The sequence below is a fragment of the Hymenobacter sp. CRA2 genome (genome assembly GCF_002007105.1).
Taxonomy (GTDB): Bacteria; Bacteroidota; Bacteroidia; order Cytophagales; family Hymenobacteraceae; genus Solirubrum.
In genome coordinates, this window is record NZ_MVBC01000010.1 from 113,684 (window position 1) to 171,354 (window position 57,671).

The 57,671-nt window shown below is 63.8% G+C and carries 44 protein-coding genes (2 of these 44 running past the window's edge); 15 read left to right on the plus strand and 29 right to left on the minus strand.

The features are described 5' to 3' along the window. From B0919_RS16280 to B0919_RS16295, 5 genes are all read right to left on the minus strand, one after another. Positions 1–912, minus strand: partial view of a sigma-54-dependent transcriptional regulator gene (locus B0919_RS16280; protein ID WP_078013340.1) — the 5' portion only. It extends 477 nt beyond the left edge of the window; only the first 912 of its 1,389 coding nucleotides appear in the window; its start codon is at positions 910–912; the stop codon falls past the left edge of the window. A 235-nt stretch (positions 913–1,147) separates the two neighbouring features. After that, positions 1,148–2,350 carry an FtsX-like permease family protein gene (locus tag B0919_RS16285; RefSeq protein ID WP_078013341.1) on the minus strand — a complete coding sequence of 401 codons (1,203 nt, stop codon included), beginning with the start codon at positions 2,348–2,350 and terminating at the stop codon, positions 1,148–1,150. 101 nt (positions 2,351–2,451) lie between these two features. Next, positions 2,452–3,711: an ABC transporter permease gene (locus B0919_RS16290; RefSeq protein ID WP_078013342.1), complete on the minus strand. Its 1,260-nt coding sequence runs from the start codon at positions 3,709–3,711 to the stop codon at positions 2,452–2,454. Next, positions 3,701–3,904, minus strand: a complete 204-nt coding sequence (locus tag B0919_RS24830; protein WP_139362181.1) for a hypothetical protein — start codon at positions 3,902–3,904, stop codon at positions 3,701–3,703. The genes B0919_RS16290 and B0919_RS24830 overlap by 11 nt, the downstream gene beginning before the upstream one ends. Before the next feature lie 69 nt (positions 3,905–3,973). Further along, positions 3,974–4,642 (minus strand): ABC transporter ATP-binding protein, encoded by a 669-nt coding sequence (locus tag B0919_RS16295; protein ID WP_078013451.1) that lies wholly within the window; start codon positions 4,640–4,642, stop codon positions 3,974–3,976. Positions 4,643–5,123: 481 nt separating this feature from the next. Here B0919_RS16295 and B0919_RS16300 point away from each other — a divergent pair, with 481 nt between their 5' ends. Both B0919_RS16300 and B0919_RS16305 read left to right on the plus strand, forming a co-directional pair. Further along, positions 5,124–7,544 (plus strand): TonB-dependent receptor, encoded by a 2,421-nt coding sequence (locus B0919_RS16300; RefSeq protein ID WP_078013452.1) that lies wholly within the window; start codon positions 5,124–5,126, stop codon positions 7,542–7,544. Positions 7,545–7,660: 116 nt separating this feature from the next. After that, a complete protein-coding gene (locus B0919_RS16305) occupies positions 7,661–8,803 on the plus strand; it encodes a PepSY-associated TM helix domain-containing protein (protein ID WP_078013343.1) in 1,143 nt (380 codons plus the stop codon). A gap of 285 nt (positions 8,804–9,088) precedes the next feature. Here the strand turns inward: B0919_RS16305 and B0919_RS16310 are convergent, their stop codons facing one another. The 3 genes from B0919_RS16310 to B0919_RS25880 form a co-directional block, all read right to left on the minus strand. Then, positions 9,089–9,508, minus strand: a complete 420-nt coding sequence (locus B0919_RS16310) for a hypothetical protein (RefSeq protein ID WP_139362182.1) — start codon at positions 9,506–9,508, stop codon at positions 9,089–9,091. Positions 9,509–9,606: 98 nt separating this feature from the next. Beyond that, positions 9,607–10,164 carry a helix-turn-helix domain-containing protein gene (locus tag B0919_RS16315; protein WP_139362183.1) on the minus strand — a complete coding sequence of 186 codons (558 nt, stop codon included), beginning with the start codon at positions 10,162–10,164 and terminating at the stop codon, positions 9,607–9,609. Between the two features lie 104 nt (positions 10,165–10,268). Beyond that, positions 10,269–11,519: a toll/interleukin-1 receptor domain-containing protein gene (locus tag B0919_RS25880; RefSeq protein WP_078013346.1), complete on the minus strand. Its 1,251-nt coding sequence runs from the start codon at positions 11,517–11,519 to the stop codon at positions 10,269–10,271. Positions 11,520–11,783: 264 nt separating this feature from the next. Here B0919_RS25880 and B0919_RS16325 point away from each other — a divergent pair, with 264 nt between their 5' ends. Together B0919_RS16325 and B0919_RS16330 are read left to right on the plus strand one after the other, a co-directional pair. Beyond that, complete coding sequence (locus tag B0919_RS16325) at positions 11,784–12,539, plus strand: hypothetical protein (RefSeq protein ID WP_078013347.1); 756 nt, start codon at positions 11,784–11,786, stop codon at positions 12,537–12,539. Beyond that, a complete protein-coding gene (locus B0919_RS16330) occupies positions 12,532–13,074 on the plus strand; it encodes a hypothetical protein (protein ID WP_078013348.1) in 543 nt (180 codons plus the stop codon). The genes B0919_RS16325 and B0919_RS16330 overlap by 8 nt, the downstream gene beginning before the upstream one ends. A 136-nt stretch (positions 13,075–13,210) precedes the next feature. Here B0919_RS16330 and B0919_RS16335 read toward each other — a convergent pair whose 3' ends face one another. Both B0919_RS16335 and B0919_RS16340 read right to left on the minus strand, forming a co-directional pair. Next, positions 13,211–14,746: a TolC family protein gene (locus B0919_RS16335; RefSeq protein WP_176133086.1), complete on the minus strand. Its 1,536-nt coding sequence runs from the start codon at positions 14,744–14,746 to the stop codon at positions 13,211–13,213. An 88-nt stretch (positions 14,747–14,834) separates the two neighbouring features. After that, positions 14,835–16,082, minus strand: coding sequence for an efflux RND transporter periplasmic adaptor subunit (locus B0919_RS16340; RefSeq protein WP_078013350.1), 1,248 nt, complete (start codon positions 16,080–16,082; stop codon positions 14,835–14,837). Between the two features lie 274 nt (positions 16,083–16,356). On the opposite strand from B0919_RS16340, the gene B0919_RS16345 reads away from it, so the two are divergent. Together B0919_RS16345 and B0919_RS16350 are read left to right on the plus strand one after the other, a co-directional pair. Continuing rightward, complete coding sequence (locus tag B0919_RS16345; protein WP_078013351.1) at positions 16,357–16,752, plus strand: hypothetical protein; 396 nt, start codon at positions 16,357–16,359, stop codon at positions 16,750–16,752. Between the two features lie 89 nt (positions 16,753–16,841). Continuing rightward, a complete protein-coding gene (locus tag B0919_RS16350; protein ID WP_176133087.1) occupies positions 16,842–19,403 on the plus strand; it encodes a DUF4132 domain-containing protein in 2,562 nt (853 codons plus the stop codon). A 106-nt stretch (positions 19,404–19,509) separates the two neighbouring features. Here B0919_RS16350 and B0919_RS16355 read toward each other — a convergent pair whose 3' ends face one another. The 3 genes from B0919_RS16355 to B0919_RS16365 all read right to left on the minus strand — a co-directional run bounded on the left by B0919_RS16355 (position 19,510) and on the right by B0919_RS16365 (position 24,329). Continuing rightward, positions 19,510–19,722 (minus strand): PID-CTERM protein-sorting domain-containing protein, encoded by a 213-nt coding sequence (locus B0919_RS16355; RefSeq protein ID WP_078013353.1) that lies wholly within the window; start codon positions 19,720–19,722, stop codon positions 19,510–19,512. Positions 19,723–19,724: 2 nt separating this feature from the next. Then, entirely contained in the window at positions 19,725–22,721 is a 2,997-nt protein-coding gene (locus B0919_RS16360; RefSeq protein ID WP_078013354.1) for a kelch repeat-containing protein, read from the minus strand. A 273-nt stretch (positions 22,722–22,994) separates the two neighbouring features. After that, positions 22,995–24,329: a M20/M25/M40 family metallo-hydrolase gene (locus tag B0919_RS16365; RefSeq protein ID WP_139362184.1), complete on the minus strand. Its 1,335-nt coding sequence runs from the start codon at positions 24,327–24,329 to the stop codon at positions 22,995–22,997. A 273-nt stretch (positions 24,330–24,602) separates the two neighbouring features. Between B0919_RS16365 and B0919_RS16370 the strand changes: the two genes are divergently transcribed. Beyond that, positions 24,603–26,087, plus strand: coding sequence for a nicotinate phosphoribosyltransferase (locus tag B0919_RS16370; protein ID WP_078013356.1), 1,485 nt, complete (start codon positions 24,603–24,605; stop codon positions 26,085–26,087). 139 nt (positions 26,088–26,226) lie between these two features. Here B0919_RS16370 and B0919_RS16375 read toward each other — a convergent pair whose 3' ends face one another. The 13 genes from B0919_RS16375 to B0919_RS16440 form a co-directional block, all read right to left on the minus strand. Continuing rightward, the gene (locus B0919_RS16375) at positions 26,227–26,940 is read right to left on the minus strand and encodes a DUF4240 domain-containing protein (RefSeq protein WP_078013357.1); all 714 of its coding nucleotides are present in this window, start codon (positions 26,938–26,940) and stop codon (positions 26,227–26,229) included. 91 nt (positions 26,941–27,031) lie between these two features. Continuing rightward, complete coding sequence (locus tag B0919_RS16380; protein WP_139362185.1) at positions 27,032–28,150, minus strand: AIR synthase-related protein; 1,119 nt, start codon at positions 28,148–28,150, stop codon at positions 27,032–27,034. 186 nt (positions 28,151–28,336) lie between these two features. Then, on the minus strand, positions 28,337–29,839 hold the full coding sequence (gene purF / locus B0919_RS16385) for an amidophosphoribosyltransferase (RefSeq protein WP_078013359.1): 1,503 nt from the start codon (positions 29,837–29,839) through the stop codon (positions 28,337–28,339). A 73-nt stretch (positions 29,840–29,912) separates the two neighbouring features. Further along, entirely contained in the window at positions 29,913–30,593 is a 681-nt protein-coding gene (purN, locus tag B0919_RS16390) for a phosphoribosylglycinamide formyltransferase (protein ID WP_078013360.1), read from the minus strand. A 77-nt stretch (positions 30,594–30,670) separates the two neighbouring features. Further along, positions 30,671–31,969, minus strand: a complete 1,299-nt coding sequence (gene purD / locus B0919_RS16395; RefSeq protein WP_217701038.1) for a phosphoribosylamine--glycine ligase — start codon at positions 31,967–31,969, stop codon at positions 30,671–30,673. 33 nt (positions 31,970–32,002) lie between these two features. Then, complete coding sequence (locus tag B0919_RS25525; RefSeq protein ID WP_217701039.1) at positions 32,003–32,860, minus strand: GNAT family N-acetyltransferase; 858 nt, start codon at positions 32,858–32,860, stop codon at positions 32,003–32,005. Further along, positions 32,857–33,225: a hypothetical protein gene (locus B0919_RS16410; protein WP_078013361.1), complete on the minus strand. Its 369-nt coding sequence runs from the start codon at positions 33,223–33,225 to the stop codon at positions 32,857–32,859. Before B0919_RS16410 ends, B0919_RS25525 begins: the two co-directional genes overlap by 4 nt. Beyond that, the gene (locus B0919_RS16415) at positions 33,222–34,169 is read right to left on the minus strand and encodes a phosphoribosylaminoimidazolesuccinocarboxamide synthase (RefSeq protein WP_078013362.1); all 948 of its coding nucleotides are present in this window, start codon (positions 34,167–34,169) and stop codon (positions 33,222–33,224) included. Before B0919_RS16415 ends, B0919_RS16410 begins: the two co-directional genes overlap by 4 nt. 21 nt (positions 34,170–34,190) lie before the next feature. Then, entirely contained in the window at positions 34,191–35,126 is a 936-nt protein-coding gene (locus B0919_RS16420) for a phosphoribosylformylglycinamidine synthase subunit PurQ (RefSeq protein ID WP_217701040.1), read from the minus strand. A gap of 12 nt (positions 35,127–35,138) precedes the next feature. Then, positions 35,139–38,180: a phosphoribosylformylglycinamidine synthase subunit PurL gene (locus B0919_RS16425; protein ID WP_078013363.1), complete on the minus strand. Its 3,042-nt coding sequence runs from the start codon at positions 38,178–38,180 to the stop codon at positions 35,139–35,141. Positions 38,181–38,725: 545 nt separating this feature from the next. Next, on the minus strand, positions 38,726–39,343 hold the full coding sequence (gene pyrE, locus B0919_RS16430; RefSeq protein ID WP_078013364.1) for an orotate phosphoribosyltransferase: 618 nt from the start codon (positions 39,341–39,343) through the stop codon (positions 38,726–38,728). Next, positions 39,306–40,088 (minus strand): orotidine-5'-phosphate decarboxylase, encoded by a 783-nt coding sequence (gene pyrF, locus B0919_RS16435; protein ID WP_078013365.1) that lies wholly within the window; start codon positions 40,086–40,088, stop codon positions 39,306–39,308. The genes pyrE and pyrF overlap by 38 nt, the downstream gene beginning before the upstream one ends. Beyond that, positions 40,076–40,945 (minus strand): dihydroorotate dehydrogenase, encoded by an 870-nt coding sequence (locus B0919_RS16440; protein ID WP_078013366.1) that lies wholly within the window; start codon positions 40,943–40,945, stop codon positions 40,076–40,078. Before B0919_RS16440 ends, pyrF begins: the two co-directional genes overlap by 13 nt. A gap of 1,043 nt (positions 40,946–41,988) precedes the next feature. Here B0919_RS16440 and B0919_RS16445 point away from each other — a divergent pair. Next, positions 41,989–42,567 carry a DUF4468 domain-containing protein gene (locus tag B0919_RS16445; RefSeq protein ID WP_078013367.1) on the plus strand — a complete coding sequence of 193 codons (579 nt, stop codon included), beginning with the start codon at positions 41,989–41,991 and terminating at the stop codon, positions 42,565–42,567. A 79-nt stretch (positions 42,568–42,646) separates the two neighbouring features. Here the strand turns inward: B0919_RS16445 and B0919_RS16450 are convergent, their stop codons facing one another. Next, positions 42,647–44,440, minus strand: coding sequence for a lysophospholipid acyltransferase family protein (locus B0919_RS16450; protein ID WP_078013368.1), 1,794 nt, complete (start codon positions 44,438–44,440; stop codon positions 42,647–42,649). 416 nt (positions 44,441–44,856) lie between these two features. On the opposite strand from B0919_RS16450, the gene B0919_RS16455 reads away from it, so the two are divergent. Then, positions 44,857–45,615: a porin family protein gene (locus tag B0919_RS16455; protein ID WP_078013369.1), complete on the plus strand. Its 759-nt coding sequence runs from the start codon at positions 44,857–44,859 to the stop codon at positions 45,613–45,615. Positions 45,616–45,736: 121 nt separating this feature from the next. Here the strand turns inward: B0919_RS16455 and B0919_RS16460 are convergent, their stop codons facing one another. Then, positions 45,737–46,618: a DNA/RNA non-specific endonuclease gene (locus B0919_RS16460; protein ID WP_078013370.1), complete on the minus strand. Its 882-nt coding sequence runs from the start codon at positions 46,616–46,618 to the stop codon at positions 45,737–45,739. 526 nt (positions 46,619–47,144) lie between these two features. On the opposite strand from B0919_RS16460, the gene B0919_RS16465 reads away from it, so the two are divergent. After that, positions 47,145–48,866 (plus strand): hypothetical protein, encoded by a 1,722-nt coding sequence (locus tag B0919_RS16465; protein WP_139362186.1) that lies wholly within the window; start codon positions 47,145–47,147, stop codon positions 48,864–48,866. A gap of 88 nt (positions 48,867–48,954) precedes the next feature. Here the strand turns inward: B0919_RS16465 and B0919_RS16470 are convergent, their stop codons facing one another. After that, entirely contained in the window at positions 48,955–51,114 is a 2,160-nt protein-coding gene (locus tag B0919_RS16470; protein WP_078013372.1) for a T9SS type A sorting domain-containing protein, read from the minus strand. A gap of 320 nt (positions 51,115–51,434) precedes the next feature. Between B0919_RS16470 and B0919_RS16475 the strand changes: the two genes are divergently transcribed. The 5 genes from B0919_RS16475 to B0919_RS16495 all read left to right on the plus strand — a co-directional run. Beyond that, positions 51,435–52,796, plus strand: coding sequence for a sigma-54-dependent transcriptional regulator (locus B0919_RS16475; protein WP_078013373.1), 1,362 nt, complete (start codon positions 51,435–51,437; stop codon positions 52,794–52,796). Positions 52,797–52,829: 33 nt separating this feature from the next. Beyond that, positions 52,830–56,417 carry a PAS domain S-box protein gene (locus tag B0919_RS16480; protein ID WP_078013374.1) on the plus strand — a complete coding sequence of 1,196 codons (3,588 nt, stop codon included), beginning with the start codon at positions 52,830–52,832 and terminating at the stop codon, positions 56,415–56,417. A 79-nt stretch (positions 56,418–56,496) separates the two neighbouring features. After that, positions 56,497–56,922: a hypothetical protein gene (locus tag B0919_RS16485; protein WP_078013375.1), complete on the plus strand. Its 426-nt coding sequence runs from the start codon at positions 56,497–56,499 to the stop codon at positions 56,920–56,922. 113 nt (positions 56,923–57,035) lie between these two features. Next, on the plus strand, positions 57,036–57,566 hold the full coding sequence (locus tag B0919_RS16490; protein WP_078013376.1) for a hypothetical protein: 531 nt from the start codon (positions 57,036–57,038) through the stop codon (positions 57,564–57,566). Positions 57,567–57,646: 80 nt separating this feature from the next. Further along, on the plus strand, positions 57,647–57,671 hold the 5' end (the start) of the coding sequence (locus tag B0919_RS16495; protein ID WP_078013377.1) for an acyl-CoA thioesterase. The gene runs 512 nt beyond the window's last position; the window shows 25 of its 537 coding nt (coding positions 1–25); its start codon is at positions 57,647–57,649; its stop codon lies off the right edge, out of view.

Genomic DNA, 57,671 nt, shown 5'->3' on the forward strand with positions numbered 1-57,671 from the left:
TTCGCGGAAGCGGCCTTCGCGCACTTCCTGGGCCAGGTCGCGGTTGGTGGCGCAGATGACGCGGATGTCGAGCGAGCGGCTGCGCGAGTCGCCGAGCACCTCGTAGGTGCGGTCCTGCAGCACGCGCAGCAGCTTCACCTGGCTGCCCATGTCCAGCTCCCCGATTTCATCGAGGAAGATAGTGCCGCCGTTGGCCAGCTCGAAGCGGCCCTGCCGGTCGGCCTTGGCATCGGTGAAGGCGCCGCGGCGGTGCCCGAACATCTCGCTTTCAAACAGGGAGGCCGAGATACCGCCCAGGTTCACTTTCACGAAGGGCTTATTACGGCGCTGCGAGTTCAGGTGAATGGCCTCGGCAATGAGCTCCTTGCCCGTGCCTGATTCACCCTCGATGAGCACCGAGGCGTCGGTGGCGGCTACCTGGCCCACGCTGCGCAGCACCTGCAGCAACTGCGCGTCCTGCCCCACGATGTTCCTGAAGTTGTACTGCCGGTCCAGCTGCCGCCGCGTCGGGCTGACTTCGTCTTCGGCGTGGGTCGTGTGAGCTTCGGCCAGGCTGATGACGGTGCGGATGGTTTGCAACAGCGAGTCGTTGTTCCAGGGCTTGGTCACGAACTCGGCGGCGCCGGCCTTCATGCCCTCCACGGCCAGGCTGATGGAGCCCCAGCCGGTAATGAGGATGACCGGCACGCGCGGGGCCACTTCCTTCACCTGCCCGAGCAGGCGCAGGCCGTCCTGCCCGGTGGTAGCCAGCGAGTAGTTCATATCCATGAGCACCAGCGCCGGGGGCGTGTCGCGCACCACGCGCAGGGCGTCTTCGGGCGTGCCTACGGCCTTGGTGGCGTAGCCGGCCTGCTTCAGCAGCAGGCTCAGCGAGGTGCGCACCGCAATGTCGTCGTCGACGATGAGTATCATGGAAAGGGAAGGCTGATGAGAGAGAAGCGAAGGACGGAATTTCCGCAGGCAAAGAGAAGCCCGACGGGCGCAGGGCCAGGCGCAATGGAGCGGCCACCAGCCGCCGCAACAGCGCAGGATCAGGGTCCTCGGGCGGGTATTTCATTACTTCGGCCAGTCTCACCAAGCCCGTAATTTTCCCAGTGCCCGAGGGCTCCGCGCCTGCGCTGTTGCGGCTAGCTGCAAAGTCGGCGGCTTATTCTTCGCGCAAGGCCACGGCCGGATGAATGCGGGCGGCCAGGCGGCTGGGCTGCCAGGCGCACACGGCGGCCAGCACGAAGATGATAACCGATGCCAGCAGCATGGACAGCAGGTAAGCCTGCGCGGCCACGTCGAAGGCGCCCAGCAGCGGAAACTGCACCGCAATGAGCAGGCCCAGCGTCACGCCCATGGTGGTGAGCACCAGCATTTCGCCCAGGAACTGCCAGCCGATGCCCGCGCCCGTGGCGCCCATGGCCCGGCGCAGCCCGATTTCGGCCCGGCGCTGGCTGATGTTGTACCACAGCACGCCGAACAAGCCCAGCGCTACGTTCACAATCAGGAACAGGCCCACCACTGATAAGGCCGCCAGCGGGGCCACCGTCACTTTCATCTTGTCGATGCGGTCGGCCTCCAGCGTGTACACCTCGGTGCTCCACTTGCGCGTGACGCCGGCCACCGTGCGCACTATTTTCTGCTGCAGCTCCGGGCCCTGGCCCGGGGCCACGCGTACCAGCACGGCGGCGCCTTCCCACTGGGTGGTATCGTGGGGCTCAAGGCGCATCCACATGCTGGGGCTGTAGTCGCTGAACTCGCTGTGCATGCGCGCACTCTCCACCACGCCTACCACCTGGTACTCTTCCTTGTCGTCCTCCCTGCCTGGGTGGGGCTTAGGGCGGAGGATTTTGCCGAGCACGGGCGCATTGGCCCCGAACACTTTTTCGCGCATGTTCTGCGAAATCACCGTGGGGCGGCGGGTGGAGGCGTCGTCGGAGCTGCGGAACCAGCGGCCCTCGCGCAGCTGCAGGCCCATGGTGGCCAGGTAGTGGTCATCGGCGTCGTAGCGGTCTACGCCGTCGAGGTAGATGTTATTCGCGCCGTACTCGCCGTTCATGCTGATAAAGCGGAAGGGCGTGTTGGGGCTGGTGAGGGTGAGCTCCTGCACGCCGGGCAGGGCACGCACCTGCCGCAGCACGTCGTCGAGCACGGGGCGGGGCATCTTCTCGCCCTGCCCGGCGGCAATGTTGAGGCGCCACACCTGGTCGTGGCGGAAGCCCTGCGGCAGCAGGTAGTTGCGGCCGACGGTAACGAGGATGACCCCGACGCCGAACAGCACGATAAACGAGAGAAGGACTTCCCCGATGAGCAGCACGTTGGTGCGCTTGCGGTTCCAGATCAGGCGAAACAAATGGCGAAGCATGGCGCGGATTCAGTTGTCAGTTGCTGGGTATTAATTGTCGGCGGGAAGAGGCGAGCAGGCAGGTTGTGCGCCTGTTTCATTCCTCATTCTCCATTGGCTTCCTAGCGCGGCCCGCCGCCGCTGGTGCGCAGGGCTTCGTTGGGGTTCAGGCGGGCCATTTTCCAGGCCGGGTACACCCCGCTCATCAGCCCAAATACCAGCGTGAGCATCAGCCCCATCAGGAAGGCATTCCAGCTCAGGCCGAAGTGCGAGTAGGCAATGAACTGGGACTCGTTGATGGCGTAGAGTACCAGCGCGGCCAAAGTCAGGCCCAGCGCGCCGCCCAGCACCGTCAGCACCAGGTTCTCCACCAGGAACTGCCCCACCAGCACCTGCCGCGAAGCTCCGAAGGCCTTGCGCACCCCGATTTCGCTGCTGCGCTCCATAATGCGCGTCACGTTCAGGTTGATCAGGTTCAGGGCCGGCAGCAGCATAAAGAGCAGGGCCAGCACGGCGCAGACGGTCAGAAACAGGCCCATGCCGTCCTTTTCGCTTTCCTGGTTGTTGGTCAGCTGCCGCACCACGCTGGCCAGGGGCGGATCGGCGTGGGCCGTCATGCTCGTGAAGCGCTTGGGGTCGGGCAAAGGAATGCGCTTCATCACCTGATTGAACTCCTCGCGCACGGCATCCACGGCCCCGGTAGACGGGGCCAGCATGATGGCGAAGTACTGGCCTTCAAAGCGCTTGTCGCGGAAGTCGGCGGCGTTCAGGGTGTAGGGCACCCACACGTCGGCGCTGCTGTAGAGGCGGATGGCGGGCACATCGGGCACCACGCCGCTGATGCGGTACTGGTACGGACCGATTTCGAGCGAGCGGCCGACAACCCCCTGGTCCGTGCCGAAGAAAGCGCGGGCCGTGTGCCGGGTGATGACGCACACACGAGCCAGCTGCTTGATTTCGGCCGCCGAGAAGGGCCGTCCGTCGATGAACTCGAAGTCCATCAGCCGCCAGAAGTTGGCGTCGGTGTGGCGCATGCTCAGCGTCAGGCTCTGGTTGCCGGCGAAGGTGGTGGCGTTGGTGCCCAGGCTGGTGAAGCCCACCAGCTCCGGCGTCTTCATGGGGCGGATGTAGGTGTCGATGAAGTGGGCGCTGACGGGCGTGCTCATCCGGCCGCCGTCCTTGAAGCTCTGGCTCAGCAGGTTCACGAACAGCATGCGGTCGAGGCGCTTTTCGGGCGCGTGCGCCCCGCGGAAGTGGTCGACGGCGGCCACCAGCACCAGCAGCACCATCAGGGTGAAGGAAATGCCGAAGAGGCTGATGAAGGTGAAGAACTTGCGGCGCAAGAGCACCTTCCAGGCAAGTTTCAGATAGCTAAGCAGCATAGACGTGAGGAGCAGAAGACGAGGGAGAAGAAGGCAGCAGCAGCAAAGCAGGGTGCAACGTTGGCGGCGGGGCCGGGGCGGCAGGAGCAGCCGCGGGCCGGCGTGGGGCCGTCAGGTCGTGGAGCGCGGCGCCGCTGAGCAGCAGTAGCGCGGCAGTCAGCAGCCAGGCGGCGGTTTGCAAGGCGCGCTTCATGGGGATTAATGAGGAATGACGAAGGAATGCTGAAGGGCAACTGGAGTTTTTCGTCCTTCTTCACTTGCGTTAGCTCACCTGGCTGCCGTCGAAGAAGCGGATGAGGCGCTCGGTCTTGTGGGCCATGCTCTCGTCGTGGGTCACCATCACGATGGTGGTGCCCTGCTCGCGGTGCAGGCCCAGCAGCAGGTCCATGATTTCCTCGCCCATCACCGAGTCGAGGTTGCCGGTGGGTTCGTCGGCCAGGATGATTTCGGGGCCGCCGGCCAGGGCGCGGGCAATGGCCACGCGCTGGCGCTGCCCACCCGAGAGCTGCGAGGGAAAGTGCTTGGTGCGGGCGCTCAGGCCCACCTTCTCCAGCGCCGTGACGGCGCGCTGCCGGCGCTCCTTGCCGCTCAGGCCCGCGCGGTAGAGCAGGGGCAGCTCCACGTTGTCGAGCACCGAGAGGTCGTTGATGAGGTGGAAGCTCTGGAAGATGAAGCCGATTTTGTGGTTGCGCACTTTGGCCAGCTCCTTGTCGGAGTAGCTGGTCAGGGCCCGCCCGTCGATTTCGATGACGCCGTGGGTGGGCTCGTCCAGCAGGCCCATCAAGCTCAGCAGCGTGGACTTGCCGCAACCCGAGGGCCCCATGATGGACACGAACTCGCCCTTGTTGATGGTCAGGTTCACGCGGTTCAGCGCTACCGTCTCGATGGTGTCGGTCTGGTACACCTTCTCGATGTCGGTGAGCTTGATCATGGGCGTGTTTTTCAGGGAAGTTTGCACGGGCTTGGCTTGGGCAGTGGTCAGCGTGGTTTCCATAGGGCTGCGAGGGTTGGGCTGATGGCGTTACTGGCGGTTGGAGATAGAAGGGCTACTGCATTGTCCACTTTCGGTGCGACGCAGAGCGGCTCTGGAGGTAAGTAGCCAAGGCACGTGCCAATTAAATAACCCACTGTAAATCATACTATTAAGCACAATATCAGTGGATTACCCAGCAGAAATGTTGTCCACATCCGGACACCGTGTTCGGAAATGACGAGCCCTTGTCGAAAAACCGAACACCAATACCCACCATACTTATTAGCAGATGCCAAGACACTATCCGCAGCTCTTATTTAGACTTATTATAGTCTATTATATAATTTATCAACTAAAAACTAGCTTTTACTTTGAATAACGCGGCTCGCTGTGCTTCCTTTGAGCACTCTTTGGAATGATTCCAAATAAAAGCCGCTCCATGAAGCACCTACCCTACCTGGGCTTGACAATCGGCCTTTCTGCCTTTTGTGCACCTGTTTTTGCCCAGCAAGCCGCTGCCATTCGCGGCACCGTCACCACGCAGGACGGCTCGCCCGCCGAGTCCGTCACCGTGGGCCTGAAAGGCCGCCCCCAGGGCGCCATCACCAACAGCAAAGGCCAGTTTGTGATTGAGCGCGTCCGCGACGGGCAGTACACCGTGGTGGTATCGGCCGTGGGCCTGCAAACGACGGAGAAGCAGGTGACAGTGAGCGGCGGGCAGGCCGAGCCGCTGGACTTCGTGCTGGCCGAAAGCGCCCAGCAGCTGCGGGAAGTGGTGGTGAGCGGGGCGCGCATCAACAAGTTTGCCCGCAAGCAGTCGGAGTACGTGAGCAAAATGCCGCTCAACAACCTCGAAAACCCGCAGGTGTACGCCACCGTGGGCAAGGAGCTGCTGACGGAACAGCTGGTTTTCTCGGTGGACGACGCCGTGCGCAACGCGCCGGGCCTGCAGAAAATGTGGGACGCCACCGGCCGCGCCGGCGACGGCGGCGCCTACTACAACACCCGCGGCTTCATCGTGCAGAGCCAGCTGCGCAACGGCCTGGCCGGCAACGTGACCAGCAGCATCGACGCGGTGAACCTGGAGAAGCTGGAGGTCATCAAGGGCCCGTCGGCCACGCTGTTCGGCTCGGCCCTGACCTCGTACGGCGGCTTGGTCAACCGCGTCACCAAGAAAGCCTACGAAACCTTCGGCGGGGAAGTGAGCTACGCCACGGGCTCCTTCGCCTTCAACCGCCTGAGCCTGGACGTGAACACGCCGCTGGGCGCCAGCAAGAAGGTGCTGTTCCGCCTGAACGCGGCCGGCAACTACGAAGACAGCTGGCAGAACCGCGGCTACCAGGGCTTCCGCAAGAGCGTGGCCATTGCGCCCACGCTCACCTACCGCCCCACCGACCGCCTCACCATCAACCTCGACGCGGAGCTGCTGCGCGGCCGGGGCGTGACCGGCCAGATTCTGTTCCCGTACGGCCCGCTGGGCGTGAAAAGCGCCGACCAGCTGCCCGTGGACTACCGCCAGTCGTACTGGGGCGAGGGCCTGATTCAGGATTCGCGCAGCTCGAACTACTTCGGGCAGGTGAACTACCAGATTGCGCCGGGCTTCACCTCCTCCACCAACGTCACGCACAGCCGCAGCTACTCCGACGGCTTCGGGCCCTATATCTACCTCTCGGCCAACTCGGTGATGCAGGTGGACCAGGCCACCAAAAACAGCCGCAGTAGCCTGACGGAGGTGCAGCAGCTCTTCAACGGGGACTTCCTGATCGGTAAGCTGCGCAACCGCGTGGTGCTGGGCCTGGATTTCCTGCGCGTCGACAACAACCAGTATTTCTTCGGGCCTTACTCCGGTCCCACGCTGGCCTTCGGCCTCGACAAGGACGCCTACCGCGGCTACACCGGTGCCTTCCAGCAAGGGCTGTACGACGCGGGCCGGATCGACTTTACCTACCCCGTCACCACCAAGTTCAACAACTACAGCGCCTTCGCCTCCGACGTGCTGAACCTGACGAAGAAGCTGAGCGTGATGGCCGCCCTGCGCGTGGACCGCTACGACAACCGGGGCGGCAACGGGGGCTTCTCGGAAGTGCAGCCGTTCGCGCAAACGGCCTTGTCGCCCAAGTTCGGCGTGGTGTTTCAGCCGGTGCTGAATAAGGTGTCGGTGTTTGCCAACTACCAGAACAGCTTCCGCAACCCCGGCGCCTACCGGGCCTACAACCCGGCCGTACAGCCCGACAGCATTGAGCAGCGCATTGCCAAGCTGGAGCAGGCCAACCAGTGGGAAGCCGGCGTGAAGCTGGACCTGCTCGAGGGCAAGCTGACGACTTCGGTGAGCTACTACGACATCCGCGTGACCAACCTGCTGCGCGCCGATCCGCGCCCGGAAGCGGTAATTAAGCAGGGCCAGACCCAGGACGGCACCCAACTGGCCAAGGGCGTGGAGCTGAACGTGGTGGCCAACCCGGTGCCCGGCCTGAACGTGGTGGCCGGCTTCGCCTACAACGACTCCAAGCTGACCAAGGCCGATGAATCGGTGAACGGGCTGCGGCCTGCCACGGCGGCCTCGCCCTACCTGGCCAACCTCTGGCTGAGCTACCGCCTGATGGACGGCCGGGCGAAAGGCCTGGGCGCCGGCTTCGGCGGCAACTACGCCAGCGACAACAAAATCATCAACACTAGCGCCTCGGAGTTTGTGCTGCCCAGCTACACGGTGCTCAACGCCACACTGTTCTACGACCAGCCTAAGTACCGCATCGGCCTGAAGGTGGACAACCTCACCGATCAGCACTACTGGGTGGGCTACTCCTCCATCAGCCCGCAAAAGGTGCGCAGCTTCACCGGCAGCGTCGCCTACAAGTTCTAAAACTGCGGCGGCGCGCCAGCCCCCATCCGTATCAGCCGTGTGGTGAGTGACGGCTGATAATGGGTGGGAAGCCGGCGCGCCGCTGGGCAGTTGTTTCGCCTTAGCATCCGCGGCCTATGATGACGCCTTTCAAGAAAGCCATCGGCAAAATCCACCTCTGGCTCGGCCTCGCGTCCGGGCTGGTGGTGTTTATCGTGAGCCTGACCGGGGCTATCTTCGCCTTCCAGGACGACATCCGCGACCTGACCGAGCCCTGGCGCAAAGTCACGCCGCAGGCCACCGCGCCGGTGCTGCCCTCGCAACTACAGGCCGCGGCGCTGGCCGGGCATCCCGGCGTGGCCGCCCAGGACTGCTGGACCACCTACTTCGGCCCCGAGCGCGCCGCTACGGTGTACTTCGTCGATAAGACCGGCGCGCCGCTGATGGTGTCGCTGAACCCGTACACGGCCGAGGTGCTGCGCGTGCAGGATTTGCGCCGGCACTTCTTCACCATCGTCCAGGAAATTCACATGCACCTGCTGCTGCCCGAGGCGGTAGCCAAGTGGGTGGTAGGCATCAGCATCAGCATTTTCGTGGTGATGCTGCTCACGGGCCTGGTGCTGTGGTGGCCCAAGCGCAAGCAGGAGCGCCGGCAGCGCTTTACCATCAAGTGGGGCGGACGCTGGCGCCGCGTCAACTACGACCTGCACAACGTGCTCGGCTTCTACGCGGCCAGCATCGGGCTGCTGCTGGCGCTGACGGGCCTGTTCATGATTTTCCCCTGGATGCTCGACTCGACCATGTTCGTCATCAACGGCGGCCCCGTGGACTCGAGCCAGAAGATGACGGCCCAGGTGGATACGCTGCGGCCGGTAACCGCCGCCACCCATCCCCTGCCCGATGTGGTGTACCGCGCCGTGCGCCAACAGTCGCCCCACGCCGAGATGGTGCTGATGGGCCCGACCGGCACCGGCAAGGCCCCGGTGTATTGCTGGGCCTACGGCAAAACGCTGCACTACTACCACCGCGACGAGTACGCCTTCCACCCCGCCTCGGGTGAGCTGCTGCAACTGCTGCCGCACGCCGCCAAAAGTCCCGCCACGCGCTTTTCCGACATGAACTACGACCTGCACGTGGGTCAGCTCTTCGGCTTCGGCGGCAAAATCGTCGCCTTCCTGGCCAGCCTGGTTTCGGCCAGCCTGCCGGTGACGGGCACCATCATCTGGTGGGGGCGGCGCCACAAGCAGAAGAAGCCCCGCGCCCGGCTAGTGACAGCCTGAATAGGCCGACCGGCAGGCTCCAACATGATGAGTTGCTACCGCGCCGCGCTGTTTTGGGCTTGCTCATCTGGTTCAGAAGCTGTTCCTGGAGCGCCTAGCACGTCATGTCGAGCTTGTCGAGACATCTCGCTGGATAGTACCCCTAATCGTTGAGTTTACTACCTGCCATCAGCACGCGAGATGTCTCGACAAGCTCGACATGACTGTTCGTAAACAGCTTCTCAATATAAAAAGGCCGAACGCGTGCGTTCGGCCTTTTTATATTTCTACACTCAGGTTGTTTGCTTACGCGGGCAAAGCCGCCTTACGTGCCGCTACTTGCGCCTGAGCATCGGTGAGCACCGTTACCTGGGCTGCGTTCTGCTCCGCATCCACACTGGCCAGGAAGGCCGCCGAGCCACTCCGAGCCTGCCCGCGCTCGGCCAGGTTGTCTTTGCGGTCATTGGCTTTGCGGAGCTTGCTTTCCATCTGCTTGCGCAGGGAAGCGGGTAAATCGGCCTGGGCCAGGGTAGCCGTGTAGCTGGCTATTTCGGCATTGACGCCGGCCAGGCGCCCGGCCACGTCGGCGGCGCTGCGGTCGGCCTGCCGGCCCTGAAAATCGAGGTTACTGTCGCGCTGCTGATAGGAGTCCAGCTCGGCGGCGAGGCTGTCCAGTGCCTCGTCGCATTCGGCGCGGGTAGTGAGCAAGGCAAGATCAAGTGACATAAGCGAAATGGGTAAATGGTTAGAAAATGATGGGTTAAAAATAGAGGTTTGGCTTATACCAGTAGTATACCCAGGTAATATTTTACAACAATCATTTTTTAGCGGTCAGCCGGAGCATTCAGCAGGGCGGTCAGCGCGGCCCCTTCGGCTTCCAGCGCCTCGGCCCGTACCCGTAGCAAGTGGTAACGCGCACTGGCCTCGGCATCCAGGGCCGCGGCGGCCGCTTGCCGCCGCCGCAGCAGCCAGTCGTGGGCCGGGCTACCCGGCTCGGCAGCGGCCAACAACGCCGGTAGCGCCTGCTGCCAGCGGCGAGCTACTTCGGCGGCTTCCAGCAGCGGGCGCAGCTCGCGGCGCAGACGGGCAATGTGGTGCCGGCAGTAATCGAGACGGGCCTCCAAGGGGCCGGAGGCTGGGCCAACCAGACCGGGCGGCTCCGATTCGGCCGCTTCAGATACTTCGGGCGTTGCGGGCAGCTGCTGAGCCAGTGGCAGCAGGCGCTGCAATACGGTGCCGCTCACATTGCGGCGGCCAGCTTCCAGGTGGCCCACTAGCCCCGGCGCAATGCCCAGGTAGGCAGCTAGCGCGGCCTGATCGAGACCGAAGTAGTAGCGCACTTGCGCCAGCAACGAATTGGAAGGTTTGGAACGACGACCCATGCAATAACTGTAGGATATTTATTTAAGAATAAAAATATCCTACACATTTTTACAATGGACAAATAGCTTTGACTGTCGGCAGTCATCTATCGAGCATGGCTTTATCAGGCACGCAGGCGCACATCCAAGGCCTCCGCTGGCACGTCCTTGGGCAGGGCGCACGCGCCCTTGACACTTATAACGGCAGGCTTGCCATGATACTGAGCTTGGCGCTGTCCTTCAAAATCTACCTCAATGCTGTTTCCATCAGTCTTGATATGTAGCCGATAGATATGATGCACGATATTGCCCATGTGCAGGTACCAAGCGGCTATCAGCGGTGCTACTTGCTTGAAGGCCGCTTTATCCTGGCCCAGGTAATGATAGAGCCCGACTAACGGCGGTAGGTAGTCGTCCGCCACCCGTTGTTGCAGCATGTAAGGCAAGCTGGCATCAGTGGGTGGCCGCTGGTTGAGCAGCAACAGGTCTGCTTGGAATTGAGCGCGTTTCTCAGGCGTTTGGCCGTTAAAAATGTAGTCCATGCCTTCCGGCCGTTCCCGCACCTCGGCTACCAACTGCCAGGTTTCGGCCTCTGCTCCCTGGGTTTGGGCACTGAGGTTACGCAAACGGCATGGGTAGAGCTGTTCGTTGAACACGACGCTTGCCAGATTAATACGCTGGTGCAGGCTCGCCAAAAACGCCCGTTGTGCTGGCTGGGTAGGCTGCAAGGTCAAATGCACTTCCGTACCACCATCTACCCGGCTGCTTAGCACTTCCACCGTTTCCCAAGAGCCATCATTTTTAACGAGCAAGGCTAGCGGAGCCGCCAACGCGGGCTTTGGCTGGCGGCGCGGTGCGGCAGCCTCGGCTACGGCAGCAGGTGCCGGCGGGCTTTTGTGCGCCGGGGCCAGGGCTACGGCCGCCGGGGCGGCGGCAAACAGCTCATCCACCCGGTCGGCAAGGCGCACCAGCACCCGGTTTACCTCCCCGTCCGACAGCGTATCAAGGGCCGTATCGGGTGTGTTGATAGCCTGGAACTCGCTCAGAACGCTGCGCCGGAAAAAGCACGTGCTCACAATGACGGATAGGATGGTTACACCCTCCCGCTGAGCTGCTTCCAGGAGCGGCGGCAACTCGTTGTTGTGAATGAAATCCGAGGCCAGAAAATCGGGGCTGACCAACAAAATAGCCACTTTGGCTTTGCTTAATGCCTTATCAATCTCTTCCCGCCACCGCTGGCCGCCGCGCAGGTGGGTGTCTTCCCATACCACAATGCCGCTCCCGCGCACCAACGGCTTTAGATGGACTTTTACACGGGCAAGCCACCGCTGGTCGGCGTGGCTGTAACTTACAAAGGCGTCGGTACGGGTGGACATAGGCAGGAGTAAAAGAGAAGCAGAAAGGTAGTTACGGCAGCTGCGTTGCTGGACTTAGCTCGTCTCTAGAAGCCGCCCCTCAAAAGCCCTCTTAGCTTTCGAAAGTCCTTTAGAAGCTAAATATTGATCAGGCCAACACTTTTAGCATCGAAAATTGTCCAAAAATTTAGACGACACGTTAGCTATTTCCCTGAATGGGTTAGTGTTTGAGCATCCCACTTCTTTTTAACTCACTACTTCACCAACCCTCTTTATCTGGAACTAATGGCAAAGCAGGACACGAAAGCCAGCAAAGAAACTTTCGCTTTACCATCATCCCCTTATGATGAACTAAGCCGCATTATCCAGTCGTACGCCCGCAGAGGCGACAACGTGAGCTTGGCGGATGTCGCCCGTTTAAGTGGCTTAACTGAAGACACCATCAGCAGAAACAATGCTTTTTTAACCACATCGGGATTAATAGCTGGGGGCAATGCCAAAAGCGCTACCGATTTGGGCAAACGTTTAGGGCGAGCATTAGAGCACGAACAGGCCGACGACGTGCGCAATTGCCTCGCTGAAATGGTGCAGGCCGTTCCGTTTTTGACTGACTTGCTTTCACCCGCACGGATGAAGAAGGGCAATACGGAAGCTGAACTAGTCGCACATATCTTATATGTGGCAGACATACCCAGGACCAATACAAAGAAAGTAACCGGTGCACATGCCGTTGTTCGAATCCTCCTGGAAGCGGGCTTACTTACCGATGACAACGGCACTCTTCGCCTTCAAGCAGGAACGCCCCCGCAAGCCGAACCCGTCTCAAGCAACGGCCAGGCGCCGCCAGCCGAGCCAGCGCCCCAACCAAGTAACGCTGCCCAACCTACCACGTCGGTGCCTCTTACGACTGCCGCCACCACGGCCGGACCCTTTGCTATTGCTATTAATATTCAGTTAGAGTTGCCAGCCTCGACTGATCCAACGGTGTATGAGAACCTTTTCAAGGCGTTGAAAAAGCATCTATTGTCGGGCAATGAGTAGCCAATGGCTTGACTTGGTAGCTCAGTGGCAACAAAAAGCTGCAGCAGCTCAAGAAGAAGCACACCGAGTTTTGGCCGTTCACGAAGGCGCTGTTAAGTCGCGTGTAATCGTGTTGGAGGATGTGATGCGGAAACTGACCGCATCACCGCTGCCATCGGACGTGCAGGATTATTTTCGGGAAGCTATAACGTGTTTGGAGCATGATGCTCGCCGGGCGGCTATTGTGCTGTCGTGGGCAGGCTTCTTTTATACCATCTGCGAGAAGCTGTATAGCCAACACGAAGCTGCGTTGCGCATGGCTTACCCCAATTGGCAATTTACTAGTTTTGAGGAGTTAAAAGAGACCTACAACGAGTTTCAATTAATAGAAGCTATGCGCAAGGTAAGCCTGATTTCAAAGCCTGAAATGCGACAGTTTCAGGGTCTACTGGCTCAACGCAATCAGTGTGCTCATCCAACCCGATATCAACCTAGCATGAACGAAGCTTTAGGCTTTGTGAGTCAGGTGCTTGATCAAGCTATTCGACACCTTTGATTTTTGGCACCAGCACCATGTAAGGGATAAGCCCCGACAGCAAGCAGTCGGGGCTTATCCCTTACATGGTAATAGAAAATATCCTACAACGAGCGTAGGATATTTTGCCTGCCAAAAAATAACCTACCCCCTGCCCCTACTCCGCCGCGGCCGTCAGCAGAGGTTCCTGCCGCTCAAAGTCGTAGAGCGTGAGGGTGCGCAACTGGTAATAAGCCACCCAGCAGGCGCGCAGGGCGGCAATGTAGGCGCGCTTGGCGCGGTCCTTCTCGCTCTGGGCGATGTTGAGGTCGGTGAGGGTGAGGCGGCCGAACTGGTAGGTAGAGCGCGCAATGTCGTAGCGGCGCTGGGCCAGCGAATCGGCGCGGCGGGTGAGCAGCAGCTGCTGGCTGAGGGCGCCGAGCTGGGCAGCCTGGCTGCGCACCGACTGCTCGAAGGTCAGCTGCTCCTGCTCCACGTTCTGCTTGACCTGCTGGCGGGCCAGCTCGGCGGTCTTGACGGTAGCGCGCGTTTTGCCCCAATCCACGATGGGCAGCGAGAAGCCCAGGCGCACCTGCTGCTGGTCCTTGGGGCTCACGTAGGAATCGGCCAGCTGATCGGCGCTGCTGGCCATGCCAAAGGACGCCGTGAGGTTGGCCTGAAAGCCGGTGGTGCCTTTGGCCTGGGCCACGTTGCGGTCGGCTTCCAGCAGGCGGCGCTGAAACATCAGCCCCTCGCGGCGGAACTGCCGGGCCTGCGCCAGCGCAGCCTCGGGGGCCACGCTCAGCTGCGGCGTGGCGGGCGGCACGTTGAGGGCGGCGGCGGGGTCGAGGGCGAGGCCGGTGTAGCCGCTGAGCTGCACGGCGGCGTTCTGGGCATCCACACCTGCCTGCACTTCGGCCTGCCGGGCGTTGAGCAGGTTCAGCTCCAGTAGCAGCAGGTCGTTTTCGGAGAGGCGGCCGAGGCGGTGCCGTTCGCGGCCCATGCGCAGCAAGTCCTCGCTGGCGCGCAGGTTCTGGCGGGCCACGTCGGCGTTTACCTGCTGCAGCAGCACGTCGAAGTACAGCTCCGTGACGCGGCGCGCAATGGTTTCGCGCTCCTCCACGTACTGGCGCTGCGACTCGCGGTAGCGCAGCGGCTCGATGCGCCGGTTCCAGCTCAGCTGGTTGAAGCCGCCGATGGGCTGCGTCAGCCCGATGGCCACGGGGTTGCTGTTGTAGAGGCGCTGTCCGCCGCCTTCGAAGTTGTCGAAGCGCTGCAGGGTGCTGCCCACCGAGATTCTGCCGCCCGTCAGCCCGATGCCCTGGCTGAGCGTGGTGGCCACGTACGAGGTATTGATGCGCACGTAGCGGAAGCTGGTGGTGCCGTCGGGCTGTTGCACGGCCAGGATGGTGCGCGAGTAGTCGGGCAGCACGCCGTTCAGGGCCAGCTGCGGCTTGTAGTCGGCCCGATAGGACCGATACTGCCAGTAGCTGGTTTCGCGGTTGGTCACCGCCTGCTTGGCCACCGATGACTGCACCAAGGTCAGGTCAATCACCTGCGGCAGCGTCAGGGCCGCCGGGGCGGTTTTGCCCGGCGCGGGCAGGCTTTGCGCCACCAGCACCTTCGGCGCGAAGAGAAACACCAGCAGCGCTACAATGGCCAGCATCAGCAGCCAGAGCCGTAGCACATCGAGGTAAAACGACAGGGTTTTCATAACTCGGAAAGGCAGGGCGGAGCGGTAGACGGAAGCGTGCATCGGAAAGCAGGTAGCGCAGGCGCAGAGGGAAGGAACGGGGAGGGAATTAGCGCTTGATGGTGAGCAGGGGCACTTGCTGGTAGTCCTTCATGTCGCTGATGATCAGTTCGTCGCCGGGGCGCAAGCCGCTCAGCACCTGCACGTAGTCGAAGTTGGAGTCGCCGAAGCGCACGGTGCGGCGCACGGCCTGGTCATCGTGCAGCACAAACACCTCCTGCTCGCGGCCACCTTGGTAGTAGGGGCCGTTTTTCACCCGCAGCGTGCCGCGGTGGGCGCGCGTCACCACGTACACGTCGGTGCGCAGGTTGGCGCGCAGGGCGGGGTGGTTGTTCTGCTCCAGGCGGACGTAGAAAGTCACCACGCCCTTGTCCACGGCCGGGCTGATGGAGCTGATGGTGCCGCGCAGATCGGTACCGCTCAGGCGCACTATCACCGCATCGCCCAGGTGCAGGGAGTCGGCGTAGGCATCGGCGATGGTGGCGCGCACCCGGAAGGAGCTCAAATCGGCGACCCGGGCCAGCACCTGGCCCTGCGTCACGGTCGAGCCAATGTCCTCATTGACCCAGGTAAGCACGCCGGCCTGATCGGCGCTGACGGTGGCCTGGCGCAGCTTGCCGGCCAGCTCACGGATGCTGCGGTCCTGCATCTGCACGGTGTAGCCCAGCCCCCGCTCGTCGGCTTGGTTGGACTGCCGCTGGTTTTGCATCTGGCGGCGCACTTTCTGCAGCTCCAGCTCGGCAATCTTCAGGTTCAGCTCGGCCTGGCGCACGCCTTCCTGGGTGCCCGAGCCGATGCCGAGCAGGTGCTGCTCGTCGCGCAGGGCCGATTGCAGGCTGCGCACTTTCTCCTGCTGCACCTGCTGCTGGGCTTCCAGGTCGTTGAGGCTGCGCTCCAGGGAGAGTTGCAGCAGGGTGCTCTTGTTACGGTTTTGCAGCTGCTCGTCCTGCAGCTTGGCCAGGGCCGTGCTGGTCAGCTCCTTATCCAACTCCAGAATGGGCTGGCCCGGCTGCACCTTGTCGCCGGCCGTGAGCAGCACGCGCCGCACCGTGGACTGGATGGGGCTGGTAACGACGGCTTCGTGGGCTGGAATAACCACGCCGGCAGCGGTCAGCGAGGCTTCCACGTCGCCAGTTTCCACCACGGCGGTTAGGAGTTCGTCCTGCTTGATGCTAGGCCGCAGTACACTGCGGAAGGCCCATAGCCCGCCGGCCACCAGCAGCAGCACGGCAGTGGCCAGCAACCAGCGCTGGCGGCGGCGTTTGGCCTGAATAGCGGGCGATATAGCTCTGTCCATTTTCGTTCGGATTGGGGGTCGTTTGGGGAACAAGCAGCCAAGCCCAATGCCAAAATCATAACCACCATTTTGTCAGACACTTATATTCAACTTATCGTCACTTAGCCCCTAAAATATTGTCCGGATGTGGACACTGTGTTCGGTTATGCCCGGGCTTTGTCGTACAAGCTTGGTCAACCCAACGGGAAGCATAAAATTTACCTGCGGCCATATGCATCCAGCCACGAGCAAAGCCGTACATTAGCAAAAAGCTAAATTATTTAGCAAACGCAACATGAAAACAACGCTGCTGATCCAGGACGAAACGGCCACCGGCGCCGTGCTGCACCGCCTAGCCTTGGAGCTAACCCACGAAACCATCACCGTGCGCGAGCTGATCGAACAGCGTGTGCGCCAGGAAGTAGCGGCGCATAACCAGCGCAACGACGACGTGTTCAGTGGCCTCGTGCAGCCCACCGACTCGGAGCGGGTACTCAACGGCTACCGCCTGAAAAAGCAGCACCACATCGACGCGGAAAAGCAGCTTTACCGGGCGCTGGAGGCCTTTCAGCAGAACGGCTACTTCATCCTGGTGAACGACCGGCAGGTAGAAAGCCTCGACGAGCAGATCTGGCTCGGTCCCGGCGCCACGGCCAGCTTCGTGAAACTGACTCCGCTGGTTGGCGGCTGAGCCGGATGAGCGCCTGGTCGGAGCTGTGGCAACGCGCGCAGGACGCGGCGGCCCGGCTGTTTGCTGATGTTTCTCCCAATCCTTCCCCCATGTCCGTTACTGAAAAAGCCCGCTCGTTTGAACAAGCCCTGAACGGCAGCAGCGCCGAAGCCCAGGAAATGCAGCCCGTGCTCCGGCAGCTGCTGCTCGACATCGAGGAGCGCCAGATGAGCTACTACTCCCTGAAGCTGCTGGAAATACCCACCTACCAGGGCATCCGCGCGCAGGACGCCGCCTACAAGGGCCGCCTGGTACTGGCCGCGGCGGAGGCCATCCGGTTTTGCCGCGACAATCACGGCGCGGTCGACTACAGCATCCGCAACCTGTTTGAGGCCCTGCTGCAACAGCTGCTGCGCTCCACTCTGGAGCTAAGCGCGCCCCAATTGCTGCGGCTGCTGGAGCTGTACGGCATCCACTTCCCCGCCACCGACAAGGCCGCTGAGGTAGGTCATGCCCTGATTATGGCGCCCGTGCTGCTGACGCTGGGGCAGGTGGAGAAATACCAGAAAAAGCACGGCCCCGACGCCGCACTGACGCGCTGCCTGCACCAGCTGCTGGCCGCTACCGGGCGCAACGCCAGCGGCTACGGGGTGAGCACGGAGGTCAAGATCCGGCTGAAGCTGCAGGAACTGCTGGGCACCCACGACGAGGCCGCGCTGCCCGCCGTGCAGTTCGTCGACGGGGACGCCTTCGGCCGCCACCTCAACGAATTCGTGGCCAGCCTGCCCCCGGCCGATGTCACCACCCGCCCCTGGCTGCAGCTGCTGCAGCTCTGGCAGAAGCCCAGCGGCGCGCAGCCCACGGTCAAGTTTCGCAAGGAAGTCGATGCGCTGATAGCCGCCATCGGGCCCGAAGCCGTGCAGGTCCGGACCGGGCAGTGGCTGGAGCTGCTCACCACCCTGCCCGTGGAGGAGCGGCAGCACACTTTCGGCGTTGAGTGGCACTTCCTGCATGAGCCCAGCCTGCACGTAGCTAAGGGCCTAGTCTGGACCCTGGGCCCCACCGCCGACGCAACCCAGCAGCAACTGCTGGCCGACCTCGCGCTAAAGTGCTACCGCAAGGTGCCGGGGCGCGGCCCGCTGGCCGCGAGCCTGGGCAACGCCTGCCTGTCGGCGCTGGCGCAGGGCGGGCTGCCGGGGGTGGCGCACCTGTCGCGCCTGCGGGCCAAGGTGCGCCAGACCAATACCCAAGAGCTGATCGGCCGCTACATCGAGAAGGCCTCGGCCGAGCTGGGCGTGACGCCGGCTGAAATCGAGGACATGGCCGTGCCCACCTGCGGCCTCAGCCAGGGCCGCGCCGACTTCGATTACGGCGACTACCACGTGGTGCTGCAGCTCACCGACGGCAAGGCTGAAGTGAGCTGGCAGAAGGGTGGCAAGGTGCTCAAAAGCGCCCCGGCGGCGCTGAAATCCACTCACGCCGCCGAGCTGAAGGAGCTGAAAACCGCCCAGACCCAGGCCCAGCAAACCTTCACCACTCAGCGCGACCGGCTCGACCGCAGCTTTGTGGAGGGCCGCCGCCTGCCCTATGCCTGGTTCCGGCAGTACTACCTGGAGCACGGCCTGCTCAGCCTGCTCACCCAGCGCCTGATCTGGCGCTTCTCCCATCCCGACGGTACCCACCACGACGCCCTCTGGCTCGACGAAGCCTGGCGCGACGCCCAGGAGCAGCCCGTGCCCGCCCCCACCGACGAGACGCAGGTGCAGCTCTGGCACCCCGTCCTCTCCCCTACCGATGAGGTGCTGGCCTGGCGGGCCTTGCTGGAGCGCCGCGAGCTGCGCCAGCCGCTCAAGCAGGCCTTCCGCGAGGTCTACCTGCTCACGCCGCCCGAGGAGCGCACCCGCACCTACTCCAACCGCATGGCCGCGCATATTCTCAAGCAGCACCAGTTCAACTCGCTGGCCCGGCTGCGCGGCTGGCGCTACGCGCTGATGGGTGCTTACGACAAAGGCTACGAGTCGGACGCGGCCCAGCTGGCCCTGCCGGCGCACGATTTGCGGGCCGAGTTCTGGGTAAGCGAAGTCAACGCCGACAACGCCTTCAACGACACCGGCATCTGGCACTACGTGAGCACCGACCAGCTGCGCTTTACTCACTTGGCTGGCGAGGAAACGCTGCCCCTGACCGACATTCCGCCGCTGGTTTTCTCCGAAGTCATGCGCGACGTGGACCTGTTCGTCGGCGTGGCCTCGGTGGGCAACGACCCGCTCTGGCGCGACGGCGGCGGGCTGGTGCAGTACCGTAACTACTGGGAGAGCTACAGCTTCGGGGAACTGTCGGAGGTGGCCAAAAACCGCAAGCTGGCCCTACAGCGCCTGGTGCCGCGCCTGCGCATTGCCAAGGTCAGCGAAATCCAGGACCGTTTCCTGGTGGTCAAAGGCAAGCTGCGCACCTACAAGATTCACCTCGGCTCGGGCAACATCCTGATGGAGCCCAACGACCAGTACCTCTGCATCGTGCCCGACCGCTCGGGCAAGCAGGCCGGCACCGGCGACGTGTTCCTCCCCTTTGAAGGCGACGCCATCCTGAGCATCATCCTGAGCAAAGCCCTGCTGCTGGCCGACGACGACAAAATCACCGACGAAACCATCACCCGCCAGATCCGGAACTAACGGACTCCGGCTACTTGCTGCACGGGCCGCAGCGCTGGCCCCTGCCGAATGCAAACCGCCCGCTCAGCCTAGGCCGAGCGGGCGGTTCCGTGTAAGCCAGATACGACTAGCGGCGCTTGCGCAGGCGCTTGAGGGCGTAGGCGGCCCCGCCAGCCAGCAGCAGCGAAGCCCCGCCGTCGATGGGCACGGCCGTAGGATCGGGAGGAGTAACCGGGCCGGGTACGGGGCCACCCGAGCCGGGGCCCTGGGCCGAAGCAGTGTGCATCAGCGCAGTCAGGCCGCAGGTGATGCCGAAGCAGAGTAGAAAGCGACGATTCATAATTATTGCACGGTGATTTTGCGGGTGATGGTGCCGGCTTCGGTGCTCAGCTGCAGGGTGTACAACCCGGCGGCCAGGCCAGCGGTAGGCAGGGTCAGGCGCATTTCGCTGCTGGTCAGCGGTGCGCTGCTGGCGCGCACTACCTGCCCAACGGCGCTAAGCAGGCGTACCTGGGCAGTCTTACCGCGCAGGCCCGCTGCAGCCACATTCAGCGGAGCGCCGGCCGTGGGGTTGGGGTACACTTGCAGCTCGCCGGCCCAGGTGTTCTTGGTGTTGGCCAGCGGCCGGGCAGCGTTGAAGTGCAGCACGAAGCGCGTGGTGCTCAGGCCCTGCGGCAGCTGCGCCGCGTAGGCGCCCTGACGCAGGTCGTGCCAGGTGCCGGTTTGCCGGTCTTCCAGCATAATCTGGTCAGCGGCCGGGAAGTTGATCAGCTGCTCGGGCGTAAACAGGTAGGTACCCGCTACCGGGGCGTTCAGCCCCAGCGGCATAACGAGCGGCTGGTTGCCGGTCGGCACGCCCTGAATGGCCAGGGCATCAGGCCCGGCCTGCTGGTAGAGCGTGGGCTGCTGGCCGCCGTTGAGCTGCACTTTTAGCGCGTCGTAGGGCGCATCGAAAGCGGGCGTAGCGCCGGCCTGCTGGTACACGTAGAGGGCATCCTGGCTATTGGCACCGGCTGCACCCTGGCGCTGCAGCGTCAGTTGCAGCAGCGGACGCGTTTCGGTGGTGGCAGGGCGGCTGTAGGTCGGCTCGGCGTAAGTGGTGAGGCGGGCGGCGTTGGTGAAGCTCACGCTACCCGAAGCGCCAGCCGACGATACCCGCACGAAGAAGGCCTGGCCCATCGGCAGGAGGTTGTTGGTGCCCACCCCGTTGACGTAGGCCGTGTAGCCGCCGGAGTAACGGTCGTTGGAGTGGTACACGTAAGCCGCCGCGTCCACGTTGGTGCGCCCCACCAGGTTCCAGTCCACGGGCGCGGGGTATGGATTGCCAATCAGGTGCCAGCCCGCTTCGGATGCTGCGCCACGCGTCAGGCCAGATCGGGTGATGTTGCCCGTATTCAGCGACGACCCGGTCACCTCAAAGAAGTTGCCGGCCGGCTCGTTGATGGTGTAGCCAGTCGTGGGCGCTATTACCTGATTGGTAGCAGTCGGGGACTGCCAGCCCTGATCGAAGCTGGCCAGGCTGGTGCTGGCGGCCGAAACGCGGTTTTCGCTGTAGCCGAAGATGGTCGGGAACGGCGTTACCAGGCCCGGGTTGGCAGCCGAGTTGTAGGCGGCGTTGATCCGGATAGGGCCGGCACTATCGGCGGCGGGCAGGCTCGGGAAAACGGCCAGCGTAGCCAGCGTAGCCCCGTTCACGGCCGGCGTCCAGTGGCGGTAGCCGAAGCCCGCATTGCCGGCCGGAGCGATGTAGCGCTGCACGGTAGCGTTGCCGGACACGGTGCCGCCGTTGTTCACCACCATGCCCGTTCCGATGTAGTTCGACAGGATGAGGAAGCGCTGCCCGTTGGTGTTCAGCGTGCCCGTCAGCGTCAGCAGGCGCTGAATCTCGGTGCGGCCCGTCAGCGTGGCCCCGGAGGCGCCCACCGTCAGGTTGCGGAACTGCGTGGGGCTGCTCCCGCCGACGCTCTGCGCGGCAGTGCCGGTCAGCGTCACGGTTGCGTTGCCATTGGCGGCGAAGGTGCCATCGTTGTCGAAGTCGCCGGCTATGGCCAGGGTAGCGCCGTCGCCCACCGTCAGCGTGGCGCCGGGGTTCACTGTCACGTTGCGCGCCGCGGCCGTGGTGGTGCTCACCACCGGGTAGCGCGCGAGGCCGCCGGGAATGGTCACGTCGTCGCCCGCCGTGGGCACTACCCCGCCCGACCAATTCGAGGCCACGGCCCAAGCGGTGGAGGTAGCGCCCGTCCAGGCGTAGCTGTTGGTCACGGTGGTGCGGTACAGCACGTTGCGTTGCGTGCCCACCGTCGAAGACGCCGGCCCGGAGGTACCGGCTACCGTGTACAAGTCGTTGCCGATGGCTACGGTGCGCGTCTCGCTCAGCGGCAGGGGCAGGCTGGTGCCGGCGCTCCAGGAGTTGGTGCTGGGCGTGTACACGTACACCGTAGCAAACATCGGCGTGGCGCCGTTGTAGTAGCTCTCCTTACCCCCTACCACGTACAGCCTGCCGTCGGCCCCGAGGGCCCCGCCGGCTTGGTTGATGCCTACCGGCAGCGCCGCCGCCGTGGTCCAGGTATTGGTCATGGCGTTATAGACCAGGTGCGAGGTCAGGGCCGTGTTGCCGCCGTCGGTGCTGTTGGTTCCGCCGATGATGTGAATCAGCCCCGCCGCATCGGCAATGGCCACGTGGCCGTGCCGCCCGATGGGCATGGGGGCGCCCGTGGTCCAGGAGTTGGTGGAGGGCGTGTAAATCTGCGTTTGGGTCGAAGCCCCGTTGCCGCCCGCCCAGCCGCCGAACAGGTAAATCTTGCCGTTGGCCGTTACGGCGGCGGATTCCCACACGCCCACGGGCAGGCTGGCAATAGCGGTCCAGACGTTGGTGGCCGGGTCGTAGCGGTAAGCCGAGCTGCTGGCCGTGCCGTCGCCCAGGCTGTAAATCAGCCCACCGGGCCCCACCACCCCCGCAAAGCCCCGGGAGGCATAGGGGTAGTTGGCGCCGGTGCTCCAGGTGTTGGTGGCCACGTTGTAGATTTCCATGCTGGAAAACTCGCTCGTGCTGCCGTTGAAGTCGCCTACGTAGCCGCCCCAGGCGTAGATCTTGCCGTTCAGGGCCACGGCCGCGTGCTGGCTTCGGCTCTGGCTCAGGCCGGTCAGCTGATTCCAGGCGGCCAGCGTGCGCGACTGCGGCAGCACGGGAGCCACGGAGCGGGCCATGGAGCGGATAACGGCACCCGGGGCCAGCTGCCCCGGAATGAGTTGGCGGGTGGTGGGCTGCTGGGCCAGCGCGGGCACGGCAACGGCCTCAACCAGCGTAGCCAGCGCTAGAAAGGGTAAAATCTGCTTCATGCGAAGTTGGATGTAAGAAATAATAACCTGTTTGCGTGGGACGATGAAGTGACTCTTTTAGTGAATATTTCATACCCCGACACAATATTACCACGATTCTATTTAAATAATCACACTTAATTGGATATTATCCAGCCAACCCGAACAGTTTTTAGGCCGTGTTCGTGCATCGTCTTACTAGTCATGACACAAAAGCGCCCGATCAGCCCTACCGGCTGTTACGGCGGGGCTGATCGGGCGCTGCGGAGCCCAATTCGGGGGCTTCGGTCGGGTTTACTTGCGTTGGCCCGCGTCCTGAATGCGGGTAGGCGTGTCGGTACCGCTCACGATGCCGCGGGCACTGATGGCAATAGCCTCGATAACCGCCGTCATGTTCTTCAGGTCCAGGCTTTCCACCTCGTCGTCCACGCTGTGGTAGAGCTTATCGGTGGGAATCTGGTCGGTGCTGATGCTGTGGGCGGGCACGCCCAGCCGGGCCAGCGTGGCGTTGTCGGAGCGGTAAAAGAGCTGCTGCTCGGGGTACGGATCGGGCTCGAACTTAAACGAGCTGCCCTGCAGGTTGCGCTGCAGAATGGGCCCGAAGTCGGACTTGTCGAAACCCGTGATGAAGGCCGAGCCGGGGCCGAACTTCGAGACCTTGCCGATCATCTCGATGTTGAACATGGCCATTACCTTGGCCGGGTCGAGCTGTTTGGAGAAATACTGGGAGCCGAAGCCGCCGATTTCTTCGGCCGTGAAAGCCACAAACACCAGCGTGCGGGCGTTCTGCTTGGTTTTCTTGAAGTGCTCGGCCAGGGCTACCACCGCCGTGGTGCCCGAGGCGTCGTCGTCGGCGCCGTTGGCAATGGAGTCGCCGGCCACGGCGGGCAGGATGCCGATGTGGTCGTAGTGCGCGGAGAAAACCACCTGCTCGGCGGCTTTGGCCGCGTCGCGGCCGGGCAGCACGCCCACCACGTTGCGAATCTCCAGCTGCTTGATGCTGGTGCTGCCGGTGAGCTGGTACGGCGTGGCGTCGGTGGGCGTGGCGGCCGTGAGCACGAAGGCGGCGCTGGTCGGCTCCGGTCTTTCGGCGCGGAAGGCGCTGTGCTGCAGCTGCGCGGCCAGGCGCTTAAACACGGCCGCGTGCGCCGGGTCGATGAGCACCAGCACGTTTTCCTTGGCGCGCATCAGCGGCCCTACTTCCCGGCGAAAATCGGCCTGCGGGCCGACTACTACCACGCGCGGTGCGCCGGCCTGCCCGCTAGCCCAGCTTACCTGCTCCTGCCCGGAGAGCAGCACCACGTTTTCGCGCGGCACGGCGGCCCCGCCTACAGTGGCCTGCAGGGCGGTGGTCTTGATTTCGTAGGCGGGGAACGTCTGCTCGAACGAGGTGAGCCCGGTCAGCGGCTGCAGCCCGATGCGCTTGAACTCGCCGGCCAGAAACTGCGCCGCCTCGGGGGCGCCGGTGTTCAGGGCCCGGCCGCGCAGCTTGTCGTCGGCCAGCGTCTTCTCGACGCGCTCAATCGTCTTGGCGGAAATTTTCGTTTTGGCGGGTTTCGCCGCTTTCTGCTGTGCCGTGGCCACCTGCACGGCACTGGCCAGGGCCAAGCCCAGGAGAAGTCGTTTCATGTGCGCAAAGTAGCGGAACTGCTGCGGAGCGTTGCGCACGTGGAGCTACAGTTTTTGCGCCACGCAGTACCCCAGCTGCGTCAGAAGCAGTACCCAACGCATGGCTGAGGCGGCTAAAGCAGCAAACCGGGCACGGCGCAAAACCCATTTGGGCTCTACGGCTTATTCTCTACAGGCATGTAGAACATGCAAAGGGGCTGCTGCAAGAGCCTTAATTCGCGAACCAGCTGCCGGGCTTGTCGTACCTTGGCTCGTCCGCTGTCCTTAGCTCCTATGTCCGACACGCCCCTCTCCAGCCTCTACCGGCCCTCCCTCACCCTGCTCACCGACCTTTACCAGCTCACCATGGCGTACGGCTACTGGCGGCAGGGCATGCAGGACCGTGAGGCCGTGTTCCACCTGTACTTCCGTAAGGCGCCGTTCAACGGCGGCTACGCCGTGGCCGCCGGCCTGGCCTACGCCGTCGACTGGCTGGAAAACCTGCGCTTCTCGGAAGAAGACCTGGCTTACCTTGGCTCCCTGCGCGGCAGCAAGGGCGGCGTGATGTTCGAGCAGGGCTTCCTGGATTATCTGCGCGACCTGCGCTTCACCTGCGACGTGGACGCGGTGGCCGAAGGCACGGTGGTGTTCGGCAACGAGCCGCTGATGCGCATCCAGGGCCCGCTGCTGCAGGCCCAGCTGGTGGAAACGGCCCTGCTCACGCTCGTGAACTTCCAGACGCTGATTGCCACCAAAGCGGCCCGCATCCGCGAAGCCGTGGGCCCGAATGACCAGATTCTGGAGTTCGGCCTGCGCCGCGCCCAGGGCTTCGACGGCGGCCTCTCGGCTACCCGCGCCGCCTACCTCGGCGGCGCCGACGGCACCTCGAACGTGCTGGCCGGGCAGCAGTTTGGCATCCCCGTGCGCGGCACCCACGCCCACAGCTGGGTAATGGCCTTCGAGGGCGAGGAAGAAGCCTTCGACAAGTACGCCGACGCCTTCCCCGACGATTCCGTGTTCCTCGTGGATACCTACGACACGCTGGAAGGCGTGCGCAACGCCATCAAAGTAGCCGAGCGCCTGCGTGAGCGGGGCCACGAGCTGGGCGGCATCCGTCTCGACTCCGGTGACCTGACCTACCTCAGCGTGCAGGCCCGCCAGCTGCTCGACGCGGCCGGCTTCCCCAAGGTGCGCATTGTAGCCAGCAACGACTTGGACGAGCAACTCGTCACCGCTCTCAAACTCGAAGGCGCCCGCATCGACACCTGGGGCATCGGCACCAAGCTCGTCACGGCCTACGACCAGCCGGCACTGGGCGGCGTGTACAAGCTGGCTGCCATGAAAAAGGCGGACAACTCTGGCTGGGACTACACCATCAAGCTTTCCGAGCAACTGGCCAAAACCAGCATCCCCGGCATCCTGCAGATCCGGCGCTTCTACCACGACGGCAAACCCGTGGCCGATATGCTCTACAACTCGGCCGAGCCGCTGCCCGAGCAGCTCACCATCGTGGACCCGCTGGACCCCACGCGCCGCCGCCCGGTGCAAACCACCAAGTACCGGGAGTTGCTGGAGCCGGTGTTCCGTCAGGGTAAGCGCGTGCTGGAGCTACCCACGCTGGCCGAGAGCCGTCAAAGAGCCCGCGAAGAAGTCACTTCGCTCGACCCGAGTACCCGCCGTTTCCTGAACCCGCACACTTACCCGGTGGGCCTGGAACGCGGCCTGCACGAGTTCCGCACCCAGCTGATTCTGGAGAAGCGGCCGCAGCGGCCGGCGTAACATAGCTTATCCACCATAGCCATAAAACGAGGCCCGCTGAAAACACCCAGAGGGCCTCGTCCTTTTTCGGCTCAACAGCGCCAAGCATCTTACGCCGGGCAACTGAACGTCAAATCCTGAACCGATATAGTACCCTGGTTTATGCGACGTTCCAGCCAGCCTTATTGCTGTATGTTTCAAAGCTGACTTGTGAAACATACGGGTACTCTTCGCCCTTCGTCTTCCGCTCGTATGCCTGCTGGGCCAGGTACAGCACACTCTCGAATTCCATATTTACCGGCCATTCATCCGGATTCGCCAGAACCTGCTCGAAGAACGCCTTTCCATTGACGACGACAGCGCAACGGCTGTACAAAAAATCGTCAACCGAAATATAAGGCTGGCCGCCAATATAGGTTTTAGGACCCGGGTAACAGGCATCGGCGTAACGCTGCCCATCCAGTAAATACAGCTTCTCGGCCAATAGCTCATCAAAGGCGAAAATATCCTCAGCTGGCATAGCTGCCAGGCGCTTTTCGGCGGGGCGCATCACGGCTTCGTCGTCGCCAGTTCGCTTCCAGTTGAAGGCCGCAATCAACTCCCAGAACAAGTCCTCATCCATGGGTCGGTATGCGGTTGCCTGCTTAGCCGGAATAGGCTCGTCGGTTCCTACTTCGCGGTAGCCCTTTTTCAGCTTCTCCTGAATCAGCTTGGCCGCTTCGGCTTCGCAGGTGGCCACGTCCGCCAGCTCTTTTCGGTTCACGCGCCCATTCGTACCCACTTTGCCGAACGTCACGGTATACGCCGCGCCATTGGTTACGATGTTCCAGAACTTGTTCGATTCGCCTTCTTGGTTGATGAAGTAACGTTGCACGTCTATCTGCTGAGTAAAATGAGGTCCTTAAAAATACCGTGGCCGCTGACTGTACAGTCAGCGGCCACGGTATTTTAGACGCTTCCGCCCTTTAAATTTCGTACTTCAGCTCGCCCGCGCCGACTTTCAGCGTAATCGTGGGCTCACTGATGATACGCCCTGCTACCTGGGCCTGATAGCCTTTAGCCGTCAGTTCGGCGGCTACGGCTTCGGCCTGGTCGGCGTCGGTGACGAGCAGCATGCCGTTGCCCATGTTCCAGTACAGGTAAGCGTCGGCGGGGCTGATGCCGCCCAGCTCGGCCAGCTGGCTCATGGCGGGCAGCGGCGCGAACAGATTATCCAGGTCAGCTCCTACCCCATTTTTCAGCACGCGCTTGAAGTTATCGGCCACACCGCCGCCGGTGATGTGCGCGGCCGCGTGCAGGGGCAGACTCGCATCGAGGATGGCCGCGACGCCGGGCGCGAAGATGAGCGAGGGCGCCAGCATCACCTCGCCCCAGGTCTGACCCATCACGTCGGCATCGGCGCCGGTGTAGGGGGCCTTGTGCCAGGCTTCACCGAAGGCTTTGGTGAGCACGCGGCGGGCCAGGGAGTAACCGTTGGAGCGGAACGACGGGGAGCGAAGAGCCACCACGGCCTGGCCGGCGCGCACGTTGGCGCCGCTGAGCGGCCGCTCCAGGCTCGGGTGCAGCACGCCCACGGCGGTAGAGCACCAGTTGAAGTTCATGCGGGCGCCGGGGTAGCCGCCGATGCGGTTGCCCAGCTCGGCAATTTCCCCGCCCGTCACGGCAATGCTACTGAACTGCGCCGCGTCGTGCAGGCCGCGCATCAGCTCGTCCACCACCTCGTAGTTCAGCGTGTTGACGTCGATGATGTTCGAGAGGTTGGTCGGGATGAAGCCGGCCACCACCAAATCGTCGGCCACCATGGCAATCAGGTCGTAGCCCAAGGTATCGAAGCGGTCCACGCGCTCGGCCACTTCGATTTTAGTACCGATGCCATCGGAACCAATGCCCAGACGCTCCGCTCCGAAGCGAATTTCGTTGGAGAAGCCGCCTTCCAGGTCCTGCGCCGGCTCCCCGGGCTTACCGGCGCGGGTGGCGAAGGTCTTCTTGGCCCAGTTGTAGGCGTTGCGCGAGGCGGCGTTGCCTTCTTCGATGGAGTAGCCGGCGGTTTCTTTGAGGCTGGCGGCGGCAGTGGTCTGGCTCATGAGCATGATTGAACGAAACTCCCCCTCCTCAGCTGAGGAGGGATGCCCGAAGGGCGGGGTGGTTGACAATCGTTGAACGATTATCGAGGCAACGGTTGAGGTTACTATCTGACGCGAGGTCAACCACCCCGGCGTCAGCTAAAGCTGCCGCGTCCCCTCCTCAGATGAGGAGGGGAGTTGGTCGTGCTAGTGCTCCGTGGGTGCCGGTGCTTTGGCGCTGACGGAGGTTTCCGTCGGGCGCTCTTCCTTGTTGCGGTGGCTCGTGCGCTCCTCCTGGATGTGGCGCAGGTACTTGGTCACGTCGCCGGTGGGGTACTTACCCGAGAAGCAGGCGAAGCAGCTGCCGCCGTGGCCTTTATCCTCGCCAAACAGGTTCTGCAGGTCTTCCAGGGACTGGTAAATCACCTTGTCGGCCTCGATGTAGCGGCAGATTTCCTCCTCGGTGTAGTTGGCCGCAATCAGCTCGGTGCTCATGGCCATATCGATGCCGTAGATGCAGGGCGAAATGATGGGCGGCGCCGAAGAAATAAAGTACACCTCGGTGGCCCCGGCCTCGCGCAGGATGCGCACAATGCGCCGCGAGGTGGTGCCGCGCACGATGCTGTCGTCGACCACGGCAATCTTCTTGCCCTCCACGAACTCACGGATGGGGTTGAGCTTCTTCTTGACCACGTCCTCTCGGCCGGCCTGGCTGCTCACGATAAAGGAGCGGCCCATGTGGTTGTTTTTCACCAGCGCCCGGCGGTAGGGCACGCCAATGGCTTCGGCCAGGCCCGAGGCCGAAAAGTAACCCGAGGAGGGCACGTCAATGACCATGTCCGGCTCAATGCCCGACTCGATAACCTTGCGGGCCAGCATCTTGCCCAGGCGCACCCGCTCGCGGGCCACCAGGCGGCCGTGGATAACGGAGTCTTCGCGGGCGAAGTAGATGTGCTCGAACACGCAGAAGGCCTTGGGCTTATTCGGCTGGTTCTTGAAGTGCACGTTGAAATCCTTGTCGATAAACACCGCCTGGCCCGGACCGATGTCCTTCACCAGCTCGAAGTCGAGGTAGTCGAAGCAGGTGCTTTCCGAAGCAAAAGCAAAAACCGGCCCGTCGGGCGTGTCGCGGCGGCCCATGACCAGCGGGCGGATGCCATGCGGGTCGTTGAAGGCCAGCAGGCCGTGGCCGGCAATAACGGTGATGGTGGCGTAGGCGCCCTTCACCAGCTCCTGCGTGGTTTCCACCGCGTCGAAGATGTCGACCACCGACAGCGCGTCCAGGTTTTTCAGGCGCAGCTCCGAGGCGAAGGTGTACATGATCAGCTCCAGGTCGTTGCTGGTCTTGGGCAGCACGTGGTACTTCTCGTGCAGGCGCTTGGCGGCCTGGCGGAAGTTGATGACGTTGCCGTTGTGCACCATGGCCAGCCCGAAGGGGTAGCTGGTGGTGAAGGGCTGGGCCAGCTCGGCGTCGTTGGAGCCCTGCGTGGTGTAGCGCACGTGCCCGATGCCGATGTTGCCCTTGAGTTTCTTCAGGTGCTTGGGCTTGAACACGTCGTTGATCAGCCCGTTGCCCTTGTGCAGGTGGAAGTTGCCGTCGAAGGAGGCAATGCCGGCAGCGTCCTGCCCGCGGTGCTGCAGGGCGGTGAGGCCGATTACGATGTCGCCGACGACGTCATCCGGGCCGAAAAAACCAACGATTCCGCACATATCGAGTTGTCAGTTGTCAGTTGCCGGCGTGCAGGCCGACGGAGCTGGGTGGTGCTAGAGAAGGGAAATGCTGCTACTGCGACGCGGTAGCGGGGGCAGGCGTTTTGGGCAGCTCGCCGCGGATGAGGCGGGCCAGGATATCGGCGTAAAAGCGGTGCTCTACGGCCAGGCCGCGGCGCTCTACGTCTTCCAGAGTTTCAGCGCCGCGCAGGTCCACGGGCGCCTGGGCCAGCACAGGGCCAGTGTCCAGGCCCTCGTCAACAAGGTGCACGGTGATTTTCGTTTCGGGCAGGCGGTTTTCCCAGGCCCACTCATAGGCGTGCAGGCCTTGGTGCTGGTGCGTGTCGGCGGGGTGAATGTTCAGGATGCGACCGGCAAAGGCCCGAATAAACGTCGGCGAGAGGATGCGCATGTAACCGGCCAGCACGATGTAGTCGGGCCGAAACTGCTCCAACTTCGCTACTACGTCCGCGTCGAACTCGGCGCGCTTGCGGCCCCTGGAATCGACGCTGGCGGTGGCGTAGCCCAGCTCAGCAGCAGCCTGCAGGCCAGCGGCTTCGGGAATGTTGCTGAATACTACGGCTATTTCGGCCAAGCCCTGCAGCACGCCTTCGCGCACTTCGCGGGCCAGGGCCAGCATGTTGGAGCCGCGCCCGGAGAGCAGAATGGCGAGGCGGGCCTTGCCGGTCGGCGCCGACAATGGTGCCTCACCCCCCGGCCCCCTCTCCGCGGGAGAGGGGGGACCAGACGGCATAGGCGAAGTGGTGCTACGGCTCAAAGTCGTAGTACCACTATCGTTAAACGATTCGCTCTGGGCTGCGTCAGTCATCATTAGTAAGCTTGGCTTACCAGCACCGGCGCGGGGCGCTGGCCGATATCGGTGCGGTAATAGGCATCCTGGAAAGTGACTTTTTTCACCTCGGCGTAGGCACGTTCCACGGCTAGTTCCAGATCGGGGCCACCGGCAACTACGGTCAGCACGCGGCCGCCGCTGGTTACCAGCTGGCCGGCTTCGTTGTGCTTGGTTCCGCCCTGGAACACCAGCGTCGCGGGTGCCACCGCGTCAAGGCCTTCGATGGCAAAGCCCGTCGGGAACTGCGCGGCCGGGTAGCCGCCCGAGGCCAGCACCACCCCCACGAAAGCGCCCGGTTTGGTGCGCACGCCCACTTCGGCCAGGCGGCCGTCCAGCGCGGCGGTAATCAGCTCCACCAGGCTGCTGCCCATGGAAGCCAGCAGCACCTGGGCTTCCGGGTCGCCGAGGCGCACGTTGTATTCGAGCAGCTTGGGGCCGGTGGGCGTGAGCATGATGCCGAAGTAGAGGAAGCCCATGAAAGGCAGCCCTTCGGTGCGCAGGCCGTTCAGGGTCGGCTCGATGATGACTTCGCGGATCAGGCTCAGCACGTTGTCGTCGGCGAAGGGCACGGGGCAGTAGGCGCCCATGCCGCCGGTATTCGGGCCCTGGTCGCCGGCGTGCAGCTGTTTGTGGTCCTGCGAAGGCGGGAGCAGCCGCATGGTCTTGCCGTCGGTGATGCCGATGATGCTGATTTCGGGGCCGGTGAGTTTTTCCTCCACCAAAAAGGAGTACCACTCGTGGCCGGCCGGGGCCAGCGCCTGCATTTCCCGCAGAGCGGCGTCGAATTCGGCTTCCGACGAGCATACCCACACGCCCTTGCCGGCGGCCAGGCCGTCGTACTTGAGTACCACGTGGCCGCCTTGTTTGGCCGCGGTAGCGCGGGCCTGCTCCAATTGGTCAGAGCGGAATGTCCAGGCCCGGCCGGTGGCCACGCCGTGGCGGCGCATGAAGCTTTTCGACCACACCTTGGAGCTTTCCAGCACCGCGGCGGCCTTGCGCGGGCCAAACACCCGGATGTCCGAATCGGTGAAGTAGTCGGCTACACCGGCGGCCAGCGGCGCCTCGGGGCCCACCACGATGAGCTTCACGTCGTGCTCCTGGCAGAACTGCTGAATGGCCGGAAAGTCGGTGGCGCTGATGCCGGGCACCGAGCCAGGGATGCCGGCGTTGCCGGGCAGCACGTGCACCTGGGCACCGTCCTGGGTGAGTTTCCAGGTCAGCGCATGTTCGCGGGCGCCGCTGCCGAGTAGGACGATATTGGTCTTGGGAGTTGCCAAAGGTCGAAAGGAGTTACTAGGGTAAAACAGTCGCTAGCTGATATCGTCAATGGAAATAATAAGCCCGTCGGCCAAGTGGAAAACGGACTTGCCCTGCAGTTGCAGGGTGTCGCCCGGCTGCAGCCCGTTGGGCAGCCCCACAGCTAGCACGGCGGTATAATCAATGTCAACTTCGACCCGGCCGGTGGCTACGCGCCAGTCGGTGACGCGCTGCTCCCGCTGCGTGAAGTACTGCGTGGCTTGTTCGGCCTGCTGTCGGAAAGCGTCCCGGCCGGTGGTCGTCAGGGTTACTTCGCCCGCCGCTATGTTGCGAAACACCACATCCTCGTGCAGCGGCTGCAGCATGCCGGCCACGTCGAAGCGGTTGTAGGCGTCGAGGTACTGCTGCACAATCTGCTTAGGATCGGCCATGGGGGAATGCATGATATTATCTGTCGCGCCGAGCGGCTTGCCGAAGCAGGCGGCGTTGTCGCGGCTGGCGTACTTGCCGTAGTTCTCGATGCGCTGGTAACCGTGCTGTTGGTAGAAACGGCAGGCTTCTGTGTTGGCCACACGGGTTTCCAGCCACAGCTCGGTGTAGCCGGCTTCACGCGCCTTCGCCTCCAGGCCAGCCAGCACCGTGCGACCAATGCCCTGGCCGGGGTGCCTGGCGTACATGCGCTTCACCTCCCCTACCACGTCGGTAAGCGGCCGCACAGCCCCGCAGCCCACGATTTCGTCACCGGTTTGGGCCAGCAGGAAAATGTGCCGTTCGTCGTCGGCCCAGCCCTGAAACGAGTCGCGCCCGTCGCCACCGAAGCGCGCCCCGAGTTGCGCCGACAGCTCATCGAGCAGCGGCCGGGCTTCCGGAGCTTCGGGGTGCGAGGCGACTAGGTGCAGTGGGCGGTTCATGCTTCGTGGATGGTCAGGCTTTGGGCTACCAGGACCAGGTTGTCTTGTTCGTGTGGTTTGCCAGAGTTGCCGAACGGGTCGAGCGAGAGGTAGTACAGTCCGTTTTCAAGCTTGGTCAGAACGATGTCCGAGTAGTTGTAATTGATGCTGTTGGTGAAGTCTTCGTCAACAACGGCCCGGACAACACAGCCAAACTCCAGCGTCAACAAACAGCTTTCGTATCTATTCTTTGAAACCCGCTTGCGCACCCGCAGCTGCACGGAGCCTTTGGAAGCGGCGGACTCGCCGTAGCGCAGGCTCAGTTCGACGGCGCGGATTTCACCGTCATTGAGGGCGTACTGCTGACCTACCGCTTCCAGATTCATCCGTTCAACTGCTCTACCGGAGCGTCCTGCATGAAGCCTTCCTTCACCAGGTTCTGCACCAGGCGGGCGGGCACGTTCACATCGGCTTCGCCGGCGCCGGCCAGGGGCTGCCCGGTGATGCGCTGGTAGATGTCGAGGTAGCGGCGGCTGGCTTCAGCGGTTACTTCCGGCGTCAGGGCTGTGGGGTACTTGCCGTCGACTTTGTGGGCAATCAGCCACTGGCGGATGTACTCCTTGTCCATCTGGGCGGCGCCTTCGGGGTTAGCGGCGTAGTCGGCCGCGTCCCAGAAGCGCGAGGAATCCGGCGTGTGGATTTCGTCGATGAGAATCAGTTCCCCGTTCAGCAGGCCGAACTCGTACTTGGTATCGACCAGGATAATGCCGCGCTCGGCCATCCACGCCGAGGCGAAGTTGAACAGCCGCAGCGCCACGACGCGCATTTGCTCGTACAGCTCGGCCGATACCCAGCCCTCCGACACAAGGTTTTCCGGGGTGATTTCGCGGTCCGATTCCTCCTTGGTGGTCGGCGTCACCAGGGGCTCGGCGAAGCGCTGGTGCTTGGTCAGCCCGTCGGGCACCGTTGCGCCCGAGAAGGTGCGCTGGCCCTGGAGGTAGCCGCGCAGCATGGTGCCGGTGAGGTAGCCGCGCACCACCATTTCCACGCGAATCGGCTCGGCCTCTTTCACCAGCATGGCGTTTGGGTCGACCACGCGGATAACGTGGTTGGGCACGATGTCGCGGGTCTTGTCGAACCAGAAATCGGCCAGGCCGTTGAGCACGGCGCCTTTATAAGGAATGGCGGTTTCCAGCACCGAGTCGAAGGCCGAGAGGCGGTCCGTCACGACGATAAGCCGCTCGCCCGAGGGGATGCGGTACGAGTCGCGGACTTTGCCGCGGTGCAGCAGTTCCAGCTGGGGCGTGTTGAATTGCGGGAGCGTGTTCATGGCGCTAAGCGTCGGGGGCGGCTAGAGAGAAACTTCGTTCGGGGCAGCTTCGGCGGGCTGCGCGGCGCGGCTCTGGCTGATGTGTTCCACGATGTTGCGGAACAGCTTCAGTCCGTCGCCTTCCTCCAACAGCGTGGGGTCGAGGCGCTTGCGCCGGGCCCAGTCGGGGTGATTGTAGAGCGAGAGGAAGGCCTCGGGGTGCGGCATCAGGCCGAAGACGTGGCCGGTGGTGTCGGTGAGGCCGGCGCAGTTCAGCTCGGCGCCGTTGGGGTTGTGCGGGTACAGCTCGGTTTCGCAGCCGGTGGCGTCGCAGTAAGTCAGGCAGTTCAGACCCTCGGCCAAGATGCGGCTCCTGATCTGCTCGTCGCGGATGACCAGGCGGCCTTCGCCGTGGCGCACGGGCACTTCCAGCGAGGTCAGGCCCTTGAGGAAGGGGGAGCGGTTGTTGGGGTTCACCGCCAGGCGCACCCACCGGTCTTCGTAGCGGCCCGAGGCGTTGTGGGTCAGCGTCACTTCGCGCTCCTGCTGGCCGGCGAAATCGGGCAAGAGACCCATTTTCACCAGCATCTGGAAGCCATTGCAGATACCCACCACGTAGCCGCCGGCCTTGATGAAGGCGCCAATTTCCTCCAGCAGCGTGCGGCCCGAGGGCAGCTTGCGGAAGCGCACCTTGTTGGCCATGACCACGCCCGAGCCCAAATCGTCGCCGAAGGAGAAGCCCCCGGGGAAGTTAAGCACGTCGTAATCGTGGATGCTGGTCTGCCCGCTAAGTACCTCGTTGAAGTGCACGATGGTAGCCGCGCCGCCCGCCAGCCGGTAGGCGGCGGCCAGCTCTTCCTCGCAGTTGATGCCGAAGCCGGTCAGGACCAGGGCGTGCACGCGTTGTTCGTTGTTCGGTTGTTCGGCAGGGGTGCGGCCGGCCATCTGCGTCGTCAGGTTTTCTGCTTGATTGCTCATCGTCTCCACCTCCTAAGCTTGCAGGGTTAGTTCTTCGCCAGCCATTACGCGGTTCACCGGGCCATTGCTCCAGGCTTCGCGCAGGTCAGCCGTAGCGGCGTCCACCACGGTTTGGTCTTGGTGACGAATCACCAAGCGGCCGCCGTCCGTCACCACGCCGAGGCGGGTGGCGCGGCCGTTCGTCAAGGCCTCGAAAGCTACCACGTCTTCCGGGGCCACGGTGGCCACGAAGCGCGAGTGGCTTTCCGAGAACAGCTCCGTGAGGACCGGCAGTTCGCCTTCCAGGGTCAATTCTGCGCCGAGGTTGTCGTCGCCGAACAGGCTTTCGGCCACGGCTACGGCCAGGCCGCCGTCGGAAAGGTCGTGGCAGGACAGAATCAGATTCTGCTCGTGGGCCTCCCCTACTTTCTGGTACAGGTCCTTGGCCTGCTCGGGGCGCACGCGGGGCACGTTCTGGCCCAGTTCGCCGAAGAGGTGGTAGAGCTCCGAGCCGCCCAGCTCGTCGTAGGTGTCGCCGAGCAGGTAGACCACGTCGCCGGCAGCTTTGAAGTCGGACGTTACGGCGCGGCGCACGTCGGGCATCAGGGCGGTCATGGAGTAGAGCACCGTGGGCGGCACCGAAATCTTCTGCCCGTCGGCCTTGAAGTCATTTTTCATCGAGTCCTTGCCCGAGGTCAACGGAATGTGGTAGGCCACGCACATGTCGCGCAGGGCCTCGCAGAGCTGCACCAGGGCGGCCAGCTTCTGCTTGCCGTCGGGGTTGGTGACGGGGTCGTACACCGAGTCGGGCACGCAGAAGTTGTCGTTCACCGACCAGAAAATCCCGTCGCCAGGCGTCAGGTTGGGCAGCTTGCCGCCCACCGACACGATCTGGCGCACCGCTTCGTCGAAGGCGCCGGCCGACATCTGGTAGGGGTCGATGTCGCCGTAGCGCGGCAGGATGCCGTTGCTTACCGCCACGCCTTCCCACGACTCGAAGTTGAACTGCACCACGGCCGCGTCCTGCGGGGCCTGGCCGGTGCGGCCCATCAGCGGTTTCACCACCGTGCGGCCTTTCACCTCGTGGTCGTACTGCCGAATCACCGCCTCGCGGGAGCAGATGTTCAGCGCCCCGAGCAACTTAATCAGCAGGTCCGTCGCGTCGAGCGCAGCGGGCAGCTTGGGCTCGTGCAGGGTCGGCAGCTGCCACTCGGCCTCCAGCACCTTGCGCGGCACGCCTTCGTGCAGAAACTCCAGCGAGAGGGACGCCACCGGCTGCCCGTCGAAGGTCACGTCCAGGCGGCCGTTGTCGGTGAACTGCCCAATATCCGACAGCTCCACTTCCATTTCGGCGGCCAGCGCATTCAGCTCGGCCAGCTTCGCGGGCTCCACCACCAGCGTAAACCGCTCCTGCGACTCGGAGAGAAAAATTTCCCAGGGACGCAGGCCGGGGTACTTCAGCGGCACCTTTTCCAGCTCCACCGTGGCGCCGCCGCTGATGCCAGCTAGCTCGCCCACCGAGGATGACAAACCGCCCGCGCCATTGTCGGTGCTGCACTTGATCAGGCCGCGGCGAGTCGCCAGCAGCAGGAAGTCCATGGCCAGCTTCTGGGTAATCGGGGAGCCAATCTGCACGGCCGTGGCCGGCGCGGCTTCGTCCAGCTCGATGCTGCTGAACGTAGCGCCGTGGATGCCGTCCTTGCCCACCCGGCCGCCAGCCATGATGATACGGTCACCGGCGTCGATTTTCTTTTCCCAGGCGTCCTGGCCGGCCAGCTGCATGGGCAGGACTGCTCCCGTGCCGCAGTACACCAGCGGCTTGCCGCGGTAGCGCTCATCAAACACGATGGCCCCGTTCACCGTCGGTACGCCCGACTTGTTGCCGCCGTCCTCGATGCCCTTGCGCACACCCTCGAACACCCGGCGCGGATGCAATTGGCCCGTCAGCAACGGCCCCGACCAGCTCGGCGGGCCGAAGCAGAGCACGTTGGTATTAAAGAGCAGCCGGGCACCGCCGATGCCAGTGGCCAGCGGGTCGCGGTTGTTGCCCAGGATGCCGGTAATGGCTCCGCCGTAGGGGTCGATGGCCGAAGGCGAGTTGTGGGTTTCGACCTTCCAGACAAACAACGACTCCTCGTTGATGCGCACCGCGCCGGCGTTGTCCGAAAACACCTTTATCAGCCAGTCGTTGCCGTTGTCGCGCAAGAGTCGGTCGACTTCGGAAGTCGCGCCTTTGATGTAGGTCTTGAACAGCCCGTCGACTTCCTTTTCCTCGCCCGTGACGGCGTTGCGGTAGCGGATGACGGCCGCAAATTCCTTGTGCTTGCAGTGCTCCGACCAGGTTTGGGCCAGGATTTCCAGCTCGCAGTCCGTAGGGTCGGGCGTCAGGCCGGCCTCGGCGCGGCTGATCTGCGTCTCGGCCGAATAGTAGTAGTCCCGGATGGCCTGCATTTCCTCCAGGTTCAGCGCGTACACGTTTTCCTTCGACAGCTGCAGCAGCTCGGCGTCCGTCAGGTTTTCCAGGCGGATGGTGTGCGTGGTAGAATCGGCGCCGCCGCCTGGCTGCGGGGTAAAGTCGCGGATACCCTGCGCCGTGTGGCCCACCACGAAGCGGTTGATGAGTTTGTTGCCCAGCAGCTCTTCGGCCAGGTGGCGCAGGTCTGCTTCCGGCAGCTCCTTTTCCAGCAGGTAGAGGCGCTTGCTGAAGATGTGCTGGGTGCGCGTGTCCAGCTCGGTGCCGAGGAAGTCCTGCAGCGCGTTCTGGGCCGAGGTACCTTCGTCGTCCGTCACGCCGGGACCTTTGGCTACCAGGATGTAGCTCTTGAGCTCCGGGGCCACGGCCCACTGGTCCAGCGCGACGTCGTTCAGCAACGGGTCCTGCAGGCACTGGGCGGCAAAGCTTTCGAGCTGCTCCGCGGTCAGCGGGTAGCGCACGGTGTACACGGCGCTGGTTTGCACGCGGCCGGTGAGCAAGTGCAGGTGACGCCGGGCGGCCTCGGCCACGCGGGCGCCTTCGCCGTCGTGCTGGCCAGGGCGCGGAATCAGTTGGATGGTATGGGAGGCAGTGTTATTCAAAGCTCAGAAGGGTAGCAGCATGTAGCGCGAACTTTCAGTTCGCGTATAGTTGAACGGCGGACGTTCGGGAGCTTGATGTTCTAGTACACGCGAACTAAAAGTTCGCGCTACAAACCCCAAGAATGCGGTAAGCCGCCCCGCGCCCGACAAACGGGCCACGAGGCGGCTTACAGAATGGTACGGAGCCGGGCTCCGGTCAGAATCAGCAGAGAATACTTCGCAGTTGTCTCCCAGGGGTTTTTCGAACTCGGCAGCTACGGGTTTTCGCAGCTGCTTTCGTAAGTCGGATATGCCGGCAGAGGATTCGCCGTGCGGCGGCACCGAGGCCGCGCGCAACTGCGTCTGGTGTTCGGCTATTCGCTCTTCCGCTTCTCCCCGCGCCACGTCGAGGCGGTGCCCCGCGGCTACGCTGAAGAGCGCGCTGCCGCGCCACATACTGTCGAAGTCAGCCAGCGGCTTCTTTCGGGTCAGCGAGGGGTTGGTATGGGAGAGGCTTCGTTGCACTGGGTAGCGAAGGAGATACAAAGGAACGACAACCGCCGTCCTTACGCAAGCGCCGACACCGCATCGGGCCGACTTCCGGGCTTAACGGCCGGAATACCCTTGGCGCACAGCGGGCAATTTTCCGGCTGGTACGTCGCGGCTTGAACCGGTAGCAACGCGAAAAGCGGGAAGTCTAGTTCATGTTGGCCGCCGGTTCTGTCGATCAGGCAGGCCACGCCCAGCACTTCCACGCCCATAGCGCGCAGCACCACAGCTACCTCCAGCGTCGATTTACCGGTCGTCACCACGTCCTCGGCAATGATGACCTTCTGCCCGGGCTCTAAGGTGAAGCCGCGGCGCAGAGTCATCTTCGTATCGGCGTCGCGCTCGGTGAAGATGCCGGGCACTTGCAGCTGCCGGGCCAGCTCGTAGCTGACCACCACGCCGCCCATGGCCGGACCCACCACTAGGTCGGGCTGCAGGCCAGCTTCGCGAATCAGATCGGCCAGTACGCCTAAGGCCGGGGCGGCCAGGTCGGGGCGGCGCAGAAAGCGGGCGCACTGCACGTAGGTATCGGAGTGCAGGCCGGAGGACAGGCGGAAGTGGCCGCTGAGCAGGGCATCTTCGTCGCGCAGCTGCGCCTCAAACTGTTGCTGAAAGTCGCTCGGAGCGTAGGGCATTGATTTGGGAAGTAAGGTCGCGGGCAGCGGCGCCGGCGTCGGCGGCCTGCCAGATGACGCGGGAAGTATTGATGAGCAAGCCTAGGCCGTCGGACTGCCGGCAGCCGGCCTGCACGGTGGCAGCAAGGTCGCCGCCCTGCGCGCCCACGCCGGGCACCAGAAACCACAACTCGGGGCAGCGCTGACGTAGGTGGCCCAGCGCGGTGGAGTTGGTGGCGCCCACCACCAGCCCGAGGCCGGGGTGTTCGTGGGTGAGCAGCTGCACCACGTCGGCCGAATAGTCGCTGACGGTGCCACCCACTACCAACTCCTGATCTTGCCAGGAGTGCGCGGGCTTGTTCGAAGTCTTGGCCAGCACAAACACGGCCTTGCCGGGCCGGGCGAAGGGCAGAATAGCGTCCTCGCCCATGTAGGGGTTCACCGTCACGCCGTCGGCACCGATGATGTCGTAGGCAAAGGCGGCGTAGCGCTCGGCGGTGTTGGCAATGTCGCCGAACTTGCCGTCCAGAATCATCGGCACGTCCTGCGGAATCCACTGGCGCAGGCGCTGCAACAGGGCCACGCCGTCGGGGCGGGCGAGGAAGAAGGCCAGGTTGGGCTTGAAGCCGGCGGCGTATTCGGCCGTCTGCTCCACGACCTGTTGCAGGCGGTATTCCACGTTGTCGCCCGGGGTCAGTTCAACCGGGTCGAGGCCCACGCACAGCAGGGAGTTGGCCGCTTGGGCGCGAAGAGTTAGCTGTTCCATGCGGAAGCGTTGGTTTCAGTCAGCGTAGCGGTTTTTTCCCACTCGGTAGCCAGGCGCGCCGTGAGGCCCGGCTCCAGCCATTCGCCGGTGGCCACCTGCACGGCCGCGGCGCCGCAGCGCAGGTAGTCGCGCACGTGCTGGGCGGTGAAGATGCCACCGGTGCCGATGACGGGCAGCGTGATATTCTCGTCGTGGGCCAGCTCGTAGACGCAGCGCAGGGCAATGGGCCGCAGCGCTTCGCCCGACAACCCGCCGAGCAGCGGCTCCCCGGCGGCGGGCAGGTGCAGGGCTTTCAGGGTATTCGAAGCGGCCAGGGCGGTGGCCCCGCCTTCCTGGGCAGCCAGGGCCAGGGCGCGCACGTGGTCGGGCCAGGGCGGCAGCTTTACGATGAGCGCGGCGTCGGGGCCCAGCTCGTTGCGCACGGCTTCGGTGGCCTCGCGCACGAAGCGCGGCGTCAGCTCGAAGCCTTTCTGGGTGGTGGCGCTGCTGATGTATACTTCTACCCCGGCAATCTGACCGGCGGCTTCGCGGGCCAGAAAGCGGGCGATTTTTCGAAACCCAGGGATGCCGGGAGCGGTGATGCTCACCAGCACCGGCACGTTGTGGCGGCGCAACTGCGGCAAGTGCTCCTGCACCAGTTGCTCGGCGCCGTCGGTGCGGCGGTCGGTGGTGTTGAGCAGGGAGGCGTCGGCCACTTTGATGATGCCTTCGCTCCGGCTGCCGGGGCGGGGCTCCATGATGACCGTCTTGGTGAAAATGGCACCGAGATGCTCGTAGCCGAGGCCGTCGGGCAGCTGCCAGGGGGCGGCGGCCAGGCACACGGGGTTTTGCAGCGTGAGGGAAGGTCCGAGTTGCATAGTGGATGGCGGCTATTTGATTCGGGCGGTCAGCCTGCGCAAAGGAAAGAATCCTGGGGTTAGCCAGCGGAAACAGCGCGTTCTGCGAAGCTGGCCGAAGCACCTGCGCCGCTGCCACGGACGTCTTTGTGCGCACCAGATTTGCCCGAGTGCTGAGCGGCACAGATGCCTTGACTGGCCTCGCAGAACGGAACCCACTGCCGTCCTACTGGTTGTTGCCGGGTTCTTTCCTTCGGCGGCGCTGCGGTTCAGGCCGACCGGGAAAAGTGAGAAAATTGGACCGGCCCCGGGGCAGCGGCCCCGACTGGCGCCGGTCCGCGGCCGGAGCCGCGTAACCGGTGCCCGCCATCAAACCGGCTTTCCGCCGGCGTGTGGCGCCTGTCGTTGGTACTGGTGACACAAATGGAAACCCTGCTTTATTCCCGGCGCTGGCGTCTTCCCCTGTATCCGACACGAACGGACACAAAAAAACCGCTCCGGTAACAACCGGGCGGCCAACGAGAGAAAAACAGGAAAACGAAACGAAACCAACAGCAGGAAACGGGTTTCGACCCCGTTGCAGAACCGGCGGAGCGGCGGTTCTGCGCTTCATCTTATGCTGGTTCTGGAGAAGCACGTCGCAAAAGTATCCAAGTTACAGAACAGCACAAGCAAGACTTCGGATATTTTTAGTGTTACGGAAATGTTAACACAGCTTCCCTCTTATATTATCAATGAACGCGTAGTGCGTACAGCTACGCCTGTACATCAATTTGTCAAACAACTAGTTACACCTGCTCGACATCTTCGCCATCAGAGTAGCCAGCGCGAATCATATTGGATTTTAGTTTTATCAAGGAAGAAAATGGACAGTTTGCTGAAAATTTGCACCAATGAGAAAAATACAAAAACCGTTAGTAACTTTCCTTAGAATTTACGCTGCGCATCAGGTTCGCCTACCTGTTTGTTCATGTTTCGCTAACGAATTCGTAACAGACCGCCTGATTACCGGTTAGACCTTTGCACAGCATATTTCCAAGCCTTCACCTTCGCTGTTTTGCGTTATGAAAAAAATGCTACCGCTGTTCTGGATGCTGGTTGCGCTCCTGGCTGGCTTCTCCGCCACCGCGCAGGACAATGCTCCCGTTGAGTACATCGAGCGGGTGCCCACTGAAAGCTACAGCCAGCAGACGCTGCAGGCCCGCGCCGCCGACTGGGCCGACCAGCACTTTGCCTACGGCCCCAAAACCGACTTTCAATCCAACCCCGCGGCGGGTACGGTCAGTGTGCAGGGCACCGTCAAGGTGAAGCCCGTGGACGCCAAAGGCCAGGCTCAGGAACGCGCCGCCCGCTTCGTCTTTACCTTTCAGGCCACCGACCAGGGCTACACCTACTCCATAGGTCACTTCCGCGTCATTGCCGATCCGGCCAACCTTAATCAGCTCGTGAGCATGGAGGACTACCTCGCCCAGCTCGGCGCCGAGAAGCACAACGACAAGACCAAGAACGACAAGCGCGTGCGGGCCCAGGCCAACTCGCTGGCCAGCGAAATTGCCATGAGCTTCCGCTCCTACATGAGTCAGATTCCCTCGGCCGAAGACGGCAGCGTGGGCCTGCCAGCCTCCGACAGCGCGGGGCACTAACCCGCGCGTCCTGAAACGACGAAAGGCCGCTCCCGGGGAGCGGCCTTTCGTCGTTTTCGGGCCTAAGCCTCAGTCTGTGCTAGCCCTGCACGCGGTCCAGCAAACGGTGCGTGCGCTCGGGCAGTTCGCTGGCATCGAGCACGATGAAGCCGTCCAGCGAATTGCAAAAGGCCGGGTCCAGGTTAAAGCCGATGAAGCGCGCGTTCAGGCGCACGTACTGGCGCAGCAGCGTAGGAATGCCCAGCCCGCGCGGCTCGATGCTGGCCACCAACCGGTTGAGCGCTTCCAGGCTGTCGACGCCGGTTTGCAGCACACCCGGTTGCTCGTGGGCATCCAGGGGGCGGTAACGGTAGCGCTTGCGCGGGCGCACGTGCGCGGCCAGCTCGTGGTCGAAGCAGTGGCGGGTGACGTACTCCAGCATGGCCGCCTTGGAGGCGGGCGCGAAGCGGTTGCTGATGCTCACCGGCCCGATGAGGTAACGGTATTCGGGGTGGGCACCCAGGTAAGTGGCAATGCCTTTCCAGAGCAGGGCCAGCGGCAGTGGTTGGCGCTGGTACTCCTCGCGCACGAAAGCCCGGCCCAGCTCCAGCGACTGGCGCAGCAAGGGCTTCAGCTCGCGCCCTAGCCGAAACAACGAATGCAGGTAGAAGCCCCGGCGCCCGTGCTGGCGCAGAATGGTGCTTCCGGGCCCGATGCGGTACGCGGCCACGAGGCGGCGCGCGGCGCGGTCGTAGAGAAACAGGTGGCGGTAAAAGTCGTCGTACGCGTCGAGGTCGGTGGGCTGCAGGGTGCCCTCCCCTTCCCGGCGGAACGTCAGCTCGCGCAGGCGGCCGATTTCGCGCAGCACGTGGGGAATTTCCTTTTTCCGGGCCACGTACACTTCCCACTGCCGACTTTGCACCAGCCGCCGCGAGGGACGCAGCGCCGCCAGATCGGCCTCAATCAGCTCCACCCTGGTTTCGGCAATGACCGGGCGCGGCTCCACGGGGGCGTGCACTAGCGGCAGCAACGGGGTGTCGGCCGGAGCCGGGGCCAGGGCGTGTACGCGGGCCCGCAGGTAAGGCATCTGGGCCGTGGGCGCGAGGCTGTGCAACTCATCGGGTACCACGGCGGCCCCGATGCGCACCTGCACCGTCTGGCCGCGCTTGTTGAGCAGCTCGGCGGGCAGGCGAGCCGTGCGCAGCAGCGGGTGCACCAGCCCCAACCAGTTGAAGGATTGGCTGTTCTGCCCGCTCACCCACACCGGCAGCACCGGCAGCCGCGCCGCCTGAATCAGGCGGCCCGCCGTGGGGTGCCACGCCGATTCTTCCACGGCCCGAAACGGACCGGGGCGGTGGGCAACTTCGCCAGCCGGGAAGAGCAGCAGCGGTACGTCGTTGTGCAGAAACTGCAGCAGGCGGCGCAGGCCGGGCACGTTGCGCGGGGCATGGCCTGCATCAGGCTGCACCAGCACGAACTGCTGGTGCAGCTGCGGCAGCAGCGGGGCCAACAGCTCGTTGGCCATGGCGCGCAGCTCGGGGCGCGCCTGCCCCAGCACGTGCAGCAGCACCAGCCCGTCGAGCATGCCACTGGGGTGATTGGCCACGGCAATGAAGGCGCCGGTGGCGGGCACGCGGCGCAGCTCGGCGGCGTCGTACTCCACCGTTATCTGCAGCAGGCGCAGAATCTCGGCTACGAATTCCAGTCCGGTTAACTCAGCCGCCTGCTCGTAGAGTCGCTGCAGCTCGCGCAGGCGCGTGAAGCGCTGCAGCACGGGCCGCAGCGCCGCCCGGGAGCGGGGACCAAAGCCGGAGGGCAAAGGAAGGTTGGCGGAAAGCATATCGAGCAGGGCGAGGGGGCCAGGAGTAGTGGCCAGGGGCAGTTGTTCAAACATCGTCAGCAAACATTAGTCGGGCGTTATGACCCGATTATCATATTGTTATCTGCTGCCAAGTACCTTCTACCGCCGGGCTTGGGCAAACCAAAACGGCCGCCCATCTGACTTTACAAACTGCCTGTTCGAGGGGTACCAAAACAAAAAACCGCGCCCGGGCGCGGTTCTTCGATTTTCCCCACTCAAAGGGCGGCGTTACTCACTCACCGAGGCAAAGCTACGGCGCAAAATCAGGCCCTACGTCTCCCAAACGCAGAATGTAACACATTCATAATCTTGCCCAAACCGCCGTCGCATTCCCGCACTACGAAAACTGGCACGGTTTTGTAAAGTAGCCTAATCACGATGCGCCAACGGACGCGTGAGTAGCTGCATCGTCCCTCTCTTTCTTCTGAACATTCAACCTCCCCGTGGTCATGCTTACGAACCGCGCCAGCCGCCTTATTGCCTTTTCCGCCGCCCTGCTGCTGGGTACCGCTGCTACTGCCCAAGCCCAAACCAGCGCCTATTCGCGCACTTACGTCAAGGCCCCGCATACCGCCACGAGCACCGCGGCCAATAAAACCGACGGGGTGCGCTTCGGCATCCGTGCTGGCCTGAACGTGGCCGACTGGTCGGGCGACGCGGTAAAAGGCGTCGAGAACCTGCTCAACCTCACCGGCGAATCCCTGACTCACCAGCAGCGCCCCGGCTTCCACGCCGGTGCCTACGTGAGCCTGCCGCTGGGCCCGCGCTTCACCGTGGAGCCGGGTGTGCAGTACTCCGAAAAAGGCGTGGTGGTAAGCGGCAAGCTGCCCATCGAGCAGCTCGACTTCCTCAGCGCCAAAGCCACCGCCACGGCCCGCATGGGCTACATCGACGTGCCGGTGCTGCTGAAGGGCTACCTCACGCCGGGCCTGTACCTGTACGCCGGCCCGCAGCTCTCTTACCTGGCCACGGGCAAAGCCCGCCTGGAAGCCGGCGCCCTGGGCTTCGATGTGTACAAGCATGATTTCGACGTGCGCCAGTACTTCCGCGAGCTGGACTTCAGCGTGAGCGGTGGTGCCGGCTACCAGTTCGGCAACGGCCTGGGCCTGAGCGCCGGCTACGACTACGGCCTCTCGTCGCTGGACAAAAACAACCGCTTCGACGCCCAAAACCGCGTCATCAAGGCGTCGGTGAACTACACCTTCTAACGGAGGTACGCGAATTCCACCACTTGCTCGTTTAAGCGCCCACACTCGCTCACATAAACGCCAATGAAAAGGGTGCCCACGCTGTGGGCACCCTTTTTCGTGTAGCAGAAGTGGTTCCGGCTCAGCTCGTCGGACCGCTGTCCACGCGTGACTCGATGGTGGCCTGCACCGTCGAGGACACGGCCGAGAGGATGTTGTAGCCCGTGGCCGACTCGATGGCGTCGACGGTGGTGCGGTAGGAGCCCCAGCTGGTGCTGATGGAGTTGGTGTTGGGCATGTTCACGGCAATGACGCGGGTGCTGCTGGTCACGCGGCTGGCGTCGGAGGAGCCCTGCGGCAGCACCACGATAACCTTCCAGCAGTTGGAGGGCACCGTGATGCGGCCCGCGTCGATGGTCGTCACGTAGCCGTTGGAGCCGGTACCGCCGCGGCCGTACGAGCCGGCAATGATGTACAGCTCGCTGCCCTGGTTGACGAGGGTGCGGCAGTAATTTTCGAGGTTGGCCCAGGTTTGCTGGTTGTTGTTGGGCGCCTGCGGCATCATGTTCGTCATCAGGAACGTGGCCGAGTTATCGGCTACCGAGCCGGTACGGTCGGCCGAGGGGCAGTTGTGGCCGCGGTCGAAGCCGGAGCCGGAGTAGCTGGTGGAGCCTACCCGGTACCAGCCTGAGGGCAGCGTGGCGTCGGCGGCGAAGTTGTCCTGCCGCGCCGTGGAGCCCAGCCACGCCGAGCTCAGGTGCCACGATACCCAGTTGGGCTTGCCCTGGTCGCGGTTGTACGAGAGCGTGTACTGGGTTTTGGTCAGCAGGTAATTCGAGGGGTACGACGTGCTGGCCACGGCCCCGCTGGGGTTGCCCATGGCCAGGTTGGCGTCGCGCGTGGCGTCGGCGCTCTGGCTGACGACCTGCAGGTCGTCCGGCTTGATGTCGTCCTGCTTGGCGCAGGATACGATGAAGCTGCCGAGCACCAGCAAGGTGCCCATCCGGAGGAGGGTTGCTTTCATGAAGCAGGTAGGTGTTTTGGTGGGGAATGGGAAGCAAAATTGGCAACCGCACATTGCGCGGATATTACTCGCGTGTTATGGTCTTGTTACCACGGAGTTAATAAAAACACTTTCTACGAAATATCCAATAAACATTAATTAAACTAAATATATGGCAGATTGGCTTTTTATTCGAGGCCAATCAATTATCCTTGGGAAAAGGCAAACGCGTGGTGCGCTAGTCAAAAACACCCGCGGCTGTATTACGCTGTGTATCCACCTTCATATCCGCCCCGCATGAGCTGAAGTATACCTTTTGCACTACCCGCCCCGGCGCTGCTTTTCTATTCCCGGCGCCCGATTGCTCTGCCTTCTTACTCTTGCGCCGGCAGCCCGGTGTCCCGCGACGTTGCGGCCTATTACCCCGATTTGTTCAGCACTCCGGCCCTGCGCGTGGCAGCTTGCCCGCGGCTGGGTTTATAGCCAGGAGTATTGCTGCGGGGCTGCTTACCCAGTTTGTGTCTCACCATCCTTTTTCCACCTGCCTATGAAACGTTGGCTACCCTTTTTGTTTTTCTGCCTGGCCTGGGGGCTCGGTCTTGAGCAGGCCCGCGCCTCGCACGCCCTCGGCGGCGAACTAACCTACGAGTACATCGGAACGGCCGCTCAGCCCAACCGCTACCGCATCACCTGCCGCTACTTCCGCGACTGTTCGGGCATTGCCGCCGAGACGGACCTGCTGCTAACGTGCCGCGTAGGCTCGCCCACTACCTCCTGCACCAACAACGACTCGCGCAACTTTACCACGACGCTGACGCGCGGCCAGCTTATTTCCGGGTCGCCGTACTGCAGCTCGGTGGCCGGGGCCAACCAGTGCGACAACAACAGCCTCTACCCCAACTACGAAACGGCCCGCTACACCGCCGAAGTGACGCTGCCAGGCGCCCCGGAGTGGACGCTGAGCGTGGAAATCAATGCGCGCCCGGTTCTGGAGAATCTTACCAGCCAAAACACCCTGCGCTTCGAGGCGACCATCAACAACCAGCTCACCCTGGCCAACGGTCAGAACCAACTGGTGACGAACACCTCGCCGCAGTACCAAAACCAGGACGTGCCGGTGCCGTTCGTGTGCTTTAATCAGCAGAATACGCTCACATTCTCCGCCTTCGAGCCCGACGGCGACTCGTTGGTGTACTCGCTGGAGCGCCCCCTGGAAGGCTGCAACACTTTTTCGGCCTACGCGCCTACGCAGTACACCGGCCCGATCATCAATTCGCCGGCCTGCGTGACGCAGCTGCCTTCCCCGCTGCCGGCGTATTCGGCCATTTACCCCATCCAGTCGTTCAACATCACGGGCACGTGCCCGGTGATGCAGGGCACCCCGTATTTCGCCTTCAACCCGCGCCTGGGCAGCATGACGTTTACCCCGGGCTTCTTCTCCAGCGGCACGGCTTCCAACCAGGGCCGCAACAAGTACGTCATCGTGGGCAAGGTGACGGAGTACCGCAAAATCGGCGGCCGCTACTACAAAGTGGGCTCGGTGCGCCGCGACATGCTCGTCATCGTGGTGGACTGCGCCGGCAACCAGGTACCGGCCAATCCTGTGAGCCAGCCGGTAGTGCAAGGCAGCGGCACGGTAGCGGTGTCGAGTGACTCCATTCTGGTGTCGACGCCGGTGGGGCAGATGACCGAAGTAGACCTGCGCTTCTCCGACCCCAACGGCACGGACCTGCTGAGCGTGACCTACGTGGAGCCCACCGATGCGGACTACCCGAACATGTACATCAACCTGCTGAACCCGGCCCGCCCCGTGACGCTGCAGGGCAACGGCACTACCTCGCCAGTACTGAAAATCCGCCTGCGCCCCGACCCCTCGCTGCTGGGCCGCAAATACCGCATTCCGGTGCGGGTGGAAGACAATGCCTGCCCCATCAAAGGCGTGCAATACCGCATTCTGGTGCTCAGCGCCACCCGCACAGGCCAGACCACGGCCGTTGCTGCGGGTAAAGGCCGCACCGTGCTCAGCGGCTACCCCAACCCGTTCACCGACCGCGTGACCTTCAGCCTGCCGCGGCAGAGCGCCGCGGCCAATACCGTGCTGGTGCTCGATCAGCTGGGCCGCGTGGTCGACCGCCTGCCGGTAGCCGCCGGCGCCTCGCCCGACGCTACGCTCACCTGGGCTCCGGCGGCCTCGGTGCCGGCCGGGGTGTACTCCGTGCGCTTCGCCGACGGGCGGCACACCGTACGTCTGGTGCGCACCGCGCATTAACCGTTCTTTTCTCTATACGCAACGCGGCCCCGGCTACTTCGGTAACCGGGGCCGCGTTGGCGTTTGGCGGGTGCTGGTCGGCGCAAGCTTAGCGCACTACGCTCAGGCGCTGGCTGGCCACGCGCTGGCCCCGGCTGTCGTAGGCCACCACCTGGTAGAGGCCGGCCGCCAGGCCGCTCAGCACCAGCTCCCCGGCACTGATATCCTGCCGCCGTACCAGCTGGCCGCGGTCGGTGAACACGCGCACGGTGACGGCCTCAGCCCCACCGGTCAGGTACACGGTGGTGGCGTCGGTGGCGGGGTTGGGGTACAGGGCCAGCTGCGCGGTGGCTTTGGGCTGCCAGCGCACGGCCTGCACGGCCGAGAAAGTGGTGGTGCCGTCCAGGTCTACCTGGCGCAGGCGGTAGTACCACGTGCCGGCCGGCTGACGCAGCAGTTCGGCGTCGTGGGCGGTGTAACGGCGGGTGTTGGTGCTGTTGCCGGCGGCTTGCACGCGGGCTACGGCTACGTACTGCGCATCAGCGGCCGGAGCCCGCTCCACCACAAAGTGGCTGCTGTTCTTTTCCTGCGCCGTTTCCCAGTTCAGCTCCGCCCCGCTGGCGGTAGCCTTGGCCGTGAACACGCGCAGCTCCACGGGCAGCGGCGTCGGGGCTACGATGTTGGTCGGGAAGCTCTGCACCGGGTCGTCGGCGAAGGCGTAGTAAATCTGGGCGTCGCTGAACAGGCCGAGGGTGTTGTTGACTTCTACCTCCACCCACTCAAAGTCCTGCGTGGTCATGAAGCCGATTTCCTGGCGCCCGCCGCCCAGCAGTCCGGTGCTCAGCAGGCTGCTGCCGCTGGCGCTTTCGAGCACGGTGGTGCCATCGGCGCCGTAAGTGCGGATGGTCACGTTGGAGAGCAGGCTCAGGTCGAGCAGGCCGTTGTTGATGCTCATGGCCACCCCGGCGCGGTTGCCGGCGTTGGCGTCGCCGTTCAGGCGCATCCGCAGGCGGCGCGTTCCGCCTATCAGCGGGAAGTTCATCTGCGCGTAATCCGTCGAGTTTAGGTTGTTGTCGGCGGCTCGGCTGGGGTTGCTCACGCAGGCGGAGGTGGTGCACGTGCCGGTTACCACGTAGTTGCCGCTGGTCTGGTTGCTGCCAAAGTTGGAGAGTACCGGCGTCTGGTCGCGGAAAGCGCGCGGCTCGATGCCGAAGCCGTAGTACACGTTCAAATCGTCGAGCAGGCCCAGCACGCCGGTGCGCTCCAGCTCCACGTGGTCGAAGGGCATGGAGGTGGCGAAGCTCACCTGGTAGCGGCCGTCAGCGAGCAGGTTCAGCTGCAGCAGGTTGCCGGCCGCGCCCACTTCCTGCAGCACGCCGTCTTTGTAGGTCTTGATTTTGAGGGTATTGAGCACGCTGGCATCGAGCACCGAGCCGCTGCCGATGACGAAGCCGGCCTGGTAGCCCGCCGGCGCCGCGTTTTCCAGCCGCACCTCCAGGTTGGTGGTGCAGCCCACGCCCGTCACGTGCGAAGTAGCGTAGTCCGTCAGGTCAGACGTCACGGCGTTCAGCGGATTGGCCACGCCCGAGTTCAGGCACAGCAGGCCGCCGCTGGCCGTGGCGGTGTAGTCGCTGGCCGTGGCCGTGCCTAGCCGCGAGAGGTAGCCCGTGGCGGTAGTTACCACGTTGGCCGGCACGGCGTAGGCGTAGTACACGTCGAGCGTGTTGAGCAGGTTGGCCACGTTCGTCATTTCCACCTCCACCTGATCCAGGCCGCGGGTAGCAATAAAATCAATGCGCGTGCGGCCATCTATGGCCGTGGCCGTAACGCCGGCGGCGTTGCCCAGCTTGGTTTCCTGCAGCACGCCGCCCGCGTAGGTGCGCAGCACAATGGCCCCGAGGGCGGCGGCGTTCAGGGTACTGCCGCTGCCCACCACCACACCTACCCGGTAGGTGGCCGGGGCGGTGCCCGTCAGGGTCAGGCGCAGCGCGGCCCGGTTGCCGACGCCCAGCGTGTTTTGCACCGTCGCATAGTTGGTGAGCACGTTGTCGGCGGCCCGCTCGGGGGTGGCCACCCCGCAGCCTACGCACAGCAGCCCGTTTACCTTTACGCTGTAGTGGTCAGGGTTCGACGGTGTCGCAAATTTGGAATAATAAGGCTCGGTGTAGGTCTGAGCCGCTACTGGCGCGCTTGCCGCCAGTAAGCCCAGCCAAACGCCCGCAAACGCGCTGCGGAGGCTGGTAGAAGACAGTGAGACAAGATGTTTCATAATTGCACAGGTGGTGAGTATCGGCCGTTGCTGACCGACGCGCTCTGTCGATGCAATTCTGTCGCCGACCGGCCGTGCCACGTATTTTAATTCTGTGCATCAATCACTTATAAATATTATTATCTGTTTATATTTTCTAGGCACAGGAAAACCCATCCCAATTTGGGAAAAGTTGTCTTGCCGGAGTTATTGCCCTATACTAGCAGCACGCGCCTTCTGTACCTATTGCATTGGTTGAAGACAAACTCACCTGGAATCCCTGATTCCTTGCCCGCGGCGTGGTTGTTGACCTGCGCTGTCGGTAGTTTTTTCCCGCCTCAATGCCACTGTTCCCATTTACCATTTTCATCGTCGAGGACAACGCCTGGTATAGTGAGTTACTGGCTCATAAACTCGCGCAGAACAGCGACTACGTCGTGCGGCAGTTTACTTCGGGCCGCGAGTGCCTAAAGCACTTGAGCGAGGAAACGCCTAACCTGATAACCCTCGACTACTCCCTGCCCGACGGCACGGGCGAGCAAGTGCTGGCCCAGCTGCGCGAGCGGCTGCCCGAAGTACCCATCATCGTCATATCAGCCCAGGAAAACGTGAGCACGGCCGTGTCCATGCTCAAGCAAGGGGCCTACGACTACTTTGTAAAAGACGAGGAAACTGCCGACCGCCTGTGGTTCAGCGCCCTGAAGGTGCGCGAGCAGCAGGAGCTGCGCCGCGAAAACGCCCGCCTGCGCCAGCAGGTTGGGCAGAAGTTTGACCCCGCCCAGGCCCTCATCGGCTCCAGCACCAAAATTCAGGAGCTGCTCACGCTCATCGACAAAGCCTCGCGCACCAACATCACCGTTTCGCTGAGTGGCGAGACGGGCACGGGCAAGGAGCTGGTGGCCAAGGCCATTCACTTCAAGTCGATGCGGCGCGACCAGCCGTTTGTGGCCCTGAACGTGGCCGCCATTCCGCGCGAGCTGCTCGAAAGCGAGCTGTTCGGGCACGAAAAGGGCGCCTTCTCGGGCGCGGTGAACCGCCGCGTGGGCCACTTCGAGCAAGCTAACGGCGGCACGCTATTTTTGGATGAAATTGCCGAGCTCGACCCCAACCTGCAAGCCAAGCTGCTGCGCGCCCTGCAGGAGCGGGAGCTGCTGCGGGTGGGCGGCAGCAAGCCTATTCCGTTCGACGCGCGCCTGATGGTGGCCACGCACCGCGACCTGAGCCTGGAAGTCAAGGAAGGCCGTTTCCGCCAAGACCTGTACTACCGCATGCTGGGCCTACCCATCGTGCTGCCGCCCCTGCGCGAACGGGGCCACGACGTGATGCTGCTCGCCGATGCGTTTCTGCGCGAATTCTGCGCGCAGAACACGCTGCCGCCCCTGCGCTTCTCCGAGCAGGCGCGGCACAAGCTGCTGCAGTACTCCTTCCCCGGCAACGTGCGCGAGCTAAAGGCCGTGGTGGAGCTGGCAGCCGTGCTGGCCGAGGGCGACGTCATTCAGCCCAAGGACCTGTCCTTGCGCAACGGCGTGGCCACGGAAAGCGAGCCGACCGGGCAGGAGTCGCTGCGCGAGCAGGTGTCGCGCATCGTGCAGCAGAGCCTCGACGCCAACAACGGAAATATTTTGCAGGTAGCACACCTTCTGAAAATCGGTAAGTCCACCATTTACCGTATGATTCAGAACAACGAGGTTCGGGTGCGCTAATGCGCATCGGCGGGCCTTGTGGCCAGGTGTACTATGAAGGTAGCTTTATCCCGACTCGACCGCGCCACCGGGGCCCGGCGGCAGCGCTGGGCGCGCAACCAGCAGGCGCTGCTGGACGTGCAGCAGCAATTGGCGCAGGCCCAGGCCGAGCTGCTCAGCTTGCAACAGCAGGCCGAGCAGCAGCGCCAGGCCAGTGCCACCCAGCTGCATCTGTTGCTGAACACGCTGCCCACGGGCGTGCTGGCCGAAACGCCCCAACGCCGCGTGGCGCTGGTCAATCAGCAGCTGTGCGAGCTGCTGGGCCTGCCCGACGCGGCTTCGCTGCCCGGCGCCCTTACGGCGGCGGTGCTGCAGCAGGCCGCCAACCCGCCGCTGGCCCCCGACGACTTCATCGACTGGATGGAACAGACGGTGGCCACCCACGGCCACGCCCCGGAGGCTACGTTTGAGCTGACGAACGGCCGCGTGGTGCAGCTGCATTACCTGCCCCTGCACCACGGCACGGTGGTGGCCTTGCACCTGTGGAACTACGAGGACGTGACGGCCCAGCACCGGGCCCAGCGCCGCATTCAGCAGCTGTCGGAGCTGGCCGAACACAGCCCCAACCCCGTGCTGACCGTGGACGCGCAGGGACAGATCCGCTACTGCAACACGGCGGCCGAGCCCGTCAGCGCGGCGCTGGGCACGGCTGAGGGCCGCGAGGCGGCCGGCTTTCTGCGCCGCACCGTGGCCGAGGCCCTGACTGCGCAGCGCGCCCGCACCGCCGAGCACCCACTGGGCGGCCATTTCTACATCTGGACGGTGGTGCCCCTGCCGCAGCGGCAGCAAACCAACGTGTACCTGACCGACATCAGCGTGCGCCGCCGCGCCGAGGCGGAGCTGCGCCGCAGCCAGCACCTGCTGGCCCGCATCAACGACACGCTGCCCACGCTGGTCTTCGTGTACGACATGGTGCAGCGCCGCCTGCTGTACGCCAACGACCAGGTCGAGCAGATGCTGGGCTACTCGGCGGCTCAGCTGCAGCACTCGCCGGAAGCCGGCCACATGCGCCACTTCTTCCACCCCGACGATGTGCCCGTGGTGCAGGAGCGCCTGAGCGCCTACGACACCCTGGCCGACGGGGGCCTGCTGGAAACGGAGGCGCGCTTTCGGCACCGCGACGGTAGCTGGCGCTGGCTGCAGCTGAAGGTCACCGTCTTCAATCGCGACGACAACGGCCGCGTGCGCCAGGTGGTGGGCTCGGCCGAGGACATAACCGAGCGCCGCCGCGCCATCGAGGCGCTGGACCACAGCCGCCGCTTCCTGGCCCAGGTGGCCAACACGGTGCCCGACGTCATCTACCTCTACGACCTACAGCGGGGCCGCAACCTCTACATCAACCAGCAAATCACGACGCTGCTAGGGTACCCTGAAGACGGCCTGCAAGCCATGGGGGACAGCATGTTTGAGCAGATTGTGTACCCCGACGACCAGCCCGTGCTCAACCAGCACCGCCTGCGCCTGCTGGCCGCGGCCGATGGCGAGCTGCTGCAAGTGGAGTACCGCATGCTGCACCACAACGGCTCGTTCCGGTGGCTACGCCTGCGCGAAAGCGTTTTTGCCCGCGACCAGACCGGTCGGCCGCGTGAAATCGTGGGCTCGGCCGAAGACGTGACCCAGGTCCGCCTCGACGAGGCCGAGCGGCAGCAGGCTCGTGCCCGTACCGCCGAACAAAGCCGCCTCGTGCGCCAGGTTATCGACTCGGTGCCGCACCTGGTGTACCTCAAAGACGCCGCCGGCCGCTACGTATTGGCTAACCAAGCCACGGCGGACCTGTTTGGCCGCAGCGTGGAGCAGGTACTAGGCCACACCATGGAGGAACTGCACACCGACCCGGCCAACCTGCCCCGCTACCGGCAGCAGGACCGCGAAATCATCCTGACGGGGGCCCAGTTGGAGGTAGAAGAAACCTTCCTGCGCCCCGATGGGCAAGTACTGTGTTTCCACAGCATCAAGCGCCCGTTCGTGCAGGACGACGGCTCGGTGCTCGTGCTCGGCGTCGACAGCAACATCACGGAGCTAAAGCGGGCCCAGCAGGCCCTGCGCGCCGCTAAAGATGCAGCGGAAGAAAATGCCCGCGTCAAGCAGGAATTCCTGGCCAACATGAGCCACGAGGTCCGCACACCGCTCAACGGCATCATCGGCATGGCCGGGCTGCTGGCCAAAAGCCCGCTCGACCATTCGCAGTCCCACTACCTGGCGCTGATGCGGCAATCGGCGGATCATTTGCTGGTCCTCATCAACGACATGCTCTCGGCGGCGCAGTTGGCCTCGGGCAAGCTGCGCCTGGAGTACATTCCCTTCGACCTGCACGCGCTGCTGCGCGATACGCTGGAAAGCCAGCAACTGCGCGCCGCCGAAAAAGGCATCGAGCTGCGGCTGGAGCTGCCCGAGGCGGCGGACCGGCCCGTGCTCGGCGACCCGCACCGCCTGCGCCAGATCGTGCTGAACCTGCTCGGCAACGCGCTTAAGTTCACCTCCCAGGGCCAAGTGACGCTGCGCGGCGAGTGGGTGCAAGCGGGGCGCGCCAACGTCACGTTTCACCTGGCAGTGCAGGACACGGGCATCGGCATCGAGTCGCGGCAGCTGGCCGCCATCTTCGAGCCGTTTACGCAGGCCTCGGCCAGCACCGCGCGCGAGTTCGGCGGCTCGGGCCTCGGCCTGAGCATCAGCCGCGGGCTGGTGGAGCTATTGGGCGGGCACATCTGGGCCGAAAGTGCGCCCGGCCAGGGCAGTACCTTTCACGTGGAGCTGCCGCTGCCGCCCGCGCAGGGACACCTCACGACAGGGCCCGACAAACCCGGCCCAGAGCCGGCCCTGCCGCCCTGCCGCGTGCTGCTGGCCGAAGACAACGCCGTGAACCAACTGCTGGCCGCCACGCTGCTGCGCAGCTGGGGCGCGCAGGTCGATACCGCTCTCAACGGCCTGGAAGCCCTGGAACGCTTTGACGAGCGGCGCTACGACGTGGTGCTGATGGATATTCAGATGCCGGGGATGGACGGCATGACCGCCGCCGGGCGCATGCGCCAGCACCCCGACCCCACCCGCGCCCGCACGCCCATCGTGGCCCTTACGGCCCACGCCCTGCCCGGCGAGGCCGCCCGCTGCCGGCAGGCTGGGTTTGCCGGGTACGTGTCGAAGCCCTTCCGCGAAGACGACCTGCTGGCGGCGCTGCAGCAGAGCCTGGGCGCCACCGCTTCCGCCGCGGCACCGCCTGCCGAGCCCCCCGCCCCGGCGCCCTTCGACCTGAGCCCGCTGCGTCACCTGGCAGCCGGCGACGCGGGCTTTTTGCGCCGCCTCGCCGACCTGTTCGTGCGCTCCACGCCGCCGGTGCTGGAGCAGATGCTGGCGCACCTGGAGCAGCAGGACTGGGACGGCCTGAGCGCCGACGCGCACTTCCTCAAAAGCTCAGTGGGCGGCGTGGGGCTGCAGTTTTTGCTCCCCAGCCTGCGCGAACTGGAGGCCTTGGGCAAGCCCGGCGCCGCCCCCGATGCTACGCAGGTGCAGCTGCTGGTGGAGCAGGTATACACCACGTTTGCCCGCGTCATCGAGCAGCTGCGCCGCGAATACCTGGGCGCCTAAACGCGGCACCGCAACCCCGACTGCTACCCAACCGCGGTTTTCGCGTATGCAGGCCAAACTCCTTTCTCTCGCCCCCACTATGTTTCCCCTCCGAACCTGGCTGCTGGCCCTGCTGCTGCTGGTGACGCTGGCCACCGGCTGCGCCCGCCGCCGGCGTGCCAAGGCCGAAACGGCCACCAGCGTACCCACCGAAACCCGTACCCCCGAAGACATCCGCCGCGAAAACGTGCGCGACCTGGCCTCTGTCATGGCCGATGAGCTGAAACTGCGCGACGAGCAGACGCTGCGCATCCGCCAGGTGCTGGCTGCCACCGTGGAGCAGGTCAATGCTGCGCAAACGAAGTTCGGCACCGACCGCGCGGGCCTGACCTCGGCCCTGCGCCGCATCAACAGCACGTCCGAAGGCCAGCTAAAGCAGATCATGACGCCGGCCCAGTACCAGCTCTACCAGCAACGCAAGCCGCAGATTCAGCAGAAGCTGCGCGAGCAACGAGCCGGCAACTAAGCCGCGCCCGCCAGGCAACCCTAGCCTGCCATTTGGCATCTGACGCCGTGGTACCGCCCTTGCAGGCGGTACCACGGCGTTTTTCTTTTCTCCTCACCCTCACTGCTACGGCCATGCCTAAGTTCCTCTTTCCGCTACTGACCTCGGGCCTGCTGCTCGCGGGTGCTGCCGCCCATGCCCAGGCCAGCGAAGTGCAAGCCCTCACCAAACGCCTCAACGAGCTGATGCGCGACGAACAAGAGCCCCGCACCGAAGCGGTGGTGTCGTTGGCGGGCTGCGGCGTGCGCGAAACCGTGCGCAAGTACCGCTCCGCCAATAACCCGACAAGCATGAACGTGTCGGTGAGCAAGAGTAAAGACGGCAGCAGCTGGGGCGTGCGCACCAACGACAAAGTGGAGTTTGAGCTGAGCCTGGGGCTGGACTGGAGCGAAATCGGGGCGGTGAGCTACCAGGCCCAGCAGCGCGAGAAAGACGGCCGCCGCTACTACGAGCTAAAGCTGCTGCGCCGCCCCGCCGCCGATGGCAAAACCGCCGGCCTCGACTCCATCGACCTGCCCCTGTACACCCAGAACGAGCAGGAAGTGGCCGCACTGGTGCGCCGCCTCGGGGCCCTGCGTCGGCAGTGCAGCGGGCAGCGCGGCTAGGGCCTGGAGCAGGCGCCACCAAACCCGGCAGCGGGCGCCGCCGTACCTTGCGGCCGCATTCTTCCTTTTGCCGCTTCCCTATGAACGCTGCCTCCCTGCCCCGCA

Coding starts and splice junctions, on each gene's coding strand:
- B0919_RS16440 (WP_078013366.1), bottom strand. CDS start 40,945: ATGCAACTCGGACCTTCCCTCACGCTGCAAAACCCCGTGTGCCTGGCC.
- B0919_RS16445 (WP_078013367.1), top strand. CDS start 41,989: ATGAAAAAAATGCTACCGCTGTTCTGGATGCTGGTTGCGCTCCTGGCT.
- B0919_RS25880 (WP_078013346.1), bottom strand. CDS start 11,519: ATGTCCACCCGTACCGACGCCTTTGTAAGTTACAGCCACGCCGACCAG.
- B0919_RS16315 (WP_139362183.1), bottom strand. CDS start 10,164: ATGGGTCGTCGTTCCAAACCTTCCAATTCGTTGCTGGCGCAAGTGCGC.
- B0919_RS16475 (WP_078013373.1), top strand. CDS start 51,435: ATGCCACTGTTCCCATTTACCATTTTCATCGTCGAGGACAACGCCTGG.
- B0919_RS16290 (WP_078013342.1), bottom strand. CDS start 3,711: ATGCTGCTTAGCTATCTGAAACTTGCCTGGAAGGTGCTCTTGCGCCGC.
- B0919_RS16300 (WP_078013452.1), top strand. CDS start 5,124: ATGAAGCACCTACCCTACCTGGGCTTGACAATCGGCCTTTCTGCCTTT.
- B0919_RS16490 (WP_078013376.1), top strand. CDS start 57,036: ATGCCTAAGTTCCTCTTTCCGCTACTGACCTCGGGCCTGCTGCTCGCG.
- B0919_RS25525 (WP_217701039.1), bottom strand. CDS start 32,860: ATGAACCGCCCACTGCACCTAGTCGCCTCGCACCCCGAAGCTCCGGAA.
- B0919_RS16360 (WP_078013354.1), bottom strand. CDS start 22,721: ATGAAGCAGATTTTACCCTTTCTAGCGCTGGCTACGCTGGTTGAGGCC.
- B0919_RS16305 (WP_078013343.1), top strand. CDS start 7,661: ATGATGACGCCTTTCAAGAAAGCCATCGGCAAAATCCACCTCTGGCTC.
- B0919_RS16455 (WP_078013369.1), top strand. CDS start 44,857: ATGCTTACGAACCGCGCCAGCCGCCTTATTGCCTTTTCCGCCGCCCTG.
- B0919_RS16480 (WP_078013374.1), top strand. CDS start 52,830: ATGAAGGTAGCTTTATCCCGACTCGACCGCGCCACCGGGGCCCGGCGG.
- B0919_RS16345 (WP_078013351.1), top strand. CDS start 16,357: ATGAAAACAACGCTGCTGATCCAGGACGAAACGGCCACCGGCGCCGTG.
- B0919_RS16470 (WP_078013372.1), bottom strand. CDS start 51,114: ATGAAACATCTTGTCTCACTGTCTTCTACCAGCCTCCGCAGCGCGTTT.
- B0919_RS16365 (WP_139362184.1), bottom strand. CDS start 24,329: ATGAAACGACTTCTCCTGGGCTTGGCCCTGGCCAGTGCCGTGCAGGTG.
- B0919_RS16410 (WP_078013361.1), bottom strand. CDS start 33,225: ATGAATCTGGAAGCGGTAGGTCAGCAGTACGCCCTCAATGACGGTGAA.
- pyrF (WP_078013365.1), bottom strand. CDS start 40,088: ATGGAACAGCTAACTCTTCGCGCCCAAGCGGCCAACTCCCTGCTGTGC.
- B0919_RS16325 (WP_078013347.1), top strand. CDS start 11,784: ATGGCAAAGCAGGACACGAAAGCCAGCAAAGAAACTTTCGCTTTACCA.
- purN (WP_078013360.1), bottom strand. CDS start 30,593: ATGCCGTCTGGTCCCCCCTCTCCCGCGGAGAGGGGGCCGGGGGGTGAG.
- B0919_RS16355 (WP_078013353.1), bottom strand. CDS start 19,722: ATGAATCGTCGCTTTCTACTCTGCTTCGGCATCACCTGCGGCCTGACT.
- pyrE (WP_078013364.1), bottom strand. CDS start 39,343: ATGCCCTACGCTCCGAGCGACTTTCAGCAACAGTTTGAGGCGCAGCTG.
- purF (WP_078013359.1), bottom strand. CDS start 29,839: ATGTGCGGAATCGTTGGTTTTTTCGGCCCGGATGACGTCGTCGGCGAC.
- B0919_RS24830 (WP_139362181.1), bottom strand. CDS start 3,904: ATGAAGCGCGCCTTGCAAACCGCCGCCTGGCTGCTGACTGCCGCGCTA.
- B0919_RS16460 (WP_078013370.1), bottom strand. CDS start 46,618: ATGAAAGCAACCCTCCTCCGGATGGGCACCTTGCTGGTGCTCGGCAGC.
- B0919_RS16415 (WP_078013362.1), bottom strand. CDS start 34,169: ATGAACACGCTCCCGCAATTCAACACGCCCCAGCTGGAACTGCTGCAC.
- B0919_RS16380 (WP_139362185.1), bottom strand. CDS start 28,150: ATGAGCCAGACCACTGCCGCCGCCAGCCTCAAAGAAACCGCCGGCTAC.
- B0919_RS16340 (WP_078013350.1), bottom strand. CDS start 16,082: ATGGACAGAGCTATATCGCCCGCTATTCAGGCCAAACGCCGCCGCCAG.
- B0919_RS16295 (WP_078013451.1), bottom strand. CDS start 4,642: ATGATCAAGCTCACCGACATCGAGAAGGTGTACCAGACCGACACCATC.
- B0919_RS16335 (WP_176133086.1), bottom strand. CDS start 14,746: ATGAAAACCCTGTCGTTTTACCTCGATGTGCTACGGCTCTGGCTGCTG.
- B0919_RS16485 (WP_078013375.1), top strand. CDS start 56,497: ATGTTTCCCCTCCGAACCTGGCTGCTGGCCCTGCTGCTGCTGGTGACG.
- B0919_RS16370 (WP_078013356.1), top strand. CDS start 24,603: ATGTCCGACACGCCCCTCTCCAGCCTCTACCGGCCCTCCCTCACCCTG.
- B0919_RS16420 (WP_217701040.1), bottom strand. CDS start 35,126: ATGAGCAATCAAGCAGAAAACCTGACGACGCAGATGGCCGGCCGCACC.
- B0919_RS16285 (WP_078013341.1), bottom strand. CDS start 2,350: ATGCTTCGCCATTTGTTTCGCCTGATCTGGAACCGCAAGCGCACCAAC.
- B0919_RS16330 (WP_078013348.1), top strand. CDS start 12,532: ATGAGTAGCCAATGGCTTGACTTGGTAGCTCAGTGGCAACAAAAAGCT.
- B0919_RS16465 (WP_139362186.1), top strand. CDS start 47,145: ATGAAACGTTGGCTACCCTTTTTGTTTTTCTGCCTGGCCTGGGGGCTC.
- B0919_RS16450 (WP_078013368.1), bottom strand. CDS start 44,440: ATGTTTGAACAACTGCCCCTGGCCACTACTCCTGGCCCCCTCGCCCTG.
- B0919_RS16310 (WP_139362182.1), bottom strand. CDS start 9,508: ATGTCACTTGATCTTGCCTTGCTCACTACCCGCGCCGAATGCGACGAG.
- B0919_RS16350 (WP_176133087.1), top strand. CDS start 16,842: ATGTCCGTTACTGAAAAAGCCCGCTCGTTTGAACAAGCCCTGAACGGC.